This is a genomic window from Propionivibrio soli, from assembly GCF_025770765.1.
Taxonomy (GTDB): domain Bacteria; phylum Pseudomonadota; class Gammaproteobacteria; order Burkholderiales; family Rhodocyclaceae; genus Propionivibrio; species Propionivibrio soli.
On the sequence record NZ_JANZKY010000002.1, the window covers coordinates 113582 to 171252 of the forward strand.

44 protein-coding genes (2 of these 44 running past the window's edge) are annotated in these 57671 nt (G+C 60.2%); 15 read left to right on the forward strand and 29 right to left on the reverse strand.

The window, feature by feature from the left end; all coding sequences use genetic code 11:
* The 4 genes from NZ453_RS02575 to NZ453_RS02590 all read right to left on the reverse strand — a co-directional run.
* Positions 1–703, reverse strand: partial view of a transglycosylase domain-containing protein gene (locus NZ453_RS02575; RefSeq protein ID WP_263768751.1) — the 5' portion only. 1613 nt of this gene lie to the left of the window's left edge; the window shows 703 of its 2316 coding nt (coding positions 1–703); its start codon is at positions 701–703; its stop codon lies off the left edge, out of view.
* Between the two features lie 139 nt (positions 704–842).
* Positions 843–1997 (reverse strand): response regulator, encoded by a 1155-nt coding sequence (locus NZ453_RS02580; protein WP_263768752.1) that lies wholly within the window; start codon positions 1995–1997, stop codon positions 843–845.
* Entirely contained in the window at positions 1994–5047 is a 3054-nt protein-coding gene (locus NZ453_RS02585; RefSeq protein ID WP_263768753.1) for a hybrid sensor histidine kinase/response regulator, read from the reverse strand. Before NZ453_RS02585 ends, NZ453_RS02580 begins: the two co-directional genes overlap by 4 nt.
* Complete coding sequence (locus NZ453_RS02590; protein ID WP_263768754.1) at positions 5044–6021, reverse strand: TRAP transporter substrate-binding protein; 978 nt, start codon at positions 6019–6021, stop codon at positions 5044–5046. The genes NZ453_RS02585 and NZ453_RS02590 overlap by 4 nt, the downstream gene beginning before the upstream one ends.
* Before the next feature lie 254 nt (positions 6022–6275).
* Between NZ453_RS02590 and NZ453_RS02595 the strand changes: the two genes are divergently transcribed.
* Together NZ453_RS02595 and NZ453_RS22015 are read left to right on the forward strand one after the other, a co-directional pair.
* Entirely contained in the window at positions 6276–7820 is a 1545-nt protein-coding gene (locus NZ453_RS02595) for an acyl-CoA carboxylase subunit beta (protein ID WP_263768755.1), read from the forward strand.
* A gap of 14 nt (positions 7821–7834) precedes the next feature.
* Entirely contained in the window at positions 7835–8152 is a 318-nt protein-coding gene (locus NZ453_RS22015) for an acyl-CoA carboxylase biotin carboxyl carrier protein subunit (RefSeq protein ID WP_263768756.1), read from the forward strand.
* A 590-nt stretch (positions 8153–8742) separates the two neighbouring features.
* Here NZ453_RS22015 and NZ453_RS02605 read toward each other — a convergent pair.
* The 13 genes from NZ453_RS02605 to fdxA all read right to left on the reverse strand — a co-directional run bounded on the left by NZ453_RS02605 (position 8743) and on the right by fdxA (position 30710).
* Positions 8743–10377: a methyl-accepting chemotaxis protein gene (locus NZ453_RS02605; RefSeq protein ID WP_263768757.1), complete on the reverse strand. Its 1635-nt coding sequence runs from the start codon at positions 10375–10377 to the stop codon at positions 8743–8745.
* Between the two features lie 156 nt (positions 10378–10533).
* Complete coding sequence (locus NZ453_RS02610) at positions 10534–11124, reverse strand: DUF4126 domain-containing protein (protein ID WP_263768758.1); 591 nt, start codon at positions 11122–11124, stop codon at positions 10534–10536.
* A 33-nt stretch (positions 11125–11157) separates the two neighbouring features.
* Positions 11158–11406 carry a GlsB/YeaQ/YmgE family stress response membrane protein gene (locus NZ453_RS02615; RefSeq protein WP_263768759.1) on the reverse strand — a complete coding sequence of 83 codons (249 nt, stop codon included), beginning with the start codon at positions 11404–11406 and terminating at the stop codon, positions 11158–11160.
* 124 nt (positions 11407–11530) lie between these two features.
* Positions 11531–17338 carry an alpha-2-macroglobulin family protein gene (locus tag NZ453_RS02620; protein ID WP_263768760.1) on the reverse strand — a complete coding sequence of 1936 codons (5808 nt, stop codon included), beginning with the start codon at positions 17336–17338 and terminating at the stop codon, positions 11531–11533.
* On the reverse strand, positions 17224–17565 hold the full coding sequence (locus NZ453_RS22100) for a DUF1232 domain-containing protein (RefSeq protein ID WP_420851586.1): 342 nt from the start codon (positions 17563–17565) through the stop codon (positions 17224–17226). Before NZ453_RS22100 ends, NZ453_RS02620 begins: the two co-directional genes overlap by 115 nt.
* Before the next feature lie 163 nt (positions 17566–17728).
* Positions 17729–19246, reverse strand: coding sequence for a phosphopyruvate hydratase (eno, locus tag NZ453_RS02625; RefSeq protein ID WP_263768761.1), 1518 nt, complete (start codon positions 19244–19246; stop codon positions 17729–17731).
* A gap of 199 nt (positions 19247–19445) precedes the next feature.
* A complete protein-coding gene (locus NZ453_RS02630; RefSeq protein ID WP_263768762.1) occupies positions 19446–19775 on the reverse strand; it encodes a DUF190 domain-containing protein in 330 nt (109 codons plus the stop codon).
* Positions 19776–19811: 36 nt separating this feature from the next.
* Positions 19812–20192: a fluoride efflux transporter CrcB gene (gene crcB / locus NZ453_RS02635; RefSeq protein WP_263768764.1), complete on the reverse strand. Its 381-nt coding sequence runs from the start codon at positions 20190–20192 to the stop codon at positions 19812–19814.
* A 209-nt stretch (positions 20193–20401) separates the two neighbouring features.
* A complete protein-coding gene (locus NZ453_RS02640; RefSeq protein WP_263768766.1) occupies positions 20402–22087 on the reverse strand; it encodes an AMP-binding protein in 1686 nt (561 codons plus the stop codon).
* Between the two features lie 173 nt (positions 22088–22260).
* Positions 22261–25548: a UvrD-helicase domain-containing protein gene (locus tag NZ453_RS02645; RefSeq protein ID WP_263768767.1), complete on the reverse strand. Its 3288-nt coding sequence runs from the start codon at positions 25546–25548 to the stop codon at positions 22261–22263.
* Between the two features lie 170 nt (positions 25549–25718).
* Entirely contained in the window at positions 25719–27344 is a 1626-nt protein-coding gene (locus tag NZ453_RS02650) for a methyl-accepting chemotaxis protein (RefSeq protein WP_263768768.1), read from the reverse strand.
* 197 nt (positions 27345–27541) lie between these two features.
* Positions 27542–30343, reverse strand: coding sequence for a PD-(D/E)XK nuclease family protein (locus tag NZ453_RS02655; RefSeq protein WP_263768769.1), 2802 nt, complete (start codon positions 30341–30343; stop codon positions 27542–27544).
* A gap of 43 nt (positions 30344–30386) precedes the next feature.
* On the reverse strand, positions 30387–30710 hold the full coding sequence (gene fdxA, locus NZ453_RS02660) for a ferredoxin FdxA (RefSeq protein WP_263768770.1): 324 nt from the start codon (positions 30708–30710) through the stop codon (positions 30387–30389).
* Positions 30711–31111: 401 nt separating this feature from the next.
* On the opposite strand from fdxA, the gene trxA reads away from it, so the two are divergent.
* From trxA to NZ453_RS02680, 4 genes are all read left to right on the forward strand, one after another.
* A complete protein-coding gene (gene trxA / locus NZ453_RS02665; protein WP_263768771.1) occupies positions 31112–31438 on the forward strand; it encodes a thioredoxin TrxA in 327 nt (108 codons plus the stop codon).
* A gap of 207 nt (positions 31439–31645) precedes the next feature.
* Complete coding sequence (rho, locus tag NZ453_RS02670) at positions 31646–32902, forward strand: transcription termination factor Rho (protein WP_263768772.1); 1257 nt, start codon at positions 31646–31648, stop codon at positions 32900–32902.
* A 152-nt stretch (positions 32903–33054) separates the two neighbouring features.
* Positions 33055–33270 carry a 50S ribosomal protein L31 gene (rpmE, locus tag NZ453_RS02675; RefSeq protein WP_263768773.1) on the forward strand — a complete coding sequence of 72 codons (216 nt, stop codon included), beginning with the start codon at positions 33055–33057 and terminating at the stop codon, positions 33268–33270.
* A 96-nt stretch (positions 33271–33366) separates the two neighbouring features.
* Positions 33367–35076, forward strand: a complete 1710-nt coding sequence (locus tag NZ453_RS02680; protein WP_263768774.1) for an ArnT family glycosyltransferase — start codon at positions 33367–33369, stop codon at positions 35074–35076.
* Between the two features lie 24 nt (positions 35077–35100).
* Here the strand turns inward: NZ453_RS02680 and orn are convergent, their stop codons facing one another.
* Positions 35101–35646, reverse strand: coding sequence for an oligoribonuclease (gene orn, locus NZ453_RS02685; RefSeq protein WP_263768775.1), 546 nt, complete (start codon positions 35644–35646; stop codon positions 35101–35103).
* Positions 35647–35691: 45 nt separating this feature from the next.
* On the opposite strand from orn, the gene NZ453_RS02690 reads away from it, so the two are divergent.
* From NZ453_RS02690 to NZ453_RS02700, 3 genes are read left to right on the forward strand one after another with little or no spacing between them, the layout of a single operon-like run.
* On the forward strand, positions 35692–36924 hold the full coding sequence (locus NZ453_RS02690) for a M48 family metallopeptidase (RefSeq protein ID WP_263768777.1): 1233 nt from the start codon (positions 35692–35694) through the stop codon (positions 36922–36924).
* Positions 36921–37790, forward strand: coding sequence for a ribosome small subunit-dependent GTPase A (gene rsgA / locus NZ453_RS02695; protein ID WP_263768778.1), 870 nt, complete (start codon positions 36921–36923; stop codon positions 37788–37790). Before NZ453_RS02690 ends, rsgA begins: the two co-directional genes overlap by 4 nt.
* Positions 37791–37804: 14 nt before the next feature.
* Entirely contained in the window at positions 37805–38086 is a 282-nt protein-coding gene (locus NZ453_RS02700; protein ID WP_263768779.1) for a polyhydroxyalkanoic acid system family protein, read from the forward strand.
* Positions 38087–38129: 43 nt separating this feature from the next.
* Here the strand turns inward: NZ453_RS02700 and NZ453_RS02705 are convergent, their stop codons facing one another.
* Positions 38130–38717, reverse strand: coding sequence for a hypothetical protein (locus NZ453_RS02705; RefSeq protein WP_263768780.1), 588 nt, complete (start codon positions 38715–38717; stop codon positions 38130–38132).
* A 316-nt stretch (positions 38718–39033) separates the two neighbouring features.
* On the opposite strand from NZ453_RS02705, the gene NZ453_RS02710 reads away from it, so the two are divergent.
* Positions 39034–39453 (forward strand): ProQ/FinO family protein, encoded by a 420-nt coding sequence (locus NZ453_RS02710; RefSeq protein ID WP_263768781.1) that lies wholly within the window; start codon positions 39034–39036, stop codon positions 39451–39453.
* A gap of 73 nt (positions 39454–39526) precedes the next feature.
* Here NZ453_RS02710 and NZ453_RS02715 read toward each other — a convergent pair whose 3' ends face one another.
* The 6 genes from NZ453_RS02715 to ccoN all read right to left on the reverse strand — a co-directional run bounded on the left by NZ453_RS02715 (position 39527) and on the right by ccoN (position 44788).
* Positions 39527–40045: a FixH family protein gene (locus NZ453_RS02715; protein WP_263768782.1), complete on the reverse strand. Its 519-nt coding sequence runs from the start codon at positions 40043–40045 to the stop codon at positions 39527–39529.
* Positions 40042–41454, reverse strand: a complete 1413-nt coding sequence (ccoG, locus tag NZ453_RS02720) for a cytochrome c oxidase accessory protein CcoG (RefSeq protein ID WP_263768783.1) — start codon at positions 41452–41454, stop codon at positions 40042–40044. The genes NZ453_RS02715 and ccoG overlap by 4 nt, the downstream gene beginning before the upstream one ends.
* A 150-nt stretch (positions 41455–41604) precedes the next feature.
* Positions 41605–42537 (reverse strand): cytochrome-c oxidase, cbb3-type subunit III, encoded by a 933-nt coding sequence (ccoP, locus tag NZ453_RS02725; protein ID WP_263768784.1) that lies wholly within the window; start codon positions 42535–42537, stop codon positions 41605–41607.
* On the reverse strand, positions 42534–42728 hold the full coding sequence (locus tag NZ453_RS02730) for a cbb3-type cytochrome oxidase subunit 3 (protein WP_263768785.1): 195 nt from the start codon (positions 42726–42728) through the stop codon (positions 42534–42536). Before NZ453_RS02730 ends, ccoP begins: the two co-directional genes overlap by 4 nt.
* Before the next feature lie 2 nt (positions 42729–42730).
* Positions 42731–43345: a cytochrome-c oxidase, cbb3-type subunit II gene (gene ccoO / locus NZ453_RS02735; protein WP_263768787.1), complete on the reverse strand. Its 615-nt coding sequence runs from the start codon at positions 43343–43345 to the stop codon at positions 42731–42733.
* A gap of 18 nt (positions 43346–43363) precedes the next feature.
* A complete protein-coding gene (gene ccoN / locus NZ453_RS02740; protein WP_263768788.1) occupies positions 43364–44788 on the reverse strand; it encodes a cytochrome-c oxidase, cbb3-type subunit I in 1425 nt (474 codons plus the stop codon).
* 323 nt (positions 44789–45111) lie between these two features.
* Here ccoN and NZ453_RS02745 point away from each other — a divergent pair, with 323 nt between their 5' ends.
* Positions 45112–45762 carry an OmpW/AlkL family protein gene (locus NZ453_RS02745; protein ID WP_263768789.1) on the forward strand — a complete coding sequence of 217 codons (651 nt, stop codon included), beginning with the start codon at positions 45112–45114 and terminating at the stop codon, positions 45760–45762.
* A 41-nt stretch (positions 45763–45803) separates the two neighbouring features.
* Here NZ453_RS02745 and ccoS read toward each other — a convergent pair whose 3' ends face one another.
* Both ccoS and NZ453_RS02755 read right to left on the reverse strand, forming a co-directional pair.
* On the reverse strand, positions 45804–46016 hold the full coding sequence (gene ccoS, locus NZ453_RS02750; RefSeq protein ID WP_263768791.1) for a cbb3-type cytochrome oxidase assembly protein CcoS: 213 nt from the start codon (positions 46014–46016) through the stop codon (positions 45804–45806).
* A gap of 7 nt (positions 46017–46023) precedes the next feature.
* Positions 46024–48477: a heavy metal translocating P-type ATPase gene (locus NZ453_RS02755; RefSeq protein WP_263768792.1), complete on the reverse strand. Its 2454-nt coding sequence runs from the start codon at positions 48475–48477 to the stop codon at positions 46024–46026.
* A 351-nt stretch (positions 48478–48828) separates the two neighbouring features.
* Here NZ453_RS02755 and NZ453_RS02760 point away from each other — a divergent pair, with 351 nt between their 5' ends.
* The 4 genes from NZ453_RS02760 (at position 48829) to ispH (ending at position 54136) form a co-directional block, all read left to right on the forward strand.
* The gene (locus NZ453_RS02760; protein ID WP_263768793.1) at positions 48829–49752 is read left to right on the forward strand and encodes a bifunctional riboflavin kinase/FAD synthetase; all 924 of its coding nucleotides are present in this window, start codon (positions 48829–48831) and stop codon (positions 49750–49752) included.
* A gap of 9 nt (positions 49753–49761) precedes the next feature.
* On the forward strand, positions 49762–52557 hold the full coding sequence (gene ileS, locus NZ453_RS02765) for an isoleucine--tRNA ligase (protein ID WP_263768794.1): 2796 nt from the start codon (positions 49762–49764) through the stop codon (positions 52555–52557).
* Positions 52544–53056 (forward strand): signal peptidase II, encoded by a 513-nt coding sequence (gene lspA / locus NZ453_RS02770; RefSeq protein WP_263768795.1) that lies wholly within the window; start codon positions 52544–52546, stop codon positions 53054–53056. The genes ileS and lspA overlap by 14 nt, the downstream gene beginning before the upstream one ends.
* A 153-nt stretch (positions 53057–53209) precedes the next feature.
* Complete coding sequence (ispH, locus tag NZ453_RS02775; RefSeq protein ID WP_263768796.1) at positions 53210–54136, forward strand: 4-hydroxy-3-methylbut-2-enyl diphosphate reductase; 927 nt, start codon at positions 53210–53212, stop codon at positions 54134–54136.
* 51 nt (positions 54137–54187) lie between these two features.
* Here ispH and NZ453_RS02780 read toward each other — a convergent pair whose 3' ends face one another.
* Both NZ453_RS02780 and NZ453_RS02790 read right to left on the reverse strand, forming a co-directional pair.
* Complete coding sequence (locus tag NZ453_RS02780) at positions 54188–54613, reverse strand: type IV pilin protein (protein WP_338051137.1); 426 nt, start codon at positions 54611–54613, stop codon at positions 54188–54190.
* Positions 54614–54641: 28 nt separating this feature from the next.
* Positions 54642–57671 carry the 3' portion of a pilus assembly protein gene (locus NZ453_RS02790; protein WP_263768797.1) on the reverse strand. 990 nt of this gene lie beyond the right edge of the window, so the window shows 3030 of its 4020 coding nt (coding positions 991–4020); the start codon falls outside the window, past its right edge; the stop codon is at positions 54642–54644.

Below are 57671 nucleotides of genomic sequence, written 5' to 3' on the forward strand. Positions count from 1 at the left end.
GACGCATCTCCTCCACAGCTCGGGCGACTCCGCACGCGCGGCCGGCCACTTGCGCCGTCGACGCGCCGGGGGCGCGCAGCAGTGCAGCTGCTACGGCGGCTTCGCGCGAGTCGAGGCCGTCGGGCCACTTTCCGAACAGCCCGCGACTCATCGCCGCGACGCCCACCATTTCGCCGCGAAAGCCGGCGAGGTTGAGATAAGCCTCGAGGATCTGGTCCTTCGTCCAGCGCCGTTCGAGCCACAAGGCGCGTGCCGCTTGCGAGAGCTTTTCCGGGACGCTGCGGCGCCCAGAGCGTCGGGCGTCGGCGGCAGCGAAATCGTCGAGCAGCCCGACGAGTTGCATCGTGAGCGTGCTCGCCCCGCGTGTCTTCGACGCCCACAGGTTGCGCCACGCACTCGCCGCAGCCGCGGACCAATCGACGCCCGAATGTTGATAGAAGGCACGGTCCTCGGAAGCCAGCAGGGCGCGCAACAACGCCGGCGATACATCCTCGATGTGCGTCCAGGCCAGACGGCGCTGCGCCATGTCGATGCGCTTGCTGGCCAAAGGCCGTCCATCGCGCGCGAGCAGAACCGCGTCGGACTCGGCGTAACCCGCCCGGACTTCGTCAAACGACGGCAAGGCACGCGCGGGGAGGCTGACCAGCGCCGCGGCGACGGCCAAGATCAAAACACGCGTCGTAGGAATGCACCCGGAAGACATGCCAGCATTCTCCCGGAATTCAGTCCTCCAAAGGAAGCCGCCCTACTCCACCAGGGGATGAGGCTCTGCCGGCGCTCCATCCTCAATGTGCTGACGATCGAAACGGAAACTACACAGCTACGCGGCGATAGGCAGCGGTTCAGGAATACGCGTCAGCGGTCCGGACGGCACCCGCCTCGCCAACGCCGTTATCCCGGTAGTGTTCGGCAATTGCGTGAAACTGATCGGCGATCGAAATCATTGCGTCGAGCATCTCGGGGTCGAAGTGCCGACCGCGTTCTGCTGTCATCATTTCCATCGCCTGGTCATGCGAATAGGGTTCCTTATAGGCGCGTCGCGAAATAAGCGCGTCGTAGACGTCCGACAGGGCCATCAGGCGGGCGCACACCGGGATGTCGTCGCCCGCGATCCCGCAGGGATAGCCGGTGCCGTCCCAGCGCTCATGGTGTCCGTAGGCGATGACTTGGGCGAAACCGAGGAAGGACTCCTTGTCGCCGAGATCTCGCGAGGCCGCCGCGATCGCATTACGCCCGGCGACGCAATGCGTCTTCATGATCTCCCACTCGCTCGCATTGAGCTTGCCGGGCTTGAGCAGGATCGAATCGGGAATCGCTACTTTGCCTACGTCATGCAAAGGTGCCGATTTGAAGATGAGGGGAATCGTCTCATCGTTCAACTCCGTCGCGAAGCGGGGATGCGAACGTAGTTCCTCGGCCAGCGCACGAACGTAATGCTGGGTGCGTTTGATGTGGTTACCCGTGTCGGTATCGCGCGCTTCGGCCAAGGTACAGAACGCCGTGATCGTCGCAGTTTGCGCAGCGATGATCTGCTGATCACGTTGCACGATCTCGCGTGTGCGTTCGGCGACGAGCTTCTCGAGTTCGTCGTTATGCAATTGGAGCTCCCGCTTGGTGCGCGCCAGCTGCAAGTGGTTGCGCACCCGCGCCAGGACGACGGCAGGGGTCACCGGCTTGTGTACGAAGTCGCCCGCGCCGAGCGAGAGGCCAAATTCCTCGTCGACGGCGCTTTCAAGGCTGGACAGGAAGATCACCGGAATATCGCATGTGGCAGGGTTGGCCTTGAGGCTCCGGCAGACTTCGAAGCCGTCGATACCGGGCATGACCACATCGAGCAGGATGAGATCGGGCAGCAGGCGCATGGCAAGATCGAGCCCTTCGGCACCATTCGATGCAAAACTGACGGCGTACTCTTGACCAAGGATAGCGCCGAGCAATTCGATGCTCCCCAGGGAATCGTCGATAATGAGCAGGCGTGGACGTACGGCGTCTTTCATGATCCTCTCCGCTGTTCGCTATCTTGCAGGTGCTCAAGCAAAGCGAGCGCAGCATCGTAGTTGAGTTCCTGGACGGCCCCCGCGATATCGTCGATTCGAGCCGACAGCGGGCCGCCACGGGCGCGCGAAATCAGTTCGCCAGTCAAACGGCGGGCGTCGAAGCTCTTGGCGCGCAGTTCATGGGCCAGCCGCTCAAGCTCGGGGGCCAACGTCGGGAAACCGGCCGCTTCGCCTTCGAGAGTCGGCTGAACCGTTTCGCCCGCCGGCTTGAGACGAGAAAGCACGGCCAGGATGGCGTCGCATTCCTTGGCCAGCGTTTCCGTGGCTTCGACCAGCGTCTCGTCCGCACCCGACTCGATGATGCGACAGACGGTATTGGCCGCGGCAGCGACGGCCGAAAACCCGAGGTTGCCGGCCTCGCCTTTGAGGTTGTGCGCCTCGCGGAAAAGCACCCGTGTACGGCCTTCGGTAAGCAGAGTGCGCACGCGGGACGCGGCATCGCGCTGGCGTTCGGCGTACGAGGCGAGCAACTTGCGATAAAGTGCCACGTTTCCGGCCATGCGCGCGAGCGCGGCGCTCACCGCCACACCGGTCAGAGCCGCTTGCAGAACCTGGACGGCCGATTTCGGAGAGGACTCGGTGTCAGCCGCCTCGGCCGGTGGCGGCTCGACCGGCACGGCCGGTGCTACCGCACCGTCCCGCGGCTTGACCCACCGCGCAAGCGTCGTTGCGAGCTCTTGCGGATCGACGGGTTTGGCGACATGAGCATTCATCCCGGCGGCGGCACTGGCGTCTCTGTCCTGAGCCATCGCGGCCGCCGTCATGGCGATGATCGGCAAGCCTGCACCGCGCGGCAGGGCACGAATCCGCCGCGTCGCTTCCAAGCCGTCCATGACCGGCATGTGCACATCCATCAACACCGCGTCGAAGTGCTCACGTTCGACCCATTCGACCGCTTCGAGACCGTTGGCAGCAACGGTTACGTCGAGCCCACCCTTGGCCAGGAACTCGCGCGCCACCTGCTGATTGATCTCGTTGTCCTCCACTAGCAGCACCCGGGCGCCACGGATACCGTCGAGCGTGGTGCGCGTTGCGGCGAATTGATCGGGCCCCGCTTCAGCACGATCATGCGGCCGGTTCTGCAGGCGGATCAGCGTATCGAAGAGCAGCGACTGGGTGACCGGCTTGCCGAGTATGGCGTCGACCGCCGCAATGCCCTTCGTTTTGCGCAGTTCATCGCGGCTATACGCGGTCGCCATGACGATCATCGGCGGGTGGTCGATCTCGGGATTATCCTCGGCGATCTTGCGCACGCGGTTCGCGAGCTCCACGCCATTCATCTCCGGCATTTTCCAATCGAGCAGCAGCAAGTTAAACGGTTCGCCGTCTGCCGCAGCACGCACCAGGAGGTCGAGCGCTTTCTCGCCGGAGTCGGTCGTGGCCACGTCGAATCCCCAGCTTTCGAGGATGCGCCGCATGATCAGGAGCGACGTTTCCTGATCGTCCACAACGAGAGAGCGCATCGGTTTCAAGTCGTGCAGACGAAGGCCTGTCTGGCGCGATTCATGGGGAACGGTGGAAACCCCGACTCGGGCGGTGAAGGTAAAGGTACTGCCACGACCGGGCTCGCTGCTTAGCCCTATTTCGCCGTGCATCAACTCAACGAGGCGCTTGCTGATGGTGAGGCCGAGCCCGGTCCCACCGAAACGCCGCGTCACCGTTGCGTCGGCTTGCACGAAGGGGCGGAACAAGCGTGCGGCCTCGTCTGGCCCGATGCCGATCCCAGTGTCGCGCACCGAAACGCGCAGAATCACCGCATCGGCAGTTTTCTCCTCAATGCCGGCACGCACGTGGATCTCGCCTCGGTCGGTGAACTTGAGTGCATTGCCGACGAGGTTGTTGATCACCTGGCTCAGGCGCAACGGATCGCCGATCAGATAGTCCGGCACGTCGGGAGCGACGTCGATGAAAAGCTCGATGCCCTTTTCTTCGGCCCGCACCGAAAAAAGGTCGCCGGTGGCGAGCAGTATCTGCTCGAGCGAGAACTCGACCGATTCGATGTCCACGCGGCCGGCCTCGATCTTCGAGTAATCGAGAATATCGTTGAGAATCCCGAGCAGTGCCCGCGACGAACTGAGGATCTTCGCCAGATAGTCGCGCTGCTGCTCATCGAGGGACGTATCGAGAGCGAGTTGGGAGAGCCCGATGATGGCGTTCATCGGCGTACGGATTTCGTGGCTCATGTTGGCCAGGAACCCGGACTTCGCCATGTTCGCTGCATCGGCCGTTGCACGGGCCTCTTGCAATTCCGCCGTGCGTTCTTCAACCAGATGCTCAAGGCCATCCTTGTAATGCTCAAGTTCCTTCTCGGCACGCTGCCGTTCGGCGATCTCGGCGCGCATGGATTCCAGTGCACGGTTGCGCTCGCTGTCGTTGCGCATCACCGCCCGCGTTGCCCGCACGCCGACGGCGACGACGCCGGTAGCTGCCACAAGCGCGGCGGCGAGGAGGCCCCATCGGCTGAGATGGAACTGACGGTCGAGTTCCTCAACCGCGGCCTCCGTCTTGCGGTTGTTGATATCGGTGAGCTTGCGCATCGCGAGGGCCAACATCTTGTCGTTCTCGCCCTGAACTGCAAACCGCAAGTTGGCCGCGTCCGACTGCGAGGCACGCAGAGCGACGACCCGCGCCATGTCTTCACGATAGAGCCGGGCATACCCTGCGCAACTGTCGAGGAGCCTCTTTTCTTCCTCGCTCAACGGCCCAACGTCGGCATAGGAACGCAATGTGTCGTCGAGCGCCTGCATCTCGCCGGCAAAGCGGTCGGCGTCGCTGCCGCCTTCGTTCAGATAATTGGAAAAATAAAGCGCGGCATTCCCGAGATGCAGCGACCCGCGCAGCATGAGCTGGTGCCGATGCGTCACGACCGTCGACAGGTGACTCCACTGCGCCGTGAGTTCGGAAAGCATGACAAACGCCAGCAGGACGACACCGAGAACGGCAACCAACGCCGCCCCGAACCCGACCGCAAGCGCCGGCTTGACCTTCATTGGTCCGCCCGCGCCGCTTGTACGACCATTCGAACGTAGTCGCCGATCGGGCTGGCGTACCATTTGTCGTAGATCTTGCTCGTAGCGGCGGCAAAAGGCCGCGTATCCACCTTGTCGATGCGCAATCCGCGCGCCGCGAGATCCTTGTGGGCGTTGGCTTCGGCCTGCCGCATGACCTGACGCTGGTACCGCGTCGCATCCTCCGCCGCGGCACGAAAGATCGCCTGGTCCGCGGCCGTTAACGCATCCCAGGCTCGTTTACTCATCAGAAGCGGCGTGATTTCGTACTTGTGCCCGGTGAGCGAAACGTATTTCTGGACCTCGTACAGCTTGGCGCTGAGAATATTGGTCAGCGGATTCTCCTGGCCGTCGACAACGCCCCGGAGCAGCGCGTTATACACGTCGGAGAACTTCATCTCCACGGGCTTGCCGCCGAGCGCGACGACCACGTCCTGCGTAACCGGGTCGGCGGGCGTACGGATGCGTAATCCCCTCACATCGCCCGGCTCGCGGATCGGGCGAGTCGCGTTGGAAAGGTGGCGAATGCCGTTATCCCAGAACCCGAGGACGATGAGTCCCTTGGCCGCTGCCTTTTGCGCCAGCACTTGACCGGCCGGACCGTCGAGGATGCGCCATGCCGCTTCCGGCGACGCAAACAGAAAAGGCATACCGATGGCGCTGAATTCAGGTACGACAGCAGAAACGGTTCCCTGGCTGTTGGCGGTCAGATCAAGGCTGCCGTCGGCGAGTGCCTTCATCATCGCCGCATCGTCACCGACGCTGGCGGCTCCCGCGACATCGATGACGATGCGCCCCCGGGTCCGTTCCTTGATCGTCTCCGCAAAGCGTTGCGCGGCTCGGGCACGCGGGTGCTCGGGCGGCTGAGCGTGTCCGAACGTCAGCACCATGGCGGCATAGCCAGGGGCCGAGAAAGTCAGGAAAAAGAACAGGATCGACCCGAGCAACGTGCGCATGTCAGTTCTGGCTCTTCGAGTATGGGCGCATCCGGATTCTTCGGAATGTTCCCAGAGACGCACGCGTTTGGGCATCCGTAAAGTGCGCAACAATCGGCGGAAACTACGTAGACGCCCCCGGCATGACACCTGAAAAACGAGGAACTGAGTTTCGAAAAGACCCAGTTTTCGGCAGTGTCTTTGCTGGTACACTGCCGGCTTTTTCGCAACCGACCGTTCCAAAAGAATAGTTTCTCTAGAGGAGAGTGGCCGTTATGTCTTTTACTTCAAGAATTCTCGACTTCTTCAAACGCAAATCCACCGTCTCGTTGGGTGGCGGGGAGAAGGCCATCAGCAAGCAGAAAGCAGGGGGCAAAATGACCGCGCGCGAGCGCATCGCCGCCCTGCTCGACGAAGGCTCGTTCCACGAGTACGACCTGTTCGTCGAACACAAATGCCAGGATTTCGGCATGGCCGACAAGGAGCTCGCCGCCGACGGCGTGGTTACGGGCTCAGGCACCATCGGTGGCCGACCGGTATGCATCTACGCGCAGGACTTCACGGTGGCCGGCGGCTCGCTCGGACTGATGCACGCACGCAAGATCACCAAGGTGATGGATCATGCGATCAAGATGGGCGTGCCGATCATCGGCATCAACGACTCCGGCGGCGCCCGTATCCAGGAAGGGGTGAATTCGCTAGCCGGTTACGGCGAGATCTTTTACCGCAACACGCTGGCGTCCGGCGTCGTACCGCAGATTTCCGTGATCCTCGGGCCGTGCGCGGGCGGTGCCGTCTATTCCCCGGCGCTGACCGACTTCGTCTTCGTGGTCGACAATATTTCGAAGATGTTCATCACCGGGCCTGAAGTCGTGAAGACTGTGCTCGGCGAGGAAATCTCGATGGAAGACCTTGGCGGCGCCCGCGTGCAGGCGGAAACTGCCGGCAATGCACATTTCTTCGCCAATTCCGAACTCGAGTGCTTCGCGCAAATCCGCAAGCTTGTCGGCTACCTGCCGAACAACAGCCGGGCCAAGGCGGCGATGATCGAGGCCAAGACGCCCAAAGCGTCGTACAAGATCGAGAACCTGATCCCGAAAGACTCGAAGATTCCCTTCGACGTGCGCGACATCGTGCGCTCGCTCGCCGACGACTCCGAGTTCTTCGAAGTTCAGGAACTGTTCGCGCCCAACGCCATCATCGGCTTTGCCCGTATCAATGGCGAAACGGTGGGCATCGTCGGCAACCAGGCGCTCTTCCTCGCCGGGGTGCTCGACATCGACGCCTCGGACAAGATCGCGCGCTTCATCCGCTTCTGTGACGCGTTCAGCATTCCGCTCGTGACGCTCGTCGACATCCCGGGCTATCTGCCGGGGTCCGACCAGGAACACAACGGCGTCATCCGCCACGGCGCGAAGGTGCTGTACGCCTACAGCGAAGCGACCGTGCCGAAGATCACCGTGATCCTGCGCAAAGCCTATGGCGGCGGTTACATCGCCATGTGCTCGCACCACCTGCGCGCCGACTTCGTCTTCGCCTGGCCGACCGCGGAAATCGCTGTAATGGGCCCGGAAGGCGCCGCGAACATCATCTTCCGCAGCGAGATCATGGCGGCAGCGAATCCTGAAGAAATGCGCAAGCTCAAGGTACAGGAGTACACCGACAAGTTCGCCAACCCGTACGTTGCCGCATCGAGCGGGTATGTGGATGCCGTGATCGCTCCGGAAGAGACGCGCACCTACCTTGTGCATGCCTTGCAACTCGCGCGCACCAAGGAAGAGTCGCGTCCGGATCGGAAACACGGCGTGCCGCCGTTCTAAGGGGGAGAAGAAGCGTGAGTGAACAGGAACAATTCACCGAGATCGCGCTCGAGTCCGGCACCTTCGCATCGCGCACGACGAAGAAATTCGCCCAGCGCAAACTCTTCGAGAAACAGGATCCGAAGGTTATCAAAGCGAAGATTCCGGGTGCGATCGAGAGCGTCAGCGCGCAAGTCGGCATGTCGGTCTACACCGGCGATACCTTGATGATTCTCGAAGCCATGAAGATGCACAACCGCATCAAGGCGCCGCTGTCGGGGAAGGTCAAGGTCATCCACGTGGCGCCGGGAGACAAGATCGTCAAGGGCCAGGTTCTGCTCGAGTTGGAGTAGTCGTCTCAAGCACAGGCAGGACCAGCATAATCGGCGGGTAATTCCAATTCCGCCCGACAACACGCGGCGCGGCGCGACCGATCAACGGCCGCGCCGCGTTTTTTTGTCCATATGAAGCAGGCACGTTTCCCGCTCGTTGGTTTTATCAGCATTTGCGGGCCTTTCAGCGGAAACTACGGATACACAATCAGGCCTCGCAGTGGGAGCATGACGTCAGCAGATCAAGAAGTGCCCTTTTCAGCTCGGAGGCTCTATGACTTGCAAGCGGGGATGTGATCGACGTGTTCACCATTCCGGCCCTCCAAGTGGATGTGCAGAGCGCCGCCGCACGGGCGAGCGTCGCCGGACGGGCGTGATGGTTGCGTCATACGAACAGTTCGAAATGCTAATGGCCGTTTTGGGCTACCGACGCCAGCGTCAGGATAACGAAAGGGATTAGTCGGGTCAGGGAGGAGCGCCGGGGCGGGTTTGGACTCCCCGCTCTGCTGGGTGGGCGTCGGCTCAATAAGGGGGAGCCGACGCCACTGGCGCAGCCGACGCATTCTGGTATGCCGGCAGGTTCCGGGGCGGCAAAATAAGGGCTGTCGGGATCAAACGCCGTACTGCGAAACCGCCTTGTTCATCCGTTGAACGACCGCATTGAGCGTTTCGACCGTCGCCTTCGTCTGGGTCACAACGCCCACATTCTGTTCGGTCATGGTCGCCACCCGTTCGACGTTCTGCGCCATCTCGGTCATCGCCGTTTGCTGCTGTTCGGAGGCGTGCGAAATCTCATTGACCATCTGCATCGTGCTCGCCATCTCGACGTTGATCTCGCGCAGCGTTTCCTCCGCCGAGGTGACGAGCTGGACGCCTTCGGACACCTTCTGCGCACCGGCGCGCATGCTTTCGACCGCTGTCCGCGTCTCGGCCTGGATGCTCTCCGTCATCTTCCCGATCTCCTGCGTCGCACGCGTCGTACGCTCGGCAAGCTTTCTCACCTCATCAGCGACGACGGCGAAACCGCGGCCCTGCTCGCCGGCGCGCGCGGCTTCGATCGCCGCATTGAGCGCCAGGAGGTTTGTCTGCTCGGCGATTTCCTTGATCACGCTCGTCACGCGCCCGATCTCTTCGGAACGGTGGCCAAGCGATTCGACATGCTCTGCCGTTTCACGCACGGTGGCCGCCAGCGATTCGATCGTCCGGCTCGCATCGTGCGTGATTTGAGCTCCTTGCTGCGAGACGTCACCCGTCTGCGCCGCCTTCTCCTTCGTCAACTTTGCGTGCTCAGCCACTTCTCCGATCGAAACGGTGACTTCCTCAATCGCGGCCGCCGCGGCGGACGTCGCTTCGCTCTGCTGTTGCGCCGACTCATGGGATACTTTCATGCCGCCGTCGACATCGCCTGCCGCCGAGGCAAGTTGTTTCGCGGTATCGGCGATTCCCTGCAACGTCGCCTGGACCCAGGAAGCAAATTTGTCGACCTTGCGCGCGATGCTGCCGATGATGTCGCTACGATCGATATCGAAACGTTTGTCCAAATCGCCGCTGCGTAGAACGCCCTCGATCCATTGTGACGTATCTTCGAGGTCGCGCCATGTCCTCGGTGCGTAGTAGAACAGGAAGAACAACCCGTAAACAATGGTTAGGACGGCGATCGGCACCGCCACACTGGCGGGCAAGGCCGGTCCGCCGAGTTCGCGGCTTGCCAGGTCCGCGGCCGTCAACAAGGCGGCGGCCCCGATCAAAGACATCTGCGCCTGCAAGGACATCAACCAAACCAGCCAGGCCGGCCGGTTCCGCAGCAGGCGGCCATGCTGAACGCGCAGCGACTTTTCGCCTGCGACAACCCTCTTGTAGCCGTTCTCGGCGGCGGCGATTTCCTGCCGCGACGGCCGCGAACGCACCGACTGATAACCGGTCACCCGACCGCCTTCGCGAACCGGCGAAACGTTGGCCACCACCCAGTAAAACCCGCCGTCCTTGCGCCGGTTCTTGACGATGCCACGCCAGGGCCGTCCGGCCTTCAGATCGCGCCACATATCGGCAAAGGCCTCGGGCGGCATGTCAGGGTGGCGAACGAGGTTATGCGACTGACCGATCATCTCCTCACGCGTGTAATTGCTGACGTCGGCAAAAGCTTGGTTCGCTTCGACAATCACGCCCTTGAGGTCGGTGCTGGAATAGATGAATTCGCCTTCGGGCAGCAGCGTTTCGGTGTTGGTTACGGGAAGATTGACTTTCATTGCGACGGGCTTTTTTTGGATTTGTGGGGTTCAGGACGATCGGAGATGGAAACGGCAAATCGAGCGGATTGTATCCGGGAAAACGGCACGTTCCCGATGAACGTCACCGGGAACCTCGAGTGCACCTCAAAGATAAGAATGACGACGGGAGGGTTTCTAGCTTCGGCGCCCGGTCAGCGTGCGAAAAACGCCGACAACCCCGCGGATGATCTTTGGTAGCAGCCACAGCAGAAATAACACGAAGACGCCGAGAAACACCAGGAAAAACCCTGGGAAAAATACCGCCGCCGACATTCCCGCTGCGGCCGCCACGTCTTCACCCAGCGAGACGGCGAAGTTCGAGAACGGTTCCGGCGACGTGTTGACGAGCGCCCGACCGCTCGCCTTCGCCGCGTGCATGCCGGCGGTCAACGTACCGCCGAGCAAGCCGGCCGCAAGCATCCACGCGGGATCGTGATCGCCCAATGCGAGCGCTGCGAGCAAAGCGCCTGACGGAATACGGATCAGCGTCTGCACACTGTCCCAGACTGAGTCGACCACAGGGATTTTGTCGGCCAAGAACTCGACCACCAGCAGCGTTCCAGAAAGGCCAAGAACCCAAGGATTCTCCAGCGCCTGCAAGGTCGAAGGCAAGTCGAGATATCCGAGCCGGCCGAGGAGTCCGGCTGCGAACACCACGGCGTAGAGCCGCATCCCGCTGGCCCATGCCATGCCGCCCGCCAGGGCCAGGGATTGCAAGACGTCCATGGGGCGAGATACTGATGGGTCCGACTCTAGACTCTACGGACGTTGGCGCAACTTGCCGTAGATGACGAGCAGGATGATGGCCGCGATCACCGACGCGATGAAGCCGGCCCCTTCGCCCGCGCGGTACCACCCAAGCATCTGACCGGCGATGCCAGCGGTGAACGATCCGGCAATGCCGAGGAGGATCGTCGCTAGAAACCCCATGTTCTCCTTGCCCGGGTGCAACAGCTTGGCGAACACGCCGATGACGAAACCGAGAACGAGCGTCCAGATGATTCCCATCTTCAGGTCTCCTTGCTTTGCGTGTGGCCTATTTGACGCCGGTTGCGCCGAGGACGCAACTGTCGATCCGGCAGCTTAGAAAAGCGTTCGTCAATGTTGAATGATCGATGTTCCACGTTGCCCCTCACTCGCTCACGACGATCGCCTTGTTCGGCACCTCCCCGAACACCTCCGGCGCATACATCGCTTCGGCCCGGGTGGCTGGCAGAGCGAACTCGCCGGCGTTGCTCAGACGCACAGTGTATTCGACGGTGAACTTCCCCCGCGGCACATAGCTGTAGTACGCACGGAAGGCGTCGAACGTACGCTCGACATACGCCGGCCAGGCATGATTTTCCGGGCGTTCGGCACGCTTTGTACCGGGCTCCTCGCTACCGGGCATGGTGGCGATACGCGAGTCGCGCCCATCGCCTTCGCCGAGGATGCGTGCGCCCGACGGAATCGGATCATTCACCACCACCCAGCTCATTTCCTGCTCAGAGTCGACGGTGAGGCGCACCCGCCAAACGTCGCCGCGCGAAGCCTTGCCAGGTACTTTCTCCTGCACCGGGAAGACTTCTCGCTTGACGCTGAAGCCGTTACTGCGCGCCTCCTTCACCGCCACCGCCGCCAGCACCTGGATCGCTGCCCACGGCTTGCCCTCACCCGCATGCGCGACGCTCAGCGTTTGCGCGTTCGCGGCGGCCGCATTCGCGGGCCATGGGACGAGCACGCGGTTCGCGGATTCGGGCTCGGCCTTCGTTGGCCACGCGAAGTTCTGTATCGGAGTCGGGCCTAGAGCAACACTCGTCGTCCCGTTCACTTCATCGGCCTCGAAGGAATGCCCGAAGCGGTCGAGCGCGATCGTCGCCCACACGTTCGCTACGGTCGTCAGCCAACGCCCGCGCTGCTGGCGCAACATGGCGCCCTGCAATACCGCCGGTAGATCCTCCTTCCAGGCCGGATCGTCGATCACCGCCTCGATCAGCCGGAAGGCATTGGCGTCTCCGTTGACCATCAACCACCACCAGTAGTCCGAGCGCTCGCTGGTGAACACCAGACGCCCGCCGAGATAGGAGAGCCGGTTGCGAATCTCGCGCTCCACGGCGGCAAGCTTAGCCGCTCTTTGCGGCAGCTTTTCCATGCGCTTGGCAATGAGGTACCAGTCGATCAGGGCCGACGTCGGCAAGCGTGCCGGCTCGATCTCCAGACTCGATACGGCCGACGCCGGTGCATGCCCGCGGCGCGTGAGGGCTTCGATCGCGGCGAGCTTGCGCACCACCAGATCGGCCTGCGGCGACCAGTGCGCCGGCTTGATGCGCCCCTCGGCGAAGGCCGCCAAGCCGCGCTCCATACGCTGTGCCGTATCCGGCGGCAGGACAAAACCCGCCGCTTGCGTCGCGGAAAGCAAATATGCCGTAAGCACAGGACTGCCATCGACGTCGTCTCCCGGGAAATAGCGGGCAAGACCGTTGGCATCGAGATACGTCGGCAACGCTTCGACGAGCTGCCGCCAGCGCGCCTCATCGTGGAGACCGATCGCGACCGAGGCTTTCTGTTCGAGGCAGACGAATGGGTAATCGGCGAAGAAGCGCCGCAAACCTGGCGGCGGCGCGGAAAGCCGCGACGACAGGCTGACTTCGATTCCACCGCGCGCCACCGCGCCCGTTCCCCCTCCTGACTTTCCGGTCACGGCTCCCGGTGGAACGGCGACGCCCGTCTCGAGCTTGCCATCCACACGGGCGAATGTCGCCTGTTGCACGGTGACCGGCACCGCCGGCGCCACCTGTTGCACGACGCGCAGCCGGTCCTTGCCGGCGCCGCCCTTCTCGACCGCTTCGAACTCCCAAGCAAGCGACGTTTCGCCCTCCGGAGCCTCCACAGGCCAGGTCAGTTCGGCGGCACTTTCGGCCGCCAGTTTCACCTCACGTGTTTCCAAGGCCCGCCCACCGGCTTGCGCGGAGACGGCAACGGTTATCGCGCGAGCCGTTCCGTTACGCAACGTTAGCAGGGCCGAGAAGCGGTCCTTCTCGCGCACCAACGGCGGCAATCCCGAAATGAGCTGCACGTCCTGCCGGGTGCGCACGCTTGCCGCCCCCGTGCCGAAGAGGCCGGCACCGGCATCGGCGACGGCCACTAACTTGAATTCGCTGAGCGCGTCGTTGAGCGGCACGTCGATCGTCGCCCGCCCCGTGTCGTCCAAGGCCACACGAGGATTCCATAACAGAAGGGTATCGAAGAGCTCACGCGCAGGTGCGCGACCGCCGCCGCCGCCAGGTGGCACAGCTTTCTTGCCGAAATGCCGTTTGCCCACGACCTGCGATTGAGCTGTCGCCGTTTCCACGGCATAGGCGCGCCGCGGCAGCATCGCTTCGAGCAGATTCCAGCTTTCGTTCGGTCTCAATTCGAGCAACGCCTGATCGACGCCGGCGAAAGCGATTTCGGTCCCCGCGGGAACCGGCTTTCCGTCGGGCTGGGTCACGCGCAAACCGACCCGCATCTTGTCGCGCGGCACGTACACCGTTTTCTCCGGCGACACCTCGACCTTGAGCTTGAAGGCATCTATGCCGATATCGAGGCTCGCCAGACCGATCTTGTAAGCCGGCTTGGCGAGGTCGACCATGGCCGTCGGCTGTGCCGGGTTCCACCACTCACGGAACCACGCGACGGGCTCGCGCCATCCCCACGAGAAGAACGAATACCATTTGAGTGGCTCGACGCGCCCGCGCACCGCGAGCACCGAAACGAAGACGTTGGGGCCCCATTCACCCTTGATCGGCAGTTCGATCACCGGCTTGAAACGCGACAGCCGTCGCACGTGGGTTTCGATGATCCCGCCTGCTTCGATCGAGACCAACGCTGTCGCCTCGCGGAACGGCGTGCGTACTTGCAGGCGCGCGGTCTCTCCCGGTGCGTAGCCGTGCTTCTCGGGAATCACGTCGATGCGGTCCTGGTTGCCGGCGGTGAACCACAGGTCACCGCTTCCGGCCACCCAATAGCTCGTTCCTGCATAGGCCACGTTGCCCGCTGCGTCTTGCGTTTCAGCGAGCAGATAAACGTTGCCGGCTTCGCTGCTTTCGACTGTGCAGACAAACTTGCCGCGCGCATCGGTGCGGCCACGGCAGATTTCTCCAATGTCCTTGAACTCGCTGTGGTGTTCGTAGGCGTAGAACCCACCGACGATCCTTTTCCGGTGGCTGTAGTCGATGCGTCGTTTGGCTGCGAGCTTTATCGGCGCATCGGCGACCGGCTTGCCAGCGGTATCGAGCACGAGCAGTTCGACCGCGCCCTTATCGCGCACCGAAGCCCAGTCCTTGACTCGGATTCCGGCGACGAAACCGGAAGGTGCAAGTTCGACCGAGCCGTGGATCGTTTGCACCTCGCCGGTCGGGTCGGCGAACGTCATTTCGGTGTACAGCTCGCTCGGCCCTTTGATGCGCGCGGGCAACGCGACGGACAGTTTTCCGGCCCCCGTCTGGTCCAGCGTGACGGGCAGGCGGTTGGCGACGAGTTGTTCCCGCTCGCGTCCGTCATCGACGGCGAAGGCGGAACGCCCTTCGGAATCGAAGTCGACCGTAAACTGGAATCCGTCGTACCCCTTGTACTCCGGCCACCGCGGACGCAGCGTGGCGGAGACCTCGACCTTCGCCCCCTTGGCGACACCTCCATTGAGGAAGGAAAGACCGAGCGCCAGCGGTATATCCTTCGGCGCGATGAGGCGATCCGGAACTCCCTGCACGCTGCCCGTGAAGGCTGGCAGCCGGAAATCGGAGACCGTGAAGCTGCCGCTCTCCACAGCACCGCCGACGTCTCGTCCCTTTGCTTCGTTCGCCGCGGCGAGTTCGACTGTATATACGCCGCGCTTGGCCGACGCAGGAATCGTCCACTGGCTCGTTGCCACGCCGCGCCGGTCCCAGGTAACCGCCTGCCGGAATTCGTCCCCGCTTCCCGCATGGCGAATGATCATCTGCCCAGGCAAGGCGCCCGGCTCGGGAAAAGCGAAGCCTCGGCTGGTGCGCTCGCGCGCAATGTGTTTCATCGAGACGATCTGCCCGGCGCGCAACAAACTGCGGTCGAAAACCGTGTGAATCTTGCGCGGCTCCGCCTCGCCCCAGGTTTCCACGCCAAACCGCCAAGACTCGATGCCCTCGTTCCAATCCGATCGGACGAAGCTGTAATCCTCACCCAGGCGGGCGCTGGCAAAGAGGTAGCTCGTCCCCCGGCAGTCCGGGACCGGCAGCGCGACATCCACGAGCGCGCGCCCCTGTGCGTCGGTGCGCCCCTGCCAGAGCGATTTTCCGCCGCAATCGGACACGCGCACTTCGGCCCCGGCAACCGGTTTCCCCGTATCGAGCGTCGTCACCCAAACAAGTCCGTTGTCATTGCCGCGCTTCAGATGAACCGCCATGTTGGTGACGAGCGCCGAGGCCCGCACGTACATCGGTCGCGGAGAAGCAAGCAAGGCTTCGCCGAGCAGTCGGCTTTCGATCTCGACGATATGGAACCCGGGCTTGGCGAGCGGGACCCCGACGACTTCAGTCTCCTTCCATGCGTCGCCCTCGCGCGGTGCCGGCAGTTCGCGGCGCTCGACACCGCTCTTGCCCTGCAGGAAAGGCAATTCGCGTGCGTAATAGGGATCTTCCGCCTCGTATTGCTCCTTTCCCTGCCCAACCTTCACTTTGCGCGTTTGCTGTTCAAAACGCTCCAACGCGTTGATCGCAGCGATCACGTTGCCGTCGTCGGTCAGGCGTTGGTCGGAAAAGCGATGGGCGTCTGCCGCCGGCAGGCGCAGGTTCCCGACCGGCAGGCGTGCCTCGACGTGCCGCAACGCGACGGGCAGCACGCCGCCTTCTTTCAGTTCGAGAATGCCGAAAGCGCCCTGGAACTTTGCAAGCGGCGGCAGCGTGCCGATACGGATGCGTAGCGGGAAACTGGCGGCGTTTTCGAGCGCCCGCCCCGTTTCATCCTTCAGCCCGGCCGGCAATTCGATGCGCAACTCCGCGTTCTGCGGCAATGGCTTGGCGAACATGACCTCGCTCACCGTATTCGGCTGGCCACTCTCGCCACCCGATGCGGCGGGCGAACGGCTCCCTTCCGCGGTGATGAGGCGCGCTCCGGCAACACGCGTCGCGTCCACGGGCGCCGAAAACTGGATACGCAAATCCGAAAGCGGAGAGCAAGGCGCCGTGGGCTTCTCGCGCTCGCAGGTGAAGGTCGCGCGAAACGGCTCGCGCACCGTGTACGTGAAACTCTCGCCTCGGCTCGTCCTCGCTCCCGAGTCCGACTCAACACCCTTCCCCCACACGAGCCGCATCTTCGCCCCGGCCGGCAGACGCTCCGCACACGAGAGAAGCAGTGTCCCGGGCTTCACCTCCCGGTGCATTGAGGCCGCAACAGCGTCCCGCGTCGCCTCAGGTTCGACGCGAACGGGAATGCGGTTGCCGATGCCGTCGGCTTCGCACCACACGTTGCTCTCTACCGACGCGCGTTTCAGCGTACCGCTCGCTTCGATGAGAAACGCCTGATCCTCCTCGATCGCCGCTCCCGGCCGAGGCGTCAGCGACCGCGGCCATGGCCCCGGCGCGAAGAAGGCGTACGAAGCGGGGCTCGCCACGGCCTCTCCACCGCGCGTCTTCAACCCGGACTTGAGTCGAAAATCGCAGCGCTCGCCGGGTACCAACGGACGTTCGAGCACGAACGACCATGAACGCCCGTCTGTCCAGCGCCCCTTGCCCTTTACGACTCCGCAGTCGACATCGAACGGAGGCAGCGCATCGGATTGCCCGAGCAAAACCATCTCCGAGGTAAACACGGCCGTGGCCCGGACCTGCCGGTCAACTACACCCTGCGGCGTGAACTGCCGTATCCCTTCGGCATGCGACGAAGCAACGGCCGCCGCCCCGAAGATGATAGTGAACAACAGCCGAAGCCCACCGCAAAAACCTGATGGCATGTCGCCCCCGAATGACGTTTGGTAGTCGGACGATTATAGACGTTCGGCTTGAAAACCGGATTCGGCGACGTTGGCTCGCGCTTGATCTGACGATCGACTGCGGCGAGGATCGGGATGAAATCGGGATTCAGATCGATGGGACGCAGCACGTAAGCCACGACGGTAAAAGCAAGCAGCCGTACAAAGGTATACGCGAATCGCGGGCAACGACGTAAATCGTCCTGCATGCTGCTGCAGCCGAATCACCACTCCCGGCACTTCGCAAGGACTGCCATGCTCTATCGAATTGACGCAGAAGCTGTGAGCGGATCATCGTGGCAGGTAGCCGGCGCACGGCCAAAAAAAAAGCACCGCCGAAGCGGTGCTTTCTTAGCGAACGAGGTGAATCGGTTAGAAACCGGCGCCCTTGATCGACTTCTGGCCCTTGTAGAGAGCCTTGGCGGCGAGTTGTTCTTCGATACGGAGCAATTGGTTGTACTTGCAGATGCGATCCGTACGCGACAGCGAACCCGTCTTGATCTGGCCGGCACCCGTACCGACAGCGAGGTCGGCGATGAACGAGTCTTCGGTTTCACCGGAGCGGTGCGACGAGATCACGCCGTAGCCGGCCTTCTGCGCCATCTTGATGGCATCCAGGGTTTCGGTAACGGTACCGATCTGGTTGACCTTGATCAGGATCGCATTGGCGGCGCCCATGCCGATGCCCTTCTTCAGGCGGCCCGGGTTGGTGACGAAGAAGTCGTCGCCGACGATCTGCACCTTCTTGCCGAGGGCCTTCGTAAACTTCACGTAGCCTTCCCAGTCGTTCTGGTCGAGGCCGTCTTCGATCGATACGATCGGGTACTTCTTCACCCACTCTTCGTACTTGGCGATCATGTCGTCGGCGGTGAACAGCTTCTCGGGGTTCGACTTCCAGAACTTGTAGCCTTCGCGCTTGCCTTCGTCGAACAGCTCCGAGGACGCGCAATCGAGGGCGATGGCGATCTGCTTGCCGGCCTTGTAGCCCGCGGCTTCGATCGCTTGCATGATGACTTCGAGCGCTTGGTCGTTCGAGAGGTTCGGAGCGAAGCCGCCTTCGTCGCCGACGGCGGTGACGTGGCCGCCCTTCTTCAGGATGCTCTTCAGCGCATGGAACACTTCGGTGATCCATTGCAGACCTTGCGAGAAGGTCTTCGCGCCCACCGGCATGATCATGAATTCCTGGAAGTCGATCAGGTTGTCAGCGTGCTTGCCGCCGTTGATGATGTTCGCCATCGGGGTCGGCAACACGAACTCGCGGTTCTTGTGCAGTTTGCCGATGTACTTCCACAGCGGCATCTTGCTTACGTTCGCCGCGGCAACCGTGATGGCCATCGAGGCGCCGAGCAGCGCATTGGCGCCGAGCTTGGACTTGTTGGGCGTGCCGTCGAGGGCGATCATCGCCTCGTCGAGCGCACGTTGATCGAGCGGATTCTTGCCCTTGAGCAGCTTGGCGATCGGGCCGTTCACCGCATTCACGGCTTTCAGGACGCCCTTGCCGAGGTACACCTTCTTGTTGCCATCGCGCAGTTCGCACGCTTCGAATTCGCCGGTGGATGCGCCCGATGGAACGGCGGCGCGGGCCAGGAAGCCATTGTCGAGCAGGATGTCGACTTCAACGGTCGGGTTGCCGCGCGAGTCGAGGATCTGACGGCCGACAATCTTGCTGATCTTAACGAAAGGCGCTGCAGCCACTTTCTTCGCTGCGACGGTTTTCTTAGCGGGAGCTGCCTTCTTGGCGGGAACTGCCTTCTTAGCAGGAGCAGCCTTGGCCGGTGCGGCCTTCTTGGCGACGACAGCCTTCTTCACCGCGACGGCCTTCTTGGCGGGAGCAGCTGTTTTGGCGGGAGCGGCTTTCTTGGTGGATGTGGCTTTTTCGACTTTGGCCATTTTAAATTTCCATTGCAGAAGTTGATAAAGAAACGCTGTGGAGAAACAGAGAAAGGCGAGAGTATACAACGGAATGCCGGCGGAGTTGGCACCGTAAAGCCGCGCAGATCTTGCCATGCGGACTTTTTGTCGCTACAGCGCAACTCGAGCCGCGATCATCGTGTCACCAGTCGACGCAAACAAAATGCCGAAGGCATTTTTAGTTCTTTGCCTCGGTAACGCCGAAATGCGCTGGTATGCGCGCATAAAAAACGCGCAGGCCTGCGTCGCTCACCTGGCGCAACAACTGCTCGGCCTCTTTATCGCTGACGATGAATTCGACCTCGATTCCTGTGCCTCCAGCGAGTTCAAAGAAGCGGCGCTCATGCACGGCGTGCCGCCGGCCGAAACCGCCGACGGCCCGAAACGCCGAGCCGCCGCGTACTCCGAGCGCGTTCGCTGTCTCCAGCAGCCACTCCCAAAGCAGGACAGAGCCGTGGCTCTGGTTCTCGTCTACGTAGAAACGGAGAAAGGTTCCCGAGTCTTCCATGCCACTCTCCTCCTTGCGCGATTGGTCTTTGCCGTATCAACGGCGCAGCAGGTAAATCGTACCCATGCCCGCAAATGTCATCAGCACGGAGCCAACGACGTGCACGCCCACGGCAGCGAAGGCCCAACTGATGCGCCCTTGTTGAAGCAACGTCGTGACCTCGGCCGAGAAAGTCGAAAAGGTGGTAAGCCCTCCGCAGAAACCAGTGATGATGAATAGTCGCCATTCCGGTGGAACGGCGGCATACGTCGCGAAGAAGGCGATGCCGAGACCGATGACATAGGCGCCGACAAGATTCGCGGCGACCGTACCGGGCGGCACGGTGGGAAAGAGCGCGTTCAGCTTGGCACCCAGTTGCCAACGAAGCAACGCCCCGAGCGCAGCGCCAAGTGCGATGGCAATGATCGACTTCCACATGATCCGGTCTTTTCTTCTTTCTATTTCGGCTGTGCCGCTTCTCGGGCACGTAACGCAACGAGCAAATTCCCACTCGCACCCTTTACCGCCATTTACCCACAAAAACTGTGGATAACTCTGTGTGCTTGTTGTGTTCTCGCCGACGAACGCCTTGCCCCATCGGGGGCTCGTCGGTACTGCTTAACAAACGGGCAGCCGCACGAGGAATCTCAACCGGCTTTTCCCTGTGCCGATTGCTCTTCGCGCAACGCACGGCGCAACACTTTGCCGAGGTTGGTCTTGGGCAAGGTATCACGGAATTCAATTCGGCTCGGTACCTTGTAGCGGGTGAGAAGTTTCCGGCAATGCGCGATGAGTTCGGCGGCCTCGACGCTACCCTCCTTGCGAACGACGAAGGCCTTTACTGCCTCTCCCGTTTTATCGTCCGGTACGCCGATCGCAGCGGCCTCGAGGACAGCCGGATGCATCATCAGCACGTCCTCGATCTCCGTCGGATAGACGTTGAAGCCCGAGACGATGATCATGTCCTTCTTGCGATCGACGATGCGCAAATAGCCCCTCTCGTCCATCACCACGATGTCGCCAGTGCGCAAAAAACCATCCGGCATGAAAACGTTCGCCGTCTCCTCTGACTGGTTGTAGTAACCCTTCATCACCTGCGGCCCGCGAACGCAGAGTTCGCCGCGCTCCCCAAGCGGCACGTCGACGCCGTTGTCATCACGTATGGCGACCTCGGTCGATGGAATCGGCAGGCCGATCGAGCCATTGTGCTCCGGTATGTCGATAGGATTGATCGTCGCCGCGGGGGAGGTCTCGGTCAGTCCATAGGCCTCTACGAGCGGCTTGCCCGTCACCTTCTTCCAGCGCTCGGCGACCGAACGCTGCACCGCGGTACCGCCGCCGAGAGAGACCTTCATATGGCTGAAATCGAGCCGTGCGAAACGCTCGTTATTGAGCAGGCCGTTGAACAAGGTGTTGACGCCGGTGATGATCGTAAACCGGTAGCGCGAGAGTTCGGAGACAAAGCCGGGAATATCGCGGGGGTTCGTGATGAGGAGATTCGTCCCCCCAACCTTGATGAACATAAAGCAGTTCGCCGTCATGGCGAAAATGTGATACAGCGGCAACGCCGTCACCACGAACTCACCATCCTCGAGCACCACCGACTTGACCCAGGCATGCGCTTGCGCCACGTTCGCCAGGATATTGCGATGGCTCAGCATCGCCCCCTTGGAAACTCCCGTTGTGCCACCCGTGTATTGGAGAAAGGCGAGGTCATCGGAAAATACCGGGAGAGGCTTGAACCCCACGCGCCCGCCGCGGGCGAGAGCAAGGTTGAAGTCGACCGCGTTCGGTATCGCCCACGGCCGGACAAGGCGCTTGATGTACTTGACGACGAAGTTCACCGCCGGTCCCTTGACGATGCCGAGCATATCGCCGAGGCGCGCAATCACAACGTTCCTGACCGGTGTCGAAGTGATGACTTCTGCCAGCGTGTGGGCGAAGTTTTCGAGAATGACGATCGTCTCGGCGCCCGAGTCCGATAGCTGATGTTCCAGCTCGCGCGGCATGTACATCGGGTTGCAGTTGACCACGATGTATCCCGCCCGCAAAGCCCCGAACATGCAAATCGGGTACTGGAGCACATTCGGCATCATGATTGCGATGCGTGACCCCTTGGGCAGCTTTAGTTCGTTCTGCAGGTACCCAGCAAAATACCGCGAGAGTTTGTCGAGTTCGCCGTACGTAATGCGCGCGCCCATGCAAATGTAGGCCACCCGGTCGCGGAAGCGAGCAACACTCGACTCGAAGAGGTGGCCGAGCGATTCGTATTCTCGGACATCCACTTCGGCAGGCACGCCCGGCTGATAACTTTGAAGCCAGATCCTTTCCACTATCCCCCCAATTTCAATTCGTCGCACGCCCCCACCGCAACGGGTGTTATTTGCACCGCGTATCCCGCTGCGCCTCCTTTACCCGCGCAACCGTCCAGCCCCGGCGAGGCCGCTTCGGCTCGAATCCTAGTCCATCCCGCCTAGACGGAAAAGCCACGGCCGTCGTCGCCGAATCACACTTCGACCAGCGAGGCGTCAGAAAATACCAGCATGCCGCGTGCCTTCCGGTCAGGGAAAACCTCACTCACGGTACGGCAATAAGCGGTCACCTGCTCTCGATAATCGGCGATGCGCGACGTATCACCATGCGAGCTCTTGTAATCGAGGACCCAGATCTCGTCGTCGAACTCGACTAGGCGGTCAATTCGCCGCACCTCGCCGACGGCGCTCGTCAGTTCAACCTCGTTCCAGGCCCGGCGGAACCGTGTCGGGTCGAAGAAGCGCTGCAGCGGCGCCGCCTGCAGCAAGCGTTCGGCAACCGGCACGACCCGTTGATACTCGGGGTCACTGAATCCCATCTTCCGCCACCATCCATGTTGTGCGTTCCCTCCGGTACGCCGTTCGAGCAGCGCATGCAGAAGGATTCCGAAACGTTCAGCGGCGTCGGGCGTCTCCCGGCGCTCACCCACAACCGGCATGGCGGGAGCGGGAGAAGGCTCGGACGCCGCCCGCTCACCGGCGGGTTCGCCTATGGCTCGGGGCCATTCGTCGCCATAGGCCGTTGCGCCGCCGAGCTTACGCACTGCGGCTTCAAGCCGCCGATACGGTGTCTCGTCGCTATCGCGCGCGTTCTCGATACCGCTGGCAAAAAACACCTGGCGTGCCCGCGTGATCGCCACGTACAGAAGGTTCAACTCCTCACGCTTTGCCGCGGCGGCCTCCTGCTCGAACATCGCCTGTCGCGCCGCCCCTCGATCCTCCTTGCAGCCATAGAACGAGACATGCCGCGGCGCCGAATCCTCGGGCGGCCAGTCGACGAGCAGGTCCCAGGCTTCCTGGGCGCGCGGAACGCCGTTGGCGCCGAGCAGCCAGACGATAGGCGCTTCGAGACCTTTCGCGCCGTGGATGGTGAGAATACGCACGCGGCCGTCGCCCGCCGCTTGTCCGTCGATTGCGCCTTCGTCGGGCGCGTCGTTGACGTCGGCATCCCGCAGATCGCGCAGCTCATCAATGAAGCGCGGCAGGCTGGGGTAACGACCGCCGTCAATGTCGAGCGCCAGAGCGATCATGGCGCGCAGGTTCGCCTCAACCCCCGCCCGCGAGGACTCAGGCGCCGCCAGTCGATAGCGCTCGACGACTTCCCCCTGGTGAAAGATGCGATCGAGCAAGTCATGCGCCGGCAGACGGTCGCTGGCCTGCAGCCAATCGCCAAGGAGGCGGGCGGCACGGGCGAGACGCGGCGGCGCATCGTCGCTTGCGGCTACGGCCACCAACCGTCGCCACCAAGACCCCTCGCGGCGTTCGGCCAGGATCAGGAGCTCGTCGTCACGGCAACCGAACAGCGGGGAACGCAGCGCATGGGCAAGATTCAGGTCGCCCTCCGGCATGACCAGAAACTCGAGCAGTGCCACGACGTCACGGGCTTCAAGCGACGTCAGGAGACCGCCGCGCGATCCGGCATCAAACGGAATGCTGGCGGCAGCCAGCGCCTTTTCGTAGCTAGCGAGGCTGGTGCGGGCCCGCACGAGGAGCATGATGTCGCCGTATCGTGCCGGACGCCGATACGATTGCCCGTCCGCTCGTCTCTCGTCGATCAGCCAGGGCTGTCCGGTATGCCCGACGATCTCACCGAGCTTCGTCGCCAGCGCGGCCGCTTCCTGCTGGATACGCAGGTCCTCCGGTTCCGTATCGGGCTCCAATAACGGATTACGCAAGGTCTCACGCTCTTCGATCTCGGGCGCGTCGCCTTTCCCGCATAGCGGCAGCAATTCAACCCGCCCCGGCAAGGGACCGGCCAGCGACCCCTGCTCGCGGAACGGCGAGAATTCCGGCACACCGAGGAAGAGCGCGTTGACGACGTCCACGATGGCCTGGGCATTACGCCGCGTCGTGTCCTGTGCGCAACGAACGGCGTTGTATTCGCGCTCCAGGAAATCGGCGGCCACGCCGAATAGCCTCGGTTCCGCCCGCCGAAAGCGGTAGATCGACTGCTTGGGATCGCCAACCATGAAGATCACCGGCCGCACGGCGTCTGAATAAGCTTCAAGCCAGGCAAGAAGAATCTGCCATTGCAGCGGGTTAGTGTCCTGGAACTCGTCGAGCAGCACATGCCGATAGCGGGCGTCGAGCCGCGCCTGTACGAACGCCGCCGTCTCCTCGTCGCGCAAAAGGCGCAGGACATTCCATTCGGCATCGACGAAATCGATCTGTCGCCTGTCCTTCTTGAATATGTCGACGTGCGCGAGAAATGCCTCAAACACGGACGCTGTGTGTCGATTGAATTCGAGGATGCGTTCGGCCTTCAGCTTTTCAACACACTCCCTCAGCGATTCGCCGAGCCGCACATGGAGTTCGAGGAAACGCGCCGCGCCCACGGGCGTATAGCGTTTGTCGAGCGCTGCGCCGGGTTTGCGCGAACGGAGGACACCCTCCTTAGTCAACAACGCCGAGCAAAGTCCATTTAGGCATCCTTCTCCACCGGTCTCGACGGCCAATGCCGCACGCAGCTTTGCCGCCGCATCCTGATCGGTCTTCAGCTCGCTCATTTCGAGGAAGCCGAGGTACGCCTGAAAGTCCGCGGCCCAACCGTCTGTAAAAAAATCGTCCAGCGCTTGGCCGCATTCCTCCACGCCGAGTAATTCTCCAAGTTCTCCGACAATCCTGGATGACGCGTCCTCGCCGGCGGCGTAGGCCTGCCATTCGCTTCGTCGGCCGAGCGCCCGGCGCACCAACCGGCGCGTCGCGTCCAGGCCAACGGTATCGAGCAGGAAGATGAAGCTTTGGGTAATCTTCGCTTCTGGCGACTTTTGAAGAACGGCTGCGAACGTCTGCCAGAGTTCGTCAAAGACGCGGGAGTCGGTTTCCACCAACGTCGCCCCAGCGAGGTTCGCCGACAGCGGCGCCGCGTCGACGAGTTGCAGGAACCAACCGTGAAAGGTATTCACAGCCAACGGTGGCTGCGCCGTCAACACCCGCTCGTAGAGGCCGCGGGCGGTACGTAGCGTCTCCTGCCGCTCTTCCCCGAACTGGATGCCTCGCTCGGCAAGGAAGGCAGCGGCCTCGGGTTCCGGTACGGTGGCCAACAGATGCAGCCAGTCGACCACTCGTTCCTCGATTTCACGCGCAGCCTTGCGGGTAAACGTGATCGCCAGGATCTCGCCGGGGGCGACACCGGCCAGCAGCAGGCGTACGACACGCGACGCCAATAGCCATGTTTTGCCGCTACCGGCGCACGCTTCGACGACGACGCTGCGGGAAGGGTTAAGCGCTTGCTCGATCAGGGAATTCGGCGAGTCCGCCACGGTTGGCTCGTCCACAACAAAGCAGGGGGGGCGCGTTCATAGTGCTGCGCCGTCTCATACGGAACCCCATTATAGAGAGTACCGTGCGGAAGACGCAGAGGGCTTCGACAATGAGGCCCTTCTGCCCGTCTTCTGCGCGGTTGATTCCCCTTCTCTCCCAAGCAGCGAAATCAGAGCCGATAGGCGCCCACCACACGCTGCATGTCGTTGGCCAAACGATCCAGCTCTCCAGCTGAGGAGGCGCTGGCCTCGGCCGCTGCGTTGCTCTCCTCGGACATTTGCGCGATGCGCTCGACCTGCGTCGCTATGTTGTTGGTCGCGGAACCCTGCTCACGGATCGCCTCAGCGATCTCTTCAACCATCGACACCGCCCGGCGGCTGCCCTCTCCGATCTTGCTTATCGCGTTGTTGGCTTCCTGCGCGCGCTCAACCCCGACTGCAACCTTGTCCACAACGAGTTGCATGCCGTTCACAGCGTCGCCCGCCTTGCTGCGCATTGACTCGATGGTCTGAGTAATCTGCTGAGTTGATAAGGCGGTACGCTCGGCGAGCTTGCGCACTTCATCGGCAACGACGGCAAAACCGCGCCCCTGCTCGCCAGCCCGCGCCGCTTCGATGGCGGCATTTAGGGCCAATAGATTGGTCTGGTCGGCAACGTCCTTGATCACCGACACAACTTGCGAGATCTGCTGGCTCTGCTGTTCCAGGCCGTGGATCAGTCCCGCCGCTTCATGCACTGTGGACGCGATCTCCTGAATACCCGTAGCGGCTTGCCCAATGATCAACTCTCCCGTACTCGCCAGTTGACCGGACTCCTTGGAAATCCGGTTGGCCTCCTGAGCCTGGTCCGCAACGTGATTGATGCTCACCGTGATTTCTTCCACGGTCGCCGCCATTGCCGCCGCTGCCTCGCTCTGTTGCTGCGAGGCTTTTGCCACATGGCCGGAAGAAACCGCCAACTGATCGGACGCAGACGCCACCGACTTTGCCCCTTCGGCAATCGATCCCAGATTGCTCTGGAGTTTGTCGAGCAAGCGGTTGAGTCCGGCGGTCGTTTCGCCTATCTCATCTTGCTTCGTGACCTTCACACGTACGGTGAAATCGAGATCGCTCTCAACCTTGGCAACCATCGACCGGATCTGATTCAACGACGATTTGATGTTGGCGCGCAGAAAGAGTCCGAGAAGCGCGATGGCCACCACCCCGGAGATAATGACCGTGATCGAAGACACCCGGCCGTTTGCGGCCGCGGCAAAGGCCTCCTCGGCAATCTCCGCGGCCCGCTTCTCATTCGCCGCCATGTGGGCGTCGAGTGCTGCAAGCGCGCTATCGCCGAGCGTTGACCCGCGATCCTCGAGAACCGCTTTGGCATCCGCTTTCTGATTCGATTTGGATTTCGGGAAGATGTCTTTTACGACGAGGTCAATAAAAGCCATCACTTTGGCTTTTTCTTCCGCAAGGAGCTTCTTGTCGTCGTCCTTTGTAATCGAGTCTTCGTATTCCTTGAGCGACTGGATAAGCTGCTTGGACGTATCATCAATGCGCTTATCAAAGGTGAGGAACGCGAAAGCATCCGTATTGAGTACGTGCGCGTAGATTGCGCCACGGAGCATCAGCACATCCTTCTGAACCTTGCTCAGCTTTTGGATACCAGCGAGGCTCTCGTCATTGATTGCCCGGATGCCGTGAGCTTCCCGCTCGGCTACGGTCAATCCCACGATACCGACCCAAAGCAGAGCCAGGACGGATGCGCCGATCATCAAAAGGATGCGGCTGGCGATGGTAATCCTGTTCATCAAATGCCCCTCTTGTGAAGAAACGCTGCAATCATGCGGCGATCACCGGGAACAGCCAATCCACCGGACGCGAACAGGAACAAATGAGTTTCGTTGCTGCGATCCGCGATCCGAATCGCTTCCGTTCCTGCAACACGAAACAATACCCGCGGATTACTTTCAGAATCCTTTCGAGCCCTGACCTCCGCTACCCCTTTTTATCTATAGACCTTCCGGCACAGGCCGTACATCTCGCAGTGTCGGCAAATGCTGGCGGTACCCTGTGCGGGCAAACGCGCCCCGGCGCGCAGTGCATCGAATATCGATTTCAGCCGTTCACCCTGCGCCTCGGCGGCCAGTCTCAACCCGTCTGCATTGTCATGATCTTCATCGGCCGCTGCAACCGTGACGATTTTGTCGTCATCAAGCGCCACATAAGCCGCCCGCTCCGCGTCGCCATGGAGAAGCGCGTACGCCGGCAATTGCACATCGTCCTTCAAACGCTCGCGTATCGTCGATGCCCGTTGCGTCTTGTAATCGTAGAGTGCGGTTCCTCCATTGGCGTGCTCGTCGACCCGGTCGATACGCCCATAGAACTCCACGGTGTCGCCGTCGGCAAGCAGCAAGTCCCGCTTTGCCTTCACTTCCGCTCGCGACCAGCGCCAGCCGGCTGCCTCCTGCTCGCGCTGCCACGCGACATACGCGGGCAGGTGTTTTTCCCAGCGTAAGCGCCAACCCAGCGCCAGAAAATTATCCTCAACAGCCGGCGCAAAGACCTCCTCCACGCAACTCCGCAACGCGGCCAGCGCCTCGTCGTCGCCCAACACCGATACCAACGGATGGTGCTCGTGGAAGAGTTCAAGAGTTCGATGCACCAGTGCTCCGTAATCGCTCTTGGCCATTTCCTCGCTAACCTCGTCCATCTCACCCAAGCCGAGAACGTAGCGCGCAAAGAACCGATAGGGGCATCCGACCAGAGTCGCGTAGGCGCTGACCGAGACGCGACGCGGCAGCAAGGTTCGAGGTACGACAGGCGACGCGACGACCAAAGGCTCGGGCAAGGTCGCTACGTCCGGGCGCGGCTCTTCGCGAACGGGAAGCGGCATACGTTGCAGGTCGTCGCCCCACGCGACTTGATGCAGTGTCGACAGCAACGCAAACTCGGGCGCCAGCAGATTCGCCTCACCGTCCTGTTCCGCCTGCCAACTGACGACCACCCGAGGGACGGTAGCGAGAAGCAGTTCGAGGTCGCGCCGCAATTCGCGTTCGCCATCTTGGCGTGTACGCAAACCCAGATCGCGTCGTACTGACTGATTGAAGAATTCGCCACCATTGGCCGGGGTAAGTTGGCGGGCATCTCCACCGAGCAGGATCGCCGCCTCGAACCGGCGCAAGCAGACGGCATTGAGCGGCGTTATGACGATGGGACTTACGATGCGGCTGTCACGGAAATTGGCGGCTTCACATTCTCGGTTGAGCCAGTCGCGCCACACAGCAAACGACAAGGCCCCACCGCTTTCGGCCAACTCCTCACGGCGCATTTCGAGCAGTTCAATCAACGCGTTTCCGGCAGCGTCCTGCCTTAACGCGTCGAGCGCACCCAACACCTCAAGCGCCTTGAACAGCCGCCCGATCCAACGCGCCAGCGGGGCCGGCTTGGCACGTAGGAGCGCCATCGCCGCCTCGACCCGATCCAGCGCCGCAAGAGAGAAAGGCTTGGCTTCATCGTCAGGGGCTTCGAGAAGGGCACGCCGGGCGAGCGACAGCCCCGCACGTGCGGATGCTGATCGCACCGCAGATTCCAGGAAGCTGATCGACGCCTTGCGTCCACGCTCGTCACTGTCAGCAAAGACAAAGGGGGACTTGCATAGATCGAGAAGATCGCGATAGTAGGCATTGCCCGCCGCCGTTTCGAGCAGTGCATCGATGGTGGCCGCTGCACGCGAGGTAGACAATTTCCAGCCGGTCTCATCGCTGACGAGAACGCCTTCGCGCTCCAACAGCGCCCGTACGCGGCGGGCGGTCAACCGGTCCTGCGCGATAAGCGCAATACGCCGGAGTCCGGCGGCCAACCACTCACCAATCTGAGCAACGGCCGCGCGAGCTTCATGTTCGCGCCCATTCGTCGCAACCAGGCGCAACCTATCCTGCTCTCCCGCCAGGAGGGGACTGGCCGGATAGCGCCTTGCCACGTCATTAGCTCGCTCGACCAAAGGCCCGGCCGGCTCTTCCGGCCAAGCCATCGCAAGTACGGCCATCATTGGGGAGGTTTCGAGACGGCGTGGCGCAGGATGAAATGCGGTGATCGGCCGCCTCGCGGCATAGCGTTCGAGAAAAGCACTTTCCGCCGGATCGAGCGCTTCTTCCGGCGCCGCATCAAGCAGTACGACAAGTTCCGGGAATCCTTCCGGCTCAAGCTCCGCGTGGTGTGCCAGAGTTGCCAGCCGAAGATGGTAGGCGCTCACCGCATCGGGGCGACCTGCTAGCGCAAGCGCGCGCCACAACTCATGTATGACGCGAGCCTCAAACGCCAGTGGCATGGATGAACGCAGCGAATAAGCACGTTGCAACTCATCGACGAAAGCCTCGAGAGTCCCCGGCAGGCAGATGGACGCCGTGGTCAACTCGTCGAAGAACACCGCCATTTCACCAGCGATCCCCCAGAGCGCTGACTCTTCGAACCACCCACGTTCACGCAGCGCTTCGTGCAGAAGGACAAGCCTTTGACTCTCGGGTAAAGGATCGCCTATCTCATCGACATAGTTGACGCCGGAATTTTCCACCCACTGTGCCAACGTATCGAAACGCGGCAGCAACAGCGGCCGTCCGGCAGCCCGGTGAAGCGCATTGCGCAACTCGGCCGCAATAGGCAACGCCGGGACGAGAACGACTATATGCGATAGGTCGCCGCTTGCCGCCTGGTCAGCACATCGTTCCAGGACGGCGGTGGCCAGCGCGTCGTAGAAAGTTTCTCCGGCCGGAAGCGCGGTCGATATCACGCGGCCGGGCTCGCTCGGCATGGGTTAGGCTGGACGTGCTGAATGACGGGCGCGGCGCAAAATCTCAGCGTTCGAGTAGATCCGCCTTGTCAGGCTTGCCATTCCAATCGTCCGCGTCAGGCAACGGCTCGTGACGCTCGGTGATGGCCGGCCAGACCTTTGCCATTTCCGCGTTGATGGCGATGAACCGGCGCTGGTTCTCAGGCACGTCATCTTCGGCGAAAATGGCCTCGGCCGGGCATTCGGCGACGCAAAGCGTGCAGTCGATACACTCTTCGGGGTCGATCGCGAGGAAATTGGGGCCTTCGCGAAAACAATCGACGGGGCAAACGTCCACGCAATCCGTGTATTTGCATTTGATGCAGTTCTCGGTAACAACGTAAGCCATATCGCGTCTCGGGTATGTGTAGGTTGAAAACTATAGCGCCATTTGAGGGCCGGGTCTTGCCAGAGGCAGCGTCGGAGAAGCACCGGCTAGCATTCAGTGCCGCGTATGACGGCAAAGAGCAGCAAAAATTCCAAAGGCAGCAGCGGGGCTCCTTGCGTGCCTTTGCATGGCCTCATCGGGAAGGCAGAGAATTGGTTCAGTTGCAAAAATGGAGCCGGACGACCCCGGCGAGAGCCGACAAACAGGAACATGGAGCCGGATTTTTTGCTGTTCCGTCGGCACCAACTTCCCACGCCGTTTATTTTTCGCTAGCATTATCCGAGAACCAGTTCCATTTTCCGGTGTCGATTCCCGGACGTCTTTGAACAATACTCCCATCGTTTTTTATTCGAGGCATACTCATGAGCCAACACATTCACCATGTCACAGACGACTCGTTTGCCACCGAAGTATTGCAAGCTCAGCAACCGGTGCTGGTCGACTATTGGGCGGAATGGTGCGGCCCGTGCAAGATGATCGCCCCCATCCTGGACGAAATTGCTTCCGAGTACGCGGGCCGGCTGAAAGTGGCGAAGTTGAATATCGATGACAACCAGGCGACTCCCGCGAGCTATGGCGTTCGCGGCATCCCGACGCTGATGCTGTTCAAGAACGGGAACATCGAAGCCACCAAAGTCGGCGCGCTGTCGAAATCGCAACTCAGCGCGTTCATTGACAGCCACCTGTAAAGCCGTTACCCTCCGCCTGAAAGCTCTCACGAAGCGGCACCTGACCACAGGAAGAACAAATCCCGCGAAGAACTTTCAGGCGCAATTCCGTTTGTAAAGAATCCGTCGTAACCATTCCCGGCAGTTCCCAGACTCCCCGTACGCGCTAGACCGCAACGAGGCCGGGAGCATTGAATCGGCTCCCCATTTTTCTCTCTCATTCCGCTCATGCATCTATCCGAACTCAAAGCCCTACATGTAAGCCAACTGCTCGACATGGCCGTCAACAACGGCATCGAGGGCGCCAACCGACTTCGCAAGCATGAACTGATTTTCGCTTTGCTGAAGAACCAAGCCAAGAAAGGCGAGACCATCTTCGGCGACGGCACGCTGGAAACCCTGCCGGACGGGTTCGGTTTCCTGCGCTCACCCGACACGTCGTACCTGGCCAGCACCGACGACATCTACGTCAGTCCCAGCCAGATCAGGCGCTTTAACCTGCATACAGGCGATACGATCGAAGGCGAGATCCGCACGCCTAAGGACGGCGAACGCTACTTCGCGCTGGTCAAAGTCGACAAGATCAACGGTGAAGCGCCGGAAGCATCGAAGAATAAGATCCTGTTTGAGAACCTGACGCCGCTACATCCTGAGCATCATCTCAAGCTCGAACGCGACATCCGCGGCGAAGAGAACATCACCAGCCGCATCGTCGATATCATCGCGCCAATCGGCAAAGGACAACGGGGACTGCTCGTCTCGAGCCCGAAGAGCGGCAAGACGGTAATGATGCAGCATATCGCCCATGCCATCACGGCGAACCATCCGGACGTGATACTCATCGTCTTGCTGATCGACGAACGCCCGGAAGAAGTGACCGAGATGACGCGTTCAGTCCGCGGCGAAGTAGTGGCTTCCACCTTCGATGAACCGGCGACGCGCCACGTGCAGGTGGCCGAAATGGTCATCGAAAAAGCCAAACGGCTAGTAGAGCACAAGAAAGACGTGGTCATCCTGCTCGACTCGATCACGCGATTGGCGCGCGCTTACAACACCGTGCAGCCTGCATCGGGCAAGGTACTGACAGGCGGTGTGGACGCCAACGCGCTGCAAAAGCCGAAGCGCTTTTTCGGCGCGGCGCGCAATGTCGAGGAAGGCGGATCGCTCACGATCATTGCCACCGCGCTTATCGACACAGGCAGCCGCATGGATGACGTCATCTACGAAGAATTCAAAGGCACCGGCAACCTGGAAATCCATCTCGATCGGCGAATGGCGGAAAAGCGTGTCTATCCGGCGATCAACGTCAATCGCTCGGGAACACGCCGTGAAGAACTCCTTTTGATGCCGGACGTGTTGCAGAAGATGTGGGTTCTGCGCAAGCTGCTCTACAACATGGACGACCTCGAAGCGATGGAATTCCTGCTCGACAAAATCAAGGCAACCAAAAATAACGGCGAATTCTTCGACTCAATGCGGCGCTGAGCGGAGTTCAGGGAATTCCCGCTCACTCACGCGGGAGTTCACGCCGATTGCAAGTTTGTGAAGAATCAACGATAATTATGCGTTTTCCGCGGTCGGTCACCGACGTACAGGTACGTCGAGCCGGCTAGATTTGACCTACAGGAATTTCACCGATGAAATCCGATACCCATCCCGATTACAACGAGATCGAAGTGACGTGCTCCTGCGGCAACACGTTCAAGACCCGGTCTACGATGAATAAACCGCTGCACATCGAAGTCTGTGCTGCCTGCCATCCGTTCTATACCGGCAAGCAGAAGATCATCGACACGGCCGGTCGCGTCGAGAAGTTCAATAAGAAATACAGCGCCACGCGCAAATCGGCGTAAGGCGGTTCACGCGGACACGCGTGACAACGAAAAGGCAGCTCCGGGCTGCCTTTTTTGTTTAGGCTTGCCAAAGCAAGTGCGGGCACAATACGGACCATGCCATCCCTCTCGAACAATCCGCGCTTCAAAGGGATCACCCTGCCTCCTTCGGGCTGGGTGTTGGCCGTGCTACTGGCGGTCTACATCTTTACCGGTCTCATTGGGCACGACCCATGGAAGCACGATGACGCCATATCGATCGGGCTCGCCTACGATGTTCTGCGCAATGGCCATTGGCTGACGCCCGAACTCGCCGGACAGGCCCATCCGGATGCGCCGCTCTATTACTGGACGGCTGCAATTACGGGCCATCTCTTCTCCTGGATTCTCCCGGCACACGACGCTATCCGTGTTGCCAGCGGCATTTTCACGCTCCTCGCATTGCAGTTCATTCTCCTTGCAGCACGGGAGCTTCACGGGCGTGAAAACGCGGCAGCGGCACCACTGATTCTCGCCGGCAGTATCGGTTTCTTGTACCACGCTCACGAAGCGCAGCCCATGCTGACGGCACTTACCGCGCATGCGGCAGCCTACTGGGCACTGATACTGCTGCCCCGGCGTCCGCTACAAGCGGGGCTTACGTATGCGATCGCGGCTGCCGTGGGATTCCTGGCCAATGGCCTGTTGCCAATAGTCACGCTGATACCCGTGACGGTATTGGCTTTGTGGCAGTCGACGGACTGGAAGAAGTATCTGTCGATACTGATTGGCGCCATCCTTCTGGCCTTGATTCTGATCGCCGCGTGGCTACTGCCACTGCAGTGGCTCGCTCCAGATTACTTGGCGGCGTTCTTCGCTTCAGAGATTGAGAGCTTGAGCAAGAACGTGCAGCCGTGGGCAAACACCCCGCGTTATCTCAACCTGCTGCTTTGGTACGCATGGCCGGCACTTCCTCTCGCTGCTTGGGCGTTGTGGGCAAAGCGGCGGCAGTTGCGCAATAGAACGATCGCACTACCCGCACTCGCCTTCCTCTCGACCCTGCTCATCCTGGGGGTCAGCGTTGAACTGCGCAGTGCACCGTCCCTACTTCTGCTGCCTCCGCTCGTCCTGCTTGCCGTTCCCGGCGTAATGACTTTACGGAGAGGCGCTGCAGCGGCGTTCGATTGGTTCGCCATGATGACCTTCACACTGTTCGCCGCCATTGTCTGGGTAGCATGGAGCGCCATGGTGTTCGGCTGGCCACAACGATTGGCCCGGCAGGCGGTGCGCTTGGAGCCCGGGTTCGTGGGCCACTTTGACTTGCTGAACGTTGTGTTTGCGCTGCTCGCCACCCTCGCCTGGGTCTGGCTGATCGTAACCAGCCCGCGCTCCCCGATGCGCAGTTTGATGCACTGGATGTCGGGGCTCACACTCTTCTGGCTGCTTGTCGCATCGTTATGGATGCAATGGATCGACTACGGCAAGACGTTTCGCGCGGTCTCCTCGTCGGTCGCGCGGGTGGTTGCCGACCCGAACGAATGCCTTGCCAATGCCAATCTGCCGGATGCCATTGTCAGTTCTCTCCACTACTTTGATGGCCTGCGCACCGTTCCGTTTCAGACCAAGGAGAGCGCCCAATGCCGTTGGCTGATCATGCAGGGCCAACCGCGTGATCCAGGGGCGATCGCAGATGCAGGCTGGCGGAAGGTTTGGGAAGGACGACGCCCTGGCGATCGGCGCGAAAGCGACAAATTTGAGCTTTATCGTCGCTCCGGTTCGGCAAGGAAAGCCGCCCAACTGACGGATATTCCAGTTGAGGGGCCCGAAGACCCGGCAGTTCGCCGGTGACCTTGCCCTACCGTGCTGCTTACGCTACAGCTTGATGAAATTCTCTCGGTAATACCGGAGTTCGGCAATTGACTCCCGGATATCAGCCAGCGCCGTGTGATCAGCTTTCTTGACGAAGCCCTTGGCCACTTCGGGTTTCCAGCGGCGGCAGAGTTCCTTCAACGTGCTCACGTCAAGGTTCCGGTAATGAAACCAGGCCTCGAGTAGCGGCATGTAACGCGCCATGAAACGCCGATCCTGACCGATCGAGTTACCGCACATGGGGCTCGCGGATTTCGGCACATACTGTTCGAGGAATGCCAGCGCTTGTTCCTGCACGGTCGCCTCGTCGAGCATCGACGCTTTCACCTTCTCGATCAACCCAGAACGACCGTGGGTGTTCTTGTTCCAGTCGTCCATCGCGTCGAGCACGGCGTCCTGTTGATGAACGACCCAGACCGGCGACTCGGCGACCGTTTCAAGAGCACTATCGGTAATGACCATCGCCATTTCGATGATCCGCTCCCGCTCCGGGTCGAGGCCGGTCATTTCCATGTCCAGCCAAACGAGATGATTTGCGTCCTGTGCCATATATAATCGATCCAAACTTCCAAAGGCGTATTTTGTCACACCTCGATGCCGAATAATTTCTCCGCGGTTTTCCTCCTCGCCGTCACCGCCATGGTCGGCGTTCGACTCTGGCTGGCGAGCCGTCAGATCGCTCACGTCAAAGCGCATCGCGGGTCGGTCCCGACACAGTTTGTGGCGAACATCGACCTCTCTTCGCACCAAAAGGCAGCGGACTACAGCGTCACGCGAACCCGCTTCGGGATGGTTTCTCTGGCCGTCGATATCGCCGTCCTTCTTGCCTTGACCTTTGGCGGGGGCCTCCAGGTATTGCACACCTTCTGGGCGCCACAGCTTGACGGCTTCTTCTATGGTGTGGCGCTGACCTTCAGCGTTTTGGCCATTTCGACCATTATCGACCTGCCGCTTTCCCTGTACGGACAATTTGTGATCGAGCAGCGTTTCGGGTTCAATCGCATGACGGTTAAGCTGTTCTTCGCTGATCTCCTCAAACAGGCACTGCTCGGCATCGTAATCGGCACGCCGGTGTTGCTAGCCATTTTGTGGCTGATGGCAAAGATGGGACGCTTCTGGTGGCTCGATGTCTGGCTCTTCTGGTGCGCCTTCAATCTACTCATTCTATTCGTCTATCCGAAGTGGATAGCGCCACTGTTCAACAAGTTCGCCCCCCTCGAGGACGAGTCTTTACGCGCGCGCATTGAAGCTTTGCTTGCCCGGTGCGGCTTCGCATCCTCCGGCTTGTTCGTCATGGATGGCTCCAAACGCTCAAACCATGGCAATGCGTACTTCACGGGTTTCGGGAAGACCAAGCGCATCGTGTTTTTCGACACATTGCTTTCACGCCTGAAACCCGAAGAGGTCGAAGCCGTTCTGGCCCATGAATTGGGGCATTTCACGCACCGCCACGTCCTCAAGCGAATCGCGCTGATCTTCGGAATGTCGTTCGTCTTCCTCGCTGTCCTCGGGCAGTTAATGGAAGCCGACTGGTTTTTCACCGGACTGGGCGTGGAGACGCATAACACGGCGCTCGGATTGATTTTGTTCTTTCTCGTCGCCCCCGTCTTCACCTTCCTCCTCACGCCGTTGATGAGCCTGCTCTCGCGCCGGCATGAGTACGAGGCCGACCGCTACGCGGCCGAACATACCTCTGCCGCGAATCTGGTGGCCGCGCTAGTCAAGCTCTACGAGGATAATGCCTCGACACTGACGCCGGACCCGCTGCATTCGCTGTTCTACGATTCCCACCCCCCGGCGGCGCTGCGCATCGCTCGATTGACTTGAAAACGCAGGGCCTTGTCGTCGCCGTGCATGGGCGACAGTACGCCGTGGAGCTCGCCGACCAGCAGCGAGTGATGTGCTTTACGCGTGGGAAACGTAGCGAAGTTGCCTGTGGCGACCGCGTTACGGTGAAGCTGGACGGCAGCGGGCAAGGCGTAATCGAGTCCTTTGACGAGAGGCGTTCACTGCTCTATCGATCCGACGAGTTCAGGGAAAAGCTGATCGCCGCAAATGTCACGCAAGTTGTCATCGTCGTCGCCACCGAGCCATCGTTCTCCGCGGAACTGGTGACGCGCTGCCTCGTCGCCGCCGAGAGCCAGGACTTACGCACGCTCATCGTCCTCAACAAGTGCGATCTTGCGGATAAAAGCCGGCATGCGATAACGATGCTGCAACCTTTCGAGAAGCTGGGATATCCGATCGTCCGCCTGTCCGCCCGCGAAGGTCAAGCGGGGGAATTGTTGCCCTACCTGTCCGGGCAAACAAGCGTCTTGGTCGGTCAGTCCGGCATGGGCAAGTCGACGTTGATCAACGCCTTGGTTCCAGGCGCGCAAGCCACAACACGCGAGATATCCAGCGCCCTCGATTCCGGTAAGCATACAACCACCCATACGGCGCTCTATCACCTCGACGACGATACCGCCGTGGTCGACTCGCCAGGGGTGCAGGAATTCGGGCTACGGCATCTTTCGGCACGTGACATCGAGCAGGGATTCCCGGAACTTCGACCGCTTCTTGGTCAATGCCGCTTTCGCAACTGCCGCCATGACCGGGAGCCGGATTGCGCAGTGCGCGCGCTGCTCGACGCCGACGGAATGGATAACCGCCGTTACGCGGTGTTCCGTGCTCTACGCGATCAAGCGCGCTGAGAAGAAATCACGGGATGAACGAAATCGTAATCTGCCGGAAGCACAACAAAACACCTGCGGCAGCACGCCAAGCGGCCGACCTCTTGGTCCGGGAAATCGCGAAAGAGTTGGCCCTCGACATGGCATGGACTGAGAACGTGATGCGATTCCAACGTCCCGGGGTGTTCGGCGAGATCACTATCGGCGAGGCCGAAGTCATTGTGGTCGTGCGTCTTGGGGCCTTGTTCGTACCGCTCAAGCCGAGTATCGAGCAAGCGTTACTTGAGTTGCTCGACGCCAGCTTAGGCTCCGAATAAGCAAATAACCGCCATCGAAACCGGACTTGAATAGCCGCACGCGCTAGCGAGCGGGCGTCTTGCCGACGCCGGTACTCGCTAAACCATCCATGACGCCGACGCAACGCTTCAGCGTCGCCGCTTGTTCTGCCGCCGGCTTGCCGACAAGTTCGCAGTCTTCAATGGTCACCGGCGCTTTCCCCGCTTTGGCCGGTGGCAAGGCGGGAACCGACCGCATATCCACCTTCGTAGCACCTTGATCCACGACGACAGTTTTTTTCGACGACTCCGAACTTGGCTGAGTCCCTACGACTTGCTTTGGTACGGCAGTTTTCTGCTCTTCTTTTTCTTTCGCCGCATTGCCGGTGGAATGCGCCACCGCATGCTCGCGCAAGGCTCGCATTTGCTGCGCGAGCCCGTCGTTCTTCGCGTTCGCTTCGCTAAGCGCAGTACTCTTTTGCTTCAGCGCTTCCTTAGCCATGGCCAACTCTCTACGCAAAGCGGAGGTCTGTCGAAAATACGCAAACGCTCCAAACGCATCGGCCAGAAGGAGAACACCGAGAACAGCCGAAAGGACAAATACCACCGTGGTCTTGCGCGCGGTCCGGGCTTCTGGCGGAGCAACGACGGTTTCTTCTTGCTCGATAGCCATGATCCCTTCCTCCGCCTGCGCAGCCGACCAATTCGGCGCTCCCCTTCGTTAACGTAAGGGGCTCGCCAACACTTTAGGGTATAGGAGCTCACCAACAGCGCTCGCGTTCCCTTGATCGCACATGGACCTCGTGTGCGGGCTCGGGTATCGGCTGTCGGGATCGTGAGTGCTATTGAATCAGGGCGGCGACCTTCCCGAGTACCGGACATCAGGACAATTGCCGATCTAGCACGCCGGACGTGATAAGCTAAGGCCATTGGCCAGAGCGCGCTCAGAGCCGACCTATCCCAAACAATAACGCGATATCGTCCCTGTTATGGAAACGCCCCCTCCAAGCGAAACGCCCGGGCAGAAAGCCCGCGCGCTGCTCAAAATCCTGCAGGAGAGTTATCCCGCTTTCCGCGACTTCCAGCCGTTGGCCATCGGCATCGACAAGCAACTCCTGGCACGGCAGCCCGATATTGAACGAAAGACGCTGCGGCTCGCGCTGGGTATGCACACCAACTCGCTGCGTTACCTCAAAGTGCTTGAGAAGGCGACGCATCGCGTTGACCTTGATGGGAAACCGGGTGACGCTGTGTCGGAAGAGCACCGCGCCCATGCCGCCCAAACCTTGCGTGAACGTTTTCGCAAGGACGCCGAGCGCCGCAAAGCAGAACGCGAAGCCGCCGAACTCGAGAAGCAACGCACGGCCAAGCTCAACCAACTGGTCGAGAAGTTCGGGAAAAATCGGTAGTACGTAGCGACTTGCGAAGCACCAATTAGCAGATCGGCAGATCGAAAAACGATGCCGACGCCGCGCGTAGGCTCTAGTGTGCAGCAAGTTTCACGACGGGCTGGGGGATATCCTCAACAAGCCAATCACCAACTAGCCGCCATTGTCGGCGCTCGTCTTCGAGGACAAGGTGCCAGCGGCCGCTGTCCGGGATAGTCAGGCCAGCGGCATATCGCCCGTTTTCCACTGCAGGCAGTACGACGCTTTGATCAAAACCGCTACGCGTCGGATGAGCGATGGTCAGCTTCAGCGCGGTCGGAGCTTCTCCGCCTTGCGGCCGAGTCACTGAGGCGCTCACCATGTGCCGCTGCCTGTCAAACACGAGTTCGGCAACCAATCCCAACGCAGCCGCTTGGCGATCCCGCGCCGTAAGCTGGTTCACGGCCAACCCCTGTTTGTAATAGTCGTCGTCCACCAGCCCGTCGTTGCTTCGCACGGCCAGAAAAACGGTTACAGCAGCGGCAACGATCACCAGGAAGGGCCCAAGCATCAATAGCCAGGGCCAGCGATGGCGGTACCAGGGTTGGTTACTCGTCGACAGTCTCTCGTTCATGGCATGAAGAAGCTGGCTTTCTCGCGCACCTTGATCTCGTCTCGGCCGATCGCATGCACATCGAAGAAGATTTTGTTCGATCCCTTGGCGCCTGTCCCGTCTTCGACGGCGGCTACGACGACCGTGCTCTTGTTCGATGCGGCGGGGACCTCGATGACGCGTTCGCCGACCAGATCAATGCCGTCGATACCGCTTACCGCGATCGCGTACTGGTGAGACTTCTCGTCTGTGTTCATCACATTGAGCGTAAAAACGTTCTCGATGCGCCCATCGTCCCCCTCGCGGTACAACGCCGAGCGATCACGCAGGACGTCGACACGCAAGGGAATACGCGTCAGCAGGCTCCAACTCGTCGCCGCGACGATAAGGAACAGAATCGCCGAATAGATCATCGTGCGCGGGCGCAGCAAATGGCTAACGATGTCGCGTCGCCCGTAGTGCTTGCTCATCGCATTTTCTGTGGAGTAGCGGATCAGCCCTCGCGGCAAACCAACTTTGTCCATCACCTCGTCGCAAGCATCGATACACGCCGCGCACGCGATACATTCGAGCTGAAGCCCATTGCGGATGTCGATCCCGGTCGGACAGACCTGCACGCAAATGCCGCAGTCGATGCAGTCCCCACGCGGCGCAGCCGGCTCCGCCTTCTTCTTTCGAGCCCCGCGCGGCTCCCCTCGTTCGGCGTCATAACCGATGATCAGCGTGTCCGGGTCAAACATCACCCCTTGAAAGCGAGCGTACGGACACATGTACTTGCACACCTGTTCGCGCATGAAGCCCGCCATGAGGTACAGGAAACCGCCGTAGAAGAAGATCCAGAAGGTTTCCCAAGGGCCAAGCGAGAATGAAGCGACGGAGCCCGCCAACTCTCGGATCGGCGAGAAGTATCCGACGAACGTAAAACCGGTCCAGAGCGCGATGGCCAGCCAGATCACGTGCTTGGTAAACTTGATGCGGAATTTACGGGCTGACATCGGTTGGGCGTCGAGCTTCATGCGCGCCGGCCGGTCGCCTTCGATACGGCGTTCGATCCACATGAACAGCTCGGTGTAGACGGTCTGCGGACAGGCATAACCGCAAAAGAGGCGCCCTCCGATGGCGGTTACGAGAAACAGCGAATACGCCGAAATGACGAGCAGGACGGCAAGGTAGATGGCGTCCTGGGGCCAGAAAACCATGCCGAAAATGTGGAATTTGCGTTCGACGAGATGGAACAGCACCGCCTGGCGTCCGCCCCACTCCAGCCAACACAGGCCATAGAACAGCGCCTGCGTGACGATGACCATGACCTTCCGCCAGTTGTCAAAGAAGCCGGTGACGCTACGCGCGTAAACCGTCCTGTGCTTCTCGTAGAGGGACACGGTGTTGATAACCGCTGATTTCTCGGCCCGATCCGCGACCTTATTCATGAATGCCGTCCTGGTGCATTTCAGAATTACACTTTACGCTAATATTCTTGGCAGGCGCCAAGTGCACATGGTGCAATAACAAACGAACAGTAGAAACCATAAAGGGGCGGTTCCGAAGAACCGCCCCTTGGCCGAGAAAAGACCTGCGAATTACTTCTTCTCCGGCCCGCCGCTGAGATTGAGAACATAGGCGGCAAGAAGATGGATCTTGTTATCGCCCAAGAATTCCTTCCATGCCGGCATCTGATTGGTCCTGCCCTGCGTGATCGTCTCGACGATCTTCGCCTCGGAACTCCCGTACAGCCAGGTTTTGTCCGTCAAGTTCGGGGCACCTAACGCCTGCATTCCCTTTCCGTCCGCACCGTGACACGCGAAGCACACGGTATCGAAACGCACCTTGCCCTTGGCCGCAAGTTCGGCGTTATGGCTAAGACCAGATAGCGAGCGGACGTAGTTGGCCAGTTCCCGGGCCCCCGTTTCGCCACCGACCGCGTCGGGATTCCCCCCATAGGGCGGCATGACGCCCATGCGGCCGTTGGTGATCGTCTCGACTACCTGTTCCGGAGCCCCGCCCCACTGCCAATCCTTATCAGTCAGATTCGGGAAACCGCGGTCACGCGATCCTTGGGCCGTGGCGCCGTGGCACTGAACGCAGTAGGTCTGGTACAACCGGCCGCCCATCTCCATGGCCGACTTATCGGCCGAGACCTTCACGATGTCCATCCCGGCATATTTGTCAAAGAGCGGCTTCACCTGGGCGTCGACACGTTCCACTTCCTTCTGGTGCTCTCCCGCCGTGGTCCAACCGTACACGCCCGGGAAACGCCCGAGAGCCGGATAAAGAACGACGTAAACCAGAGCGAAAACAACCGTCGCATAGAACAGCCACATCCACCAGCGCGGCAGCGGGTGGTTGTATTCCTGCAGCGACTCGTCCCAGACATGGCCCGTTGTGTCGGTTGCCGGAGCCCCGCCTTTCGCGCCCGTGCTCTGTACCCATAGGAAGATGCCGCAGGCGACGATGCTGACGAGAACGATCAGGACGATGTACCAATTCCAGAATTCGTTTACAAAATCGCTCATGACGGCTCCCCTTGTTTGCGCGGCGAAAGACCTTGTTCAACCCGATCGGCCTGAACGTCCAGGAACGGCAGGTTGGCGGCTTCCTCGAAACGCTTTTTGTTGCTCTTCACTCCGTAGGCCCACCACACGATCCCGAGGAAAGTCATCAGTGAGACAACGGTGACAATTGATCGCAAATCGTTGATATCCATGATTACTTGGCCCCCTTCAGCTCAAGTCCCATGCCTTGCAGATAAGCGATCAGGACATCCATTTCGCTCTTGCCTTCGACCTGCTTGCTAGCTTCGGCGATTTCCTGGTCAGTATAGGGGACGCCAACTTTTCGCAGCGCCGCCATCTTGGCGGATACGCCTGCGGCATCAGCCGGCGTCTTCGCCAGCCAGGCGAATGCCGGCATGTTGGACTCGGGGACGACGTCCCGCGGATTCGTCAGGTGAGCACGATGCCATTCGTCGGAGTAGCGGCCGCCGACACGCTGCAAGTCCGGTCCGGTACGCTTCGATCCCCATTGGAAGGGGTGGTCATACACGAATTCGCCGGCGACCGAATAATGCCCGTAACGCTCTGTCTCCGCGCGGAAGGGGCGAATCATCTGCGAATGGCAGAGAAAGCACCCTTCGCGGATATAGATGTCGCGGCCCGTCAGGCGAACCGGATCGTACGGTTTGAGCCCTTCGACCGGAGTGGTCGTCGACTTCTGGAAAAACAACGGAACGATCTCCAGCAGACCGCCGACACTGACGACGAGCACCGTCAGAATGACGAGCAACGCGACATTGCGCTCGATTGAATCGTGAGTGAGTTTCATATTCGCGCATCCTCCCCGTTACGCGTGCTGCCCGGCCGGCAGCAGAACCGGCGCGTCTTCGGTGCGCCCACCGGCCATCGTCTTGAACATGTTGTAGGCCATGATCAGCATCCCCGAGAGGAAAAGCGTACCGCCCATGAGGCGGATTCCCCAGAACGGGTAGGACACCTTGACCGACTCGACGAAGCTGTATGCCAAGGTCCCGTCGGCATTCACCTGGCGCCACATCAGTCCCTGCATGACACCGGCGATCCACATCGAGGCGATGTAGAGGACAATACCGATCGTCGACACCCAGAAATGAACGGTAATCAGACGCACGCTGAACATCTGCTGTTTTCCGAACAGGCGCGGCAACAGGTAGTAAATGGAGCCGATTGAAACCATACCCACCCAGCCAAGCGCTCCCGAATGCACGTGACCAATGGTCCAGTCCGTGTAGTGCGACAGGGCATTGACCGTCTTGATCGACATCATCGGGCCTTCGAACGTCGACATCCCGTAGAACGACAGGGACGTGATCAGGAACTTCAGGATCGGATCGTCGCGCAGTTTGTGCCAGGCGCCCGAGAGCGTCATGATGCCGTTGATCATCCCACCCCAGGACGGTGCCAACAGGATCAGCGAGAAGATCATGCCGAGGGACTGAGTCCAGTCAGGAAGCGCCGTGTAGTGCAAGTGGTGCGGACCCGCCCACATATAAGTAAAGATCAAGGCCCAGAAGTGCACGACGGATAGCCGGTACGAGTAAACCGGCCGGTCGGCCTGTTTTGGCACGAAGTAGTACATCATCCCGAGGAAGCCCGCTGTGAGGAAGAAGCCCACCGCGTTATGGCCGTACCACCATTGCACCATCGCGTCCTGGACGCCGGCATAAGCCGAATACGACTTGGTCCAGGAAACCGGAATCGCCGCGCTATTGACGATGTGCAACAGCGCCACGGCAAGGATGAAGCCGCCGTAGAACCAGTTGGCGACATAGATGTGCGTCACCCTGCGTTTGGCGATGGTGCCGAAGAACACGACGGCGTAAGCGACCCACACGGCGGCGATCAGGATGTCGATCGGCCATTCGAGTTCGGCGTATTCCTTGCCTTGAGTCAACCCAAGCGGCAAAGTCACTGCGGCAAGGACGATCACCAGTTGCCAGCCCCAGAAGGTGAAGGCGGCGAGCTTGTCGCAGAACAAGCGCGTGTGGCACGTACGCTGCACGACGTAGTAGGAGGTTCCCATCAGCGCACAGCCGCCGAACGCGAAAATCACCGCGTTGGTGTGCAGTGGTCGCAACCTTCCGAAATGCAGGAAGCCGATGTTCAGATCGGGCCAGACGAGTTGTGCGGCGATGATCACGCCGACCAACATGCCAACGATCCCCCAGATCACGGCCATTACGGTGAACTGCCTGACCACCGTGTAGTTGTATGTAGATTGAGCTTCCGACATGGCTCCCCCGAGTAGTAATCAACGAACCGTTCGCACCGCTCCCGCAGCGCACGCCAACACGGCACATTAGCATCAAGCGGCCGGTCAGCCAAACAAGATTCCCGTTTGACGCAAATCAAACATAACCTCCAGCCCTGTCGCTTTTTCGCAACAACCATGCGTCAATAATGGTTATTGCGACGCCACATATTGATCTATGTCAATTATCTCAGAGCAAGCGCAGTATAATCCCCACAACGCGGTTATGGTCAATTTTTATCGCGCATCTTTGAGTGTCGTTGCCGTCCGTAGTTCATTTGCCACACCAATATAAGGGGGTCCTGATGCAAAACTTGCTCAAAATCGCAGTACTCGGAATGACGATTTCCGCCGCTTTCGCTGCGCAAGCCCAGCAGGCTGAAGAAGGAAACTGGCTTGTCCGCGGCCGCGCCGTTCTCATCGACCCGGCCAACAAGTCGAGCGCAATTCCGTCGCTCGCCGTACCGAAGGACGCCATCCATGTCAGCGAAAAGTGGATTCCTGAGGTCGACGTCAGCTACTTTTTCACCAAGAATCTCGCGGCCGAGTTGATCCTCACCTATCCACAAAAACACAAGGTGAAGGTAACTGACAGCGCCATCGGCGCCTTCAAGGCGGGAACGTTCTACCATTTGCCCCCGACGCTGAACTTGCAATGGCATTTCAATCCGGACGGCGACTTCCGCCCGTATGTGGGAGCGGGCGTCAACTACACGTTGATCTCTAAAGAAGACCTCTCGGTACCGGGCGTGACCGGTCTGCACCTCGAAAACGACAGTTGGGGCGGTTCGATTCAGGCCGGTTTCGATTACCGGATCAGCAAGTCCGTTTTCCTGAACCTCGACGTCAAGAAAGTTCAGATCCGCAGCGATCTGACGAATGACGCCGGTGTTCGCGTTTCCCGGGTCAAAATTGATCCTCTCCTCGTCGGCATCGGCATCGGTTACCGCTTCTAGCCAACCCAAGAGTGCACAAGAGCCTGATCGGCAAACGCCGGTCAGGCTTTTTTATCGTCTGTTGAACCGGGACGCTCGGAAGCCAGTTCGTTGTCCACCGCCTTGATGGACGACCGATCGTCATCCATCAAAATCCGGTGGCCAGGTCCTTCCAGGTCATCGAACTGACCGTGGCGGACGGACCACCAGAAAGCCACGCCGATCAAGAAAACAAGAATGACCGACAGTGGGATCAGCAGGTAAAGGATTTCCATCGCCCCCTCAACTCCCTCGGAATTTCTGCAGGCGTAGCGAGTTGAGTACGACAAGCAGCGAGCTTCCCGACATCCCGATCCCCGCCATCCAAGGCGTGACAAAACCCAACATCGCAAGCGGAAGCGCCACGAAGTTGTAGGCAAACGACCACGCCAGGTTTTGCCGGATCACTTTCAGCGTGCGTCGGGCCACAAAGACGCCATCCAGAAGGTGGCTCAAGTTCTCCGAGAGGAGGACGAGGTCAGCCTGTGCACGCGCAAGCTGCGTTCCCCCACCCATCGCGATGGAGACCTGGGCTTGCGCAAGAACCGGGGCATCGTTAACCCCATCACCGACCATCGCAACGACTTCTCCGTTCTCCTGAAGACTCCTTACATACGCGTGTTTCGTTTCAGGCGATACTCCGGCCTGCACGTCGTCGATCCCGAGGAGCGCCGCGACCTTTGTGGCGACGGGTAGAGCATCGCCGGTAAGCAGCGAGACTTTTCTGCCGTCGCGCCGCAAGCCGGCAACCAGAGTTTTCGCTTCGTCGCGCACTTCGTCTCCAAAGCGGAAAAGCGCCAGCCAGCCGTTCGTGTCCCCAAGAGCGATCACGGTATCGCCGCCTTTAAGAACCTCTTTCCCCGCTTCCGACATGGGCCGTTGGTGCAAAGCTTTGACATAGTCGGGTCGCCCAAGGCGGAAAGTGTTCCCTTGGTACGCCCCATTCAGTCCGCTTCCCGGGACACTGACGACGTGCTCCAAAGACAGCGCCGTCGCACTTGGGGCCGCACCCAGCAACGCAAGCGCGAGTGGATGTTCGGACGCCTGTTCAAGGCCGGCGGCAAGCGCCAGACATTCAGTTTCACTGCGCATGCCAAGAACCGTCACGCCGAGCAGTTTCATGCGGCCGACCGTCAAAGTGCCCGTTTTGTCAAAAACGAAATGCGTTGCGCGGGCTAGCGTCTCCACCGCGTGGCTACGGGTAACAAGAAGGCCACTGCGGGCCATGGCACCGCTCGCGATCGTGAGAGCGACCGGTGTCGCGAGGGATAGCGCGCACGGGCAGCTGACTACCAAGACCGACACAGTGATCCACAGTGCCTTCTGGGGATCAACGAACCACCAAGCCACACCTACTGCAAGGGCGACGACAAGCAAAGCCCCGATAAAGCGGCCGGCAACGCGATCCGCCGTCTCTACGATGCGCGGCTTTTCCATCGCTGCCCGCTCCATCAGCCTGATCATCGCGGAAAGGCGCGTTGCCTCGCCGACCTGTTCAATGCGTACGAAGAGCGGACTTTCAACATTGATCGCGCCGCCAGTTACAGCCGCCCCGCTACCTTTTGTGACCGGTACGCTCTCGCCGGTAAGGAGAGATTCGTCGACACGGCTCTCCCCTTCCACCACACAACCGTCGCCCGGAATCGTCTCGCCTGGCTTTACGAGAACGACATCGTCCGGACGAAGATCGCCGGTGACGATTAATTCCGGTTCACGCCCGCCCGGATAACCGGGAACACGCGCGGCAAAGGCGGGCATCAGTTTGGCCAAGGCTTCCGTCGCGCTGACCGCTCGCTGGCGCGCCGTCATCTCGAGGTAACGCCCCCCGAGCAGGAAGAAGACGAACATCGCTACCGAGTCAAAATAGACCTCCCCCGCCCCCGTCAAAGTTGCCCACACGCTGGCGACGAATGCCGCTCCAATCCCCAAAGCCACGGGGACGTCCATGCCAACACGGAAGAGCCATACGTCGCGCCACGCGCCGAGGAAGAACGGCGCCGCCGAGTACGCAATAACGGGAACAGTGAGGACAAGGCTCGCCCATCGCATCAGCGACTCGATGTTCGGCGGCATCTCGCCTTCGCCAGCCACATAAACGGGGACGGCGTACATCATGACCTGCATCATCCCGAAACCCGCGACAAAGACACGCCAAAGCGCCGATCTTCTTTCCTGGCGGGCAAGTTCCTCGCTTTTGCCGACGTCGTACGGATGCGCCCGATAGCCGATGGCAGCGATCGCCGCGAGGATGTCCGAGAGCTTGATCTGCTTCTCGTTCCAGCGGACGCGCGCACGCCGTGTGGCAAAGTTAATGTGAATGCCGACCACCCCTGGCAGCTTCGCGACGTGCTGCTCATTGAGCCAGATGCACGCGGCGCAGGTAATCCCTTCGATGATCAGTGCCGCCTCACGCTCATTCTCTCCAAGCGCGCGCACGAAGCTCTTCTGAAAATCAGCGTTGTCGTAAAGCTGAAGTTGTGAAAGCACTGCCGGCACTGATTCGGGGCCTGTACGAGCCGTTTCCGGAAGCGCATCCCGCGTCCGGTAATAGTCGCCCAAACCTTCGTCCACGATGGCCTTGGCAACGGCTTGGCAACCAATGCAGCACATGGCGCGCGCCTCGCCGTCGACCATCACGGACATCATCACGCCATGCGGGACAGGCTGACCACAGTGGTAACAGTTTTGCTCGCTCATTCCCCCTCGATTGCCGATCGGGCTGTTTTTATCACGGCTTCGCCATGCCGATTGCATGGCATGCTCCCCTCCCGAGCCCTATACCCCGTCTACCGTACAAACAACCCAGACGGCGCAAGGCCAAGCCTCGGACTGCGCCGAGTATATGCCAGTTCCACGAGAGCCCAGTTTTCAGGACTTACGCAAGCCGATTTCCGTGGGTTCGACTTCCGTCAGGGTACTGACCATCCCTTGTATCGTTGGAATGCCGCTGCTCCGATTTCCCGAAACCCGCGCCATTCCTGGCCGGCGGCCCCTCAAAACCGTTATAATTCAGGCTTTTTCCGCTTCCGCTGCAACCCTTTCAATCCGATGCTCGTTTATCGCGGTTTTTCAGAACCCGCTCCTGCTCCAACGGCCCTGACGATCGGAAACTTCGACGGCGTGCATTTGGGCCATCGAGCATTGCTCGCGCGCCTGAGAGCGGTGGCAGCCGCGTCCAAGATCGCGCCGGCGGTCATGACGTTCGAGCCTCACCCCCGGGAATTCTTCGCTCCCGAATCAGCCCCCGCGCGCCTTTCGACGTTGCGCGAAAAGCTGGAACTCATTGCGGAAGACGGCGCCGACCTCACCTACATCTGCCGGTTCAACGCTCAGTTCGCCGCCATTCCCGCCGAGGAGTTCATTGAACGCATCCTCGTCGCCAAACTCCGCGTCAAACACCTGATCATCGGTGACGATTTTTGCTTCGGCGCGGGCCGGCGCGGAAACTTCGAGATGTTGCGCGACGCCGGGAAGCGCCTGGGTTTCGCCGTAGAAGCGATGGAGAGCATCACCGTCGATGGCGAGCGAGCTTCGAGTTCCGCCGTGCGTTCGGCGCTCGCCTCCGGGCAGATGGAACACGCGGCTCGTCTACTCGGCCGCTCCTATTCGATCGACGGGCGCGTGGTGCATGGCGACAAGATGGGGCGCCATTTGGGTTTCGCTACCGCGAATATCCGCATCAAACACGAAAAGCCGCCGCTCCTCGGTGTTTTCGCCGTCGAGGTTCACGGCCTTTCTAACGGCCCGCATGCGGGCGTTGCCAATCTTGGCATCCGCCCGAGCGCGAACCGGCTGCCGCACCCGCTGCTGGAAGTGCATTTGTTCGATTTTGCCGAGAGCATTTACGGCGCCCATTTGAATGTACGTTTTCTGCACAAACTGAGAAACGAAGTACACTTTCCCGATTTCGAGGCGTTAAAGGCACAAATCGCCCGCGACGTCGAAACTGCTAGAGCCTATTTCAAGCATTGAGTACCTGCCATGGCCGATTATAAGAACACCCTGAACCTCACCGACACCTCCTTCCCGATGCGCGGCGATCTCGCCAAGCGCGAGCCGCAGTGGGTTACGGCATGGCAACAAAAAAAGCTCTACCAGCAGATTCGCAAGGCGTCGAAGGGACGCCCTCGCTTCATCCTGCATGACGGCCCTCCGTACGCCAACGGCGACATTCATATCGGACACGCCGTCAACAAGATTCTCAAGGACATCATCGTCCGTTCGAAAACGCTCGCTGGATTTGATGCGCCCTATATCCCGGGCTGGGATTGCCATGGTTTGCCGATCGAGCATCAGATCGAGAAGCTGCACGGCAAGAACATCCCGGGCGACAAGGTGCGCGAACTGTGCCGCGCGTTCGCCGCGGAACAAGTGGAACGTCAGAAGAAGGATTTCATTCGCCTCGGCGTACTCGGCGATTGGGACAATCCGTACCTGACGATGAACTTCAAGACCGAGGCTGACGAGATCCGCGCGCTCGGCAAGATCCTGAAGAAGGGCTACCTGTATCAGGGACTAAAGCCGGTGAACTGGTGCATGGACTGCGGTTCGGCACTCGCCGAAGCCGAGGTCGAGTATGAAGACAAGACATCTCAAGCGATCGACGTCGCGTTTCAGGTTCATCCCAACCATGCCGACAAAGTCGCCAAGCTCTTCGGGCTCTCGCACCTGCGCGCGCCGGCCTTTGCCGTCATCTGGACAACGACGCCATGGACGTTGCCAGCGAACGAGGCTGTGTGTGCCCATCCCGACTTCACGTACGACCTGATCGAGACAGCCAAGGGATCGCTGATCCTGGTGCGCGAACTTGCCGAAGCCTGTTTGAAACGTTACGGTCTGGAAGGCAACGTGGTCGGTTCGGCCAAAGGCGCGACACTGGAACGCGTGCTTCTCAAGCATCCGTTCCAGAATCGCGAGGTGACCATCATCTGTGGTCAGCACGTCACGCTCGAGGCAGGTACGGGCTTGGTGCACACGGCCCCGGCGCACGGCATGGACGACTATCTGGTAGGAAAGGTGTACGGCCTTCCGGTGAACAACCCAGTCGGTGACGACGGCCGGTTCCTGCTCAGCACGCCGCCACTCTCGGTGTCTCCACTCGCCGGCAAGACGGTTTGGGACGCAAACCCGCTCGTGTTGCAGGAGCTCGAAGCGAAAGGCTGCCTGCTCAAAGCCGAGAAGATCACGCACAGCTATCCGCACTGCTGGCGGCACAAAACGCCGATCATCTTCCGCGCCACGACGCAGTGGTTCATCGGCATGGAGCACAAGGACAAGGCAGACGCCGCCACCTTACGGCGCGTCGCCGAGCTCGCCGTCGACGACACAGAATTCTTCCCCGCCTGGGGCCGCGCCCGGCTGGAGGCCATGATGAAGACGCGCCCCGATTGGTGTGTCTCTCGCCAGCGCAACTGGGGCGTACCGATCCCCTTCTTCCTGCATAAGGAAACGGGCGCGTTGCACCCACGTACGGAACAGTTGATCGAAGAAGTAGCGCTGCGCGTCGAAAAGGCTGGTATTGAGGCCTGGTTCTCACTCGATCCGAAGGAACTCCTTGGCGAAGAAGCGGATCAGTACCGGAAGATGAAGGACACGCTGGATGTCTGGTTCGACTCGGGTGCCACCCACCTCTCGGTGATGCGCGGTTCGCACGTCGCGGACAGCGAGTATCCGGCCGACCTCTACCTGGAAGGCTCGGACCAGCACCGCGGCTGGTTCCAGAGTTCGTTGCTCACCGGCTGTGCGATCGACGGGCGGGCGCCTTACAAGGCGCTTCTGACCCACGGCTTCGTCGTCGACGGCAAGGGCCTGAAGATGTCGAAGTCGAAGGGCAATGTGATCGCGCCGCAGAAAGTCTCTGACACACTGGGGGCGGAAATCCTGCGCTTGTGGACGGCGGCCACCGATTATTCCGGCGAACTGTCGATTTCAGACGAAATCCTCAAACGCGTCGTCGAAGCGTACCGGCGCATCCGCAACACCTTGCGTTTCCTACTCGCCAACACAACGGATTTTGACCCAGCAACGGATCTGCTGCCTCCCGAGCAATGGCTTGAGATCGACCGGTACGCGCTCGCCATGACGCGCGAGCTGCAGGCACGTTGCGAGGCCGATTACGCGCATTACGAATTCCACCGCGTCGTGCAGGCCTTGCAGACCTTCTGCTCGGAGGATCTCGGTGGTTTCTATCTCGACATCCTCAAGGACCGCCTCTATACGGCTGCCGCGAAATCCCCGGCTCGCCGTTCCGCGCAAAGCGCGCTTTGGCAAATTGCGCAAACGTTCATCAAGCTGATGGCTCCGATCCTTTCGTTCACTGCCGACGAAGCATGGCAAACGTTTTCCGGCAAGCCGGAATCCGTCATGCTCGAAACTTGGCAACCGCTGCCCGGTGCTGCCAACGAAGCCCCTCTGCTGGAAAAATGGAACCGTATCCGCGCCTATCGCGCCGATGTAACGCGAGCCCTGGAGGATCTGCGTATCGCTGGCAAGATCGGCTCGTCGTTGCAGGCCGAGGTAACCCTTCACGCCGACGGCGAGAAGTACGAAACGCTCGCCTCGCTCGGCGACGACCTGCGTTTCGTCTTCATCTGCTCAAAAACGACGCTGGTTCGCTCATCGGAGGAGAAACTCGAATGCGCCGCCCTCCCGCATGCCAAATGCGAGCGTTGCTGGCACGTACGGGAAGACGTTGGCGCAGATTCGGCCCATCCGGAAATCTGCGGCCGTTGCGTGAGCAACCTCTACGGCGAAGGTGAGCCGCGTGCCTGCGCGTAACATCACGAACTGGCTGTGGCTGGCGGGGATCATCATCATCCTCGACCAGGCCAGTAAGTGGGTCGTTCTCGGCACGTTGCAGCCGGGTGAAGTCCGCTACGTGGCACCGTTCTTCAATTGGGTGCTCGCATTCAATCCGGGTGCAGCGTTCAGCTTTCTCTCAGACGCCGGCGGATGGCAACGGTGGTTCTTTACCGTACTTTCCCTCGGCGTATCCGCCTGGATCGTCTCGCTGCTGAGGCGACACTCGGCCGAGTTTCGACTCTCGCTGGCACTCACGCTGGTTCTCGGCGGCGCGCTCGGCAATGTAATCGACCGCCTCCGCTTTGGCGTCGTCGTGGACTTCATCCAGTGGCATGCCGCCGGCTACTATTGGCCGGCGTTCAACGTCGCCGATTCCGCTATCACGATAGGCGCGATTCTCCTCGTCTGGGATCAATTTGCGGCGAAACCCAAACGCGGCGACGAGGTCGAAACAGACGAAGGCACGACACACTAGGCCCGGAATAACCGGACGGCTGCCTGCTTGACGGTCGAAGAGGTGAAGCGCGCAATCTGCTGGTAATCCGCTGCAGAACGACGCCAGCCCTAGCTTCTTCGCCTCCGGATTTCGAAACGCTTCGCCGACCTAAGACAGGATAATTGACACTCCATGCAGATCGTTCTTGCTAATCCCCGTGGCTTTTGTGCCGGCGTCGAACGCGCCATCGCCATCGTCGAACGCGCCATCGAAAAGTTCGGCGCTCCGATCTATGTTCGCCACGAGGTCGTGCACAACAAGTTCGTGTGCGATGACTTGCGCGCCAAGGGCGCGGTCTTCGTCGACGAACTGGCAGACGTCCCGCCAGGCAGCACCGTCATCTTCAGCGCCCACGGGGTTTCCAAGGCTGTCCGCGAAGAAGCCGAGGGCCGAGGCTTAAAGGTCTTCGACGCCACCTGCCCACTTGTAACCAAGGTACATACTCAGGTTGCTCGCATGCGCCGGGAAGGCCGAGAAATCATCATGATCGGCCACAAAGGGCACCCGGAAGTGGAAGGGACGATGGGTCAGAGCACCGAGGGAATGTACTTGGTCGAAACGGTAGATGATGTGGAAAAACTGCAAGTATCCAATCCCGCGCGGCTCTCGTACGTTACGCAGACCACGCTCTCGATGGATGACGCCGAGAAGGTTGTAGCGGCTCTTCGGCGGCGGTTTCCTGGGATTGTGGGCCCCAAAAGGGACGATATTTGCTATGCGACGCAGAATCGCCAGGACGCCGTAAAGGAACTAGCGGGAAAAGCCGATGTAATTCTCGTGGTAGGCAGCCAATCGAGTTCGAACTCGAATCGCCTGCGTGAAGTCGCGCAGCTAGCCGGAACCCAAGCCTACCTCGTTGACGACGAAAGCCAAATCGATTCGGAATGGCTTACGAGCGCGGCGAAAACCGGCGTTACCGCTGGCGCATCAGCGCCTGAGTCCTTGGTTGAGGGCGTCGTCAAGAAACTCGCCGCCCTCGATGGCAACGAATCTCACGTGGAACAACTTGCAGGCGCACCGGAAAACGTAATGTTCGCGCTCCCCAAAGAACTGCAATAGTGCTCGAACCTAACTTTCACGACGACATAGCCGGTTCTGTCCGAGCGGGAACTATTTCCAACAATCAGCCGCTACTCCGGCACTGGAGCCGCGCACCCCAGCATTTGTGAGCGTAAGGTTGCCACATGCCGGGTCAGCAAAACCATTTGCAGGAGCTGCGGTTATAGTGTAGGTAGAACCGTTTTTGGCTACCGTTACGTCGTACTTACGGCTGGCTAAACTTGAACCGGAGTACTTCAGAGAACCCCAAGGAGCCGTCGTTGTCGTTGTCGTAACGTCTTCGTAACCGCCCCGATCCGTGAAGTTCCGTTCCTGAAACTGCGCCATGTTCATGATGGCGGTGCGCGCCTCCGCCCGCGCCGCTCTCCTGACGTAGTCAACATACGAGGGATACGCGACCCCCGCCAGAATGCCGATGATCGCCACGACGATCATCAACTCGATCAGGGTGAAGCCTCTATCACTACTTTTGCTCACTCGCACGGCGAATACCTCATCGGTTTTGTCACTGGACTGTTTGCCGCCATGTTACCGTTGCAGGGCGACGATCCCTTTTAATCGTGTCTAGCGTTTTGTTGAGTCGGGTTACGAGACACTGCCTTCCGGGAACAAATGCGGCGTTCGAAGGCGTCGTGGCACTGAGCGGCTTGCAAGGGCTACCACCGCTTTCAAGTATTTCAGAACTTATGCGCGGCCCCCCTCCTTCTACCGAGAGTTTGATGCTACCGGCATTCTTCCCCGTCCCTGCCTGGTTGATTTTTACCGAACTCGGATTACTGCGGAAGGTGTTCCCACCTACCGAAAAACTGACGGAGATCGGCTCGTACATGTTGGAAACAACGTGAAGGAACGTGGGCGTAGATGGCGCGGCGCCCGACAAATAGTCCAAGTCATACATTAAATCCGTCGCCCCCCCTTCGCATGGGTCGCTACTTGCTGGGGTTAGTGTGACAAACGTCAAAACTCCGTCTGCAATTCCGGCTTCCACGTCAGAGACATACCGCTCTCCGGGGTTTGTCGAACTACCTGAGAAATTCAAGTCGAGTACCCAACCGCGTTGTTGCGATATTGGCGATCCGACAGGCTGAAGCGAACTGGGACAAGTCGTCGTCGCGCTACTGCGCGTGACTGCTGAAGTGCTGTAGTTGGCCACGCAGGTCGACTGAAGGCCATAAAGCTTGCCCTCAAAACTTGCCGTCGCAAGCGTTTTTTGTTTCTGAAGTTGGCTCCGGGATACGGTTGTACCGTTATTTTTATCCCAGATGCCATAGAACGACTGCATCGTAAACGGTCCGGTCGAATCTCCCTGATCAATATACGAGCCCGTTCCAAACAAGACCATGAACCCTCCGTTCGGATGGCGGATCACTGTCGGTGGCGCAGTAACCTGCTGCAAAACAGGCGTCGTGTCCGCAGTCTTCGCGGTAAATAGCGGCGTCGGCTCTGCAATAGAACCGAAAGCGCTCTTCCAGCCGCTTGTTGCGGAACCACTGACGTCAATCTTCCAAAGGTTGCCGCGCCTATCCCCGGCATACAGGTAGTCCACCTTCCCGTCGCGGTCGTTATCTATCCCTTGAACAGAAGCCAGACCGTTGGGTTCGGGCGTAGTGGCGGATTCATCGGGCGACTTCAATTCGATTTTTATGTAGTCGGTTCCCGAAACCCAAGCACGGTTCGTTCCCGTCGGGCCGTCCAAGAAAAGAATGAAGAGGTTGGCCCGGCCAGACCCCGTTCTTTGCACTCCACCGACGTCATTATCGGCATCTTTGCTATTAAAGCCGTTTCCGACGATGACAGCCCACTTCCCGTTGTTCATCTGTGCAACGTACGGCCTAGCAAACGAATAGCCCATGTCGGCATCATCACGATCGGTAAACTCCCACATCGCAATGCTCGAAGGACTAGCGGAGGAGAATGAAGACGGGTCCGTAATATTCAACGCGTACACGCCCTGCCCGCCCCCCCCGAGTCCTCCGACTAACACCGTACGCCAGCATTTGTACGCATCGGAACCTGAAGTACATCCCGAGCCGGTCAATTTCGCGTCAGCGACAATCGGGGTCGCGTCTACGTAATATTTATGCGAATAGTCTGGCCATGCCAGAAGGCCCAAACGAGAATAAACGGCCGACGGCACGTATGCGAATATCTCACGTCCGCTGTTCGTCGTTGGGTTCCCGTCCGAGCCCGCTTCCGCGTTGAAGGCGTGCAACATACCATCGTTCCCCCCTGCATACAGCATGGGTGTCCTTGACGTAACGGCGGTAGCGTACGTTCCATAGTCTGTACCTCTGACCAGCCCTTTCGGATATTTGACGTACACGGCCCCAGAATTAATAAAGTCGCCCAACCGGGAAGCCCGCGCTCTCCATTGGTACCCGCTGCTCCCTTCATTGACTGCGTCGCCGCGAAGGTAATCCACTCTTGCAGCCCCCCGCCCATCAGACGTTCCTGTTGCAGGGTTCAGGTTGAGAAACGCTTGCTGCCTTGGCGACAAATTCGAGGAAAAAGTGCCTGACGTAAACAAAACACCTTGCCGTGCATTGGTTGCCGACGTCTCCGTTCCGTCCGCATTCAAGCCGTCATTAAACGTCACAATCTTTCTCGAGTTCCATGCCGGCAACCTGTTCGAGGCTTTCCACACGGGCGATGCTGACTTTTCCATGGTGGTTCTATCCAGCGTGTAACTTTCAACATCCCCAGTCCACTTGCTTGGGTCGTACTTCACCTCGTAGATATTGGCCGCGCTCGCAGTAGTGGTCGCCATGTCGGCAACTGACGCGGAACTCGGTGTAGACGAAACCGATTGGGAGGCAATAGTCGCAAACGCGCTGTTGACCGCCGAAATCATGGATGCCGGATCTCCGGCTGGCAACAACGTTTTCGGCCAATCCCCCGAAAAAGTCGGGTACGGGGAAGAAAACGTTCTGGACGTCGACCAGTCCTGAGCGGCTCCATTTGTCGCTGCAAAGGAATCTGCGCCGCCATATTTGGCCGCAAACCAATATTGCTTGTTTTGTCCGAGATCTTTGTTTTCCAGAACATCAATAATAAAAGTCTTCGCTTTTACATTGTTGTCTCTCGATGTATCTGGAGTGTGACTGGTCAAATCCGATTTTGGGCGAAATCCGTTATATGCCGCCCAATACGCCATTCCTGACAGGTAATAGCTCGCCCCGTTTTGAATGCCTGTTGTCGCCATATTGGAAATCGATTCAAGAGAACCAATTTTATTCGTCCATGTCGTAACATTTAAATCAGTATCGCCTGACAATGATCCTTTGTCGGCAACTTGCGTTGCTGTTGCGTTGCACTGCGAGTTGTTTGTTCCAGTGAACGAACCTCCTGGTAAACGCTTATCGCACCACGTGTGGGTATCCCCCATCACCATGATGAAATTTTTCTGACAAGAATACTGGACGGGATCATCCCAGGACGTTATTACCGGGAAATTGTCATTGTTCGCGGTCGTCGCTCCGGTGTAAAAATTCGAAGTCGGTTGTAGGCCGCGCAGATACTTAAGCGCTTCATAATA

Coding starts and splice junctions, on each gene's coding strand:
- crcB (WP_263768764.1), bottom strand. CDS start 20,192: ATGTGGAAGTCGATCATTGCCATCGCACTTGGCGCTGCGCTCGGGGCG.
- NZ453_RS02605 (WP_263768757.1), bottom strand. CDS start 10,377: ATGAAAGTCAATCTTCCCGTAACCAACACCGAAACGCTGCTGCCCGAA.
- ccoG (WP_263768783.1), bottom strand. CDS start 41,454: ATGAATAAGGTCGCGGATCGGGCCGAGAAATCAGCGGTTATCAACACC.
- NZ453_RS02595 (WP_263768755.1), top strand. CDS start 6,276: ATGTCTTTTACTTCAAGAATTCTCGACTTCTTCAAACGCAAATCCACC.
- NZ453_RS02700 (WP_263768779.1), top strand. CDS start 37,805: ATGAACGAAATCGTAATCTGCCGGAAGCACAACAAAACACCTGCGGCA.
- NZ453_RS02590 (WP_263768754.1), bottom strand. CDS start 6,021: ATGCGCACGTTGCTCGGGTCGATCCTGTTCTTTTTCCTGACTTTCTCG.
- orn (WP_263768775.1), bottom strand. CDS start 35,646: ATGGCACAGGACGCAAATCATCTCGTTTGGCTGGACATGGAAATGACC.
- NZ453_RS02680 (WP_263768774.1), top strand. CDS start 33,367: ATGCCATCCCTCTCGAACAATCCGCGCTTCAAAGGGATCACCCTGCCT.
- NZ453_RS02710 (WP_263768781.1), top strand. CDS start 39,034: ATGGAAACGCCCCCTCCAAGCGAAACGCCCGGGCAGAAAGCCCGCGCG.
- NZ453_RS02715 (WP_263768782.1), bottom strand. CDS start 40,045: ATGAACGAGAGACTGTCGACGAGTAACCAACCCTGGTACCGCCATCGC.
- trxA (WP_263768771.1), top strand. CDS start 31,112: ATGAGCCAACACATTCACCATGTCACAGACGACTCGTTTGCCACCGAA.
- NZ453_RS02580 (WP_263768752.1), bottom strand. CDS start 1,997: ATGAAAGACGCCGTACGTCCACGCCTGCTCATTATCGACGATTCCCTG.
- ccoP (WP_263768784.1), bottom strand. CDS start 42,537: ATGAGCGATTTTGTAAACGAATTCTGGAATTGGTACATCGTCCTGATC.
- ccoS (WP_263768791.1), bottom strand. CDS start 46,016: ATGGAAATCCTTTACCTGCTGATCCCACTGTCGGTCATTCTTGTTTTC.
- NZ453_RS02655 (WP_263768769.1), bottom strand. CDS start 30,343: ATGCCGAGCGAGCCCGGCCGCGTGATATCGACCGCGCTTCCGGCCGGA.
- ccoN (WP_263768788.1), bottom strand. CDS start 44,788: ATGTCGGAAGCTCAATCTACATACAACTACACGGTGGTCAGGCAGTTC.
- NZ453_RS02745 (WP_263768789.1), top strand. CDS start 45,112: ATGCAAAACTTGCTCAAAATCGCAGTACTCGGAATGACGATTTCCGCC.
- NZ453_RS02630 (WP_263768762.1), bottom strand. CDS start 19,775: ATGGAAGACTCGGGAACCTTTCTCCGTTTCTACGTAGACGAGAACCAG.
- NZ453_RS02730 (WP_263768785.1), bottom strand. CDS start 42,728: ATGGATATCAACGATTTGCGATCAATTGTCACCGTTGTCTCACTGATG.
- rpmE (WP_263768773.1), top strand. CDS start 33,055: ATGAAATCCGATACCCATCCCGATTACAACGAGATCGAAGTGACGTGC.
- ccoO (WP_263768787.1), bottom strand. CDS start 43,345: ATGAAACTCACTCACGATTCAATCGAGCGCAATGTCGCGTTGCTCGTC.
- ileS (WP_263768794.1), top strand. CDS start 49,762: ATGGCCGATTATAAGAACACCCTGAACCTCACCGACACCTCCTTCCCG.
- ispH (WP_263768796.1), top strand. CDS start 53,210: ATGCAGATCGTTCTTGCTAATCCCCGTGGCTTTTGTGCCGGCGTCGAA.
- rho (WP_263768772.1), top strand. CDS start 31,646: ATGCATCTATCCGAACTCAAAGCCCTACATGTAAGCCAACTGCTCGAC.
- NZ453_RS02755 (WP_263768792.1), bottom strand. CDS start 48,477: ATGAGCGAGCAAAACTGTTACCACTGTGGTCAGCCTGTCCCGCATGGC.
- NZ453_RS02650 (WP_263768768.1), bottom strand. CDS start 27,344: ATGAACAGGATTACCATCGCCAGCCGCATCCTTTTGATGATCGGCGCA.
- NZ453_RS02610 (WP_263768758.1), bottom strand. CDS start 11,124: ATGGACGTCTTGCAATCCCTGGCCCTGGCGGGCGGCATGGCATGGGCC.
- NZ453_RS02705 (WP_263768780.1), bottom strand. CDS start 38,717: ATGGCTATCGAGCAAGAAGAAACCGTCGTTGCTCCGCCAGAAGCCCGG.
- fdxA (WP_263768770.1), bottom strand. CDS start 30,710: ATGGCTTACGTTGTTACCGAGAACTGCATCAAATGCAAATACACGGAT.
- NZ453_RS02585 (WP_263768753.1), bottom strand. CDS start 5,047: ATGAAGGTCAAGCCGGCGCTTGCGGTCGGGTTCGGGGCGGCGTTGGTT.
- NZ453_RS02620 (WP_263768760.1), bottom strand. CDS start 17,338: ATGCCATCAGGTTTTTGCGGTGGGCTTCGGCTGTTGTTCACTATCATC.
- NZ453_RS02760 (WP_263768793.1), top strand. CDS start 48,829: ATGCTCGTTTATCGCGGTTTTTCAGAACCCGCTCCTGCTCCAACGGCC.
- NZ453_RS22100 (WP_420851586.1), bottom strand. CDS start 17,565: ATGCAGGACGATTTACGTCGTTGCCCGCGATTCGCGTATACCTTTGTA.
- NZ453_RS02615 (WP_263768759.1), bottom strand. CDS start 11,406: ATGGGAATCATCTGGACGCTCGTTCTCGGTTTCGTCATCGGCGTGTTC.
- NZ453_RS02690 (WP_263768777.1), top strand. CDS start 35,692: ATGCCGAATAATTTCTCCGCGGTTTTCCTCCTCGCCGTCACCGCCATG.
- eno (WP_263768761.1), bottom strand. CDS start 19,246: ATGGCCAAAGTCGAAAAAGCCACATCCACCAAGAAAGCCGCTCCCGCC.